Raw genomic sequence first — 57,671 nt, forward strand, 5'->3', positions numbered from 1 at the left:
AACCAGCTTGATCACGGCCAAGGAACTTGAAGCGCATATGCGAGAATCCGGCGCCGCTGAAATTGGCGGAGAAGCCCTCATAATCGCCCGGCTTGTTGATGACCGCGTGCAGCTTCGTCTCCATGCCCGGCATGGCGTAGATCTGGCCCGCGAGCGCCGGAACATAGAAGGAGTTCATGACCGAGGAAGCGGTGATCTTGAACCGGATCGGCACATCGATCGGCGCGGCCATCTCATTCAGGCTGGCGATGCCATAATCGGGATAGATGAACAGCCATTTCCAGTCGAGCGCCACCACTTCCACTGTCAGCGGCTTGACGTCGGCGGCGATGGGCCGGCCCGGCGCGATCTCGTCGAGCGGGCGGTACGGGTCGAGCTTGTGGGTGCTCATCCAGGTGATCGCGCCCAGCGCGATGATGATCGCGAGCGGCGCCGACCAGATGATTACCTCGAGCCGGGTCGAATGGCTCCACTCCGGCTCATAGGCCGCGTCGCGGTTGGACTGACGGTACTTCCAGGCGAAGAACAGCGTCAGGAAAATGACGGGCACGATTATGATCAGCATCAATGCCGTCGAGATCAGAATCAGGTCTGCCTGCTGCCGGGCGATGTCGCCGGAAGGAGACATGACGACCCAATTGCAGCCGGACAAAGCTGCAGGCAGGATCAGGAAGGCGGCCAATCGTCCAAGAGTTTTTGGATGCATGGGCATCTCGCATGCTTGAATTTTAGTTTGTGACTCGGCGTGCAGTAATGGCAACGCCACCCTCGCGGAATGAGGCGGTTGGCCGCACTGCAACAATTTACCGCACCGCAGCAAACACTCCGATCATCGGCATTACTGGCAAGTGTGGCGATTCGAAGTTCACTTTCGAAAGTTCAGATCGAATTCCCGTGAACAGCGATTCACGGCATGCGATTCAAGAATTCTGTTTATTCTTGCCTGCAGATTTCAAACTTCCTCATTTTGCATCTCCATTCAATAGCTTCCCCAAGAAAATTAACGTAAATATCAGGTTAACACACTATAATGATGCGACCAGATACTATTCCGTCTTGCCCGCGGCTTTCGGGGAAAGATTCCTTGATCTGGATCAAAGTTTGTCCGACACTCGTTTTGAGGTGGAGACAAGGCAGGAGGAAATAGAATGAGCACGATTGCCAAACCCTGGTTCGAAGGCCCAACGTCCGCGAGCCTCGAAAGGGATGCCCGGCGTGTTAACAGCGGCAAGCCGGTTTCACCGGGAAGTATCGCCATCGGCGTGATAATTGCCCGCCTGTCCGAATTCTTCGACTTCTTCGTCTTCGGCCTTGGCTCGATTCTCGTCTTTCCGAAACTGATCTTCCCCTTTGCGCCCTCGCCGCTCGCGGCGCAGATGATGTCCTTCGCGCTCTTCTCGCTCGCCTTCCTGGCGCGACCCGTAGGCACTTTCGTGTTCACATGGATCGACCGGCATTACGGGCGCGGCACGAAGCTGACGATCGCGCTCTTTATCCTCGGCGGCTCGACTGCCTCCATTGCCTTCATGCCCGGCTATGAGACCATCGGCTATTGGGCCGTGGCGCTGCTGGCGCTGTTCCGGCTGGGCCAGGGTTTCGCGCTGGGCGGCGCGTGGGACGGGCTCGCCTCGCTGCTTAATATCAACGCGCCGAAGAACCAGCGCGGCTGGTATGCGATGATCCCGCAGATCGGCGCGCCCATCGGCTTCGCGCTGGCGAGCCTGCTCTTCTGGTATTTTTATTCCAATCTCTCGGAGCAGGATTTCCTCTCCTGGGGCTGGCGCTATCCTTTCTTCGTCGCCTTCGCCATAAATGTCGTCGCGCTCTTCGCCCGGCTGCGCATCGTCGCCAGCAAGGAGTTTGGGGTGGCGATGGAGGCCAAGGAGCTGGAAGCCCGCCCCATCTTCGAGATGCTGAGCAAGCATGCGGCCGATGTGGTGCTCGGCGCGTTCGTGCCGCTGGCGAGTTTTGCGATGTTCCATCTCGTCACGATCTTCCCCTTGAGCTGGGTGATGCTGCACGGCGGCCAGCCCATATCGAGGTTCCTCTGGGTGCAGGTGGCCGGTGCCATTGTCGGCATCGCCGGCATCGTGCTTTCCGGCCTCATCGCCGATCGCATCGGACGACGCAGCCAGCTGATGATCGGCGCCATCATCATCGGGATATTCTCGTTTTCCGCGCCCTTCCTTCTCGACGCCGGCAGCGCCGGTCAGGACGCCTTCATCCTCATCGGCTTCGGCATTCTCGGCCTTTCCTTCGGTCAGGCATCGGGCGCAGTCTCCTCGCGGTTCGGGCGCGTCTATCGCTATACGGGCGCCGCGCTTACCTCGGACCTCGCTTGGCTTTTGGGCGCGGGCTTCGCGCCGCTGGTGGCGCTCGGCCTCGCCAGCGGCTTCGGCATCATTTTCATCGGCGGCTATCTGATCTCAGGCGCGATCTGCACCCTGCTCGCCCTGAGCCTCAGCCGCATGCTCGACTACGGCACGGAGCCGGTGCGCCGCCAGCGGCGGTAACCGGCCTGCCTTTATAGGATGTGGCGCGCGCGTTCCCGCCGGATTGGCAATCGGCTTGACAATCACGCCGAAACGCACAAACTATCCTGCATGGTTAACACACGCGCCACATTCTTCCGGATGCACCCGATCGCGGAATCGTAGCCCCTGAGCTCGGCCATGCGCCCCGAGTTCGGGGGGCGTGACATCGCATTTCGCGCAAAGCCTCAATTCTTCGAGGCGTTGAACATTCCCATCATTCGACACGGCAAGGTTCGCGCTGGACGCGCAGCCATGCGTCATCCGGAGATTCAAGCCATGACCCAGCCCAAAAAGAGCGGACGCAAGCCCAGGATTATCGTCAGCGACGTCGACCACAAGCGCCTTACCATCCTCGCCGAAGATGCCTATGACCGCTTCCCCGAGGTCGCGGAGGAATTGCAGATGGAAATGGAACGAGCAAAGGTCGTCCCGGCTTCCGCTGTTCCTGCCGATGTGGTGCGGATGGGATCGACCGTCGAATTCCGCTCCGACAGCGCCCAGCAAAAGCGGGTGACGCTCGTTTTCCCCGGCGAGGCGGATATCGCGCAAAACCGTATTTCCATCCTGACGCCCATCGGCACCGCGCTGATCGGCCTTTCGGCTGGCCAATCGATCAGCTGGACGGCGCGTGGCGGCCGAAGATATGAGCTGACCGTCCTGCGTGTCGAGCAGCCCGACGCTGCCGAGAAAGAAGTGATGTAAACCGGCCAGCGGATATATCGATATCCGCTTAAGGCCGTTATTCTTACTCTATGAAAGTAATTCTATGTATTTTCTATATATTATGATTAAATATTTATAAATATTTTACTTTTGATTTGGATATTCATCGCAGTACATGAAATCAAGGTGGAAGAATATTCAGATGAAAAAACTTGCTTTTCCACTTCTTGCGGCCTCCGGCCTTCTGCTGTCTTTCGGGACGCGGAGCGATGCTGCGAGTTTCAGCTGCGGAAGCGCAAGTGCGCCCGACGCCCTCGCCATTTGCGCCGATGCCAGCCTCTCGCAGAAGGATCAGAAGCTCGACGACCTCTACAGGACCGTCGGCAGCCAGGTGGAAGGCAAGGCACGCGCGGAGTTGGCCGTCAGCCATTATGAATGGCTGCAGAAGCGGGCACAATGCAACAGTGACCCCAACTGCCTCGCGTCCGCTTATGACGAGCGCACCAAACAGCTTCAGACGCGCCTTGCCGCGGCCGGCGTCTCCAGCGAAATGACAGCCGCGACGAAGCCCGCTGTGTCGACGCTCGACACGTTCCGGCAGACCGCCCAATGCGGCAAGGACTGCAATCTTACAGGCGCGGATCTCCGTGGCATCGAGCCGGCCAAGACCGGCGATGACGGCAAGATGAACTGCACCGTCAATGGCGTGGCGAGCGGCGTCCTCGATGGCGCGCGGATCGACCATGCGAATTTCGTCAGCTGCAACACCAAATCCGAGTCAGCGCTCGACAGCATGAGCTGGGACGGGGCCAGCCTGAAAGACACGAATTTCACCGGCACCAATCTGGGCGGCAATTCCTTCAAGCGCGCGAACCTGACCGGGGCCAATCTGAGCGATGCAAATCTCTTCTGGGTGAACATGAGCGGCGCCGTCTTAAAGCGCGCCAATCTGACCGGCGCGCAAAGCACGCCCGATGCCATGAACGGCCTTTGCTCCAATTTCACCGGCACCGATTTTTCCGAAGCGAAGCTGAACAAGGCCAATCTGTGCGGCAGCTTCTACAACGCGAATTTTACCAAGGCGAACTTGCGAAACGCAAAGATCTACGGCCACGCTGAGGGCCTCTCCGACAAGGCCGCAGGGCAGAACGACGTCGGCCCTATTCCCTCCGATGCCGCCAAGGGAGCGTTCGGCGGCAAGATCGATCTGACCGGCGCAGATTTGCGCGGCGCGACATTGTTCACCGAAACCAAGCTGACGCGCCAAGGCTATCGCTTCGCCATCCTTTGCCGCACGAAAATGCCCGATGGCAAGATCTCAAACCGGGATTGCAAGAAATAGCGCGAAAGCGGTCCGCCGGGATTGTTCGTCCCGGCGGAAGCGGCTCGCACCGTTTTGCACGCAATGATTGCGGTCGGATAGATCAAGCCGCGGCAACCGCTCTGGCACGCCCAGTTTCCCTGAACACTTTCGCGCCGATGCTGCGTGCTTCATTCAGCCGGGGCGTCCAGTCGCCATTTTCAGGCGGCAGGAGCAGTTCCGATATGACCACCTGCGCGCCGCAATAATCGAAAATGCCCTGCTCGATCTGCGCCCTCATCGCGGCGAAATAGCCTCGGCGCGCATAGGTTCGCAGGTCCGCACCACCGATGGCGACGAGATGGACTTTCAGCCGCTGCAACTTCTTGACCACGCCCGTTTCGGGCGTGTCGTCATAGGCCCATCCGTTGGAGAACACGCGGTCGATCCAGCCTTTGAGCAGGCCGGGGAAAGACCACCAATAGACCGGATAGACAAGAACCAGGGCATCCGCCCGGTCCAAGCGCGCCTGCTCGGCGGCAACGTCGGATGGCGCCGGCGCCTGCCGCAGAAAGGCGGCGAAATCCTCCTGCGCGAACCGGGGATCGAACCCCTCCGCCGCCAGATCGGCCATCTCGGCGGTGTGCGAGCCCTCTGCGGTAATGCTGGCGGCGACCTCATTCGCGACCGCGTGCGTGAGGGAAGTTGTGTGAGGATGCGAGACGACGATAAGCGCATGCATGGCGCGTGCTCCTTTGCTGTTGCCGGATTGGCGTAATCGTTATATACTTTTAGTAAGTTACTTTTGGTATATAGAGATGTCAAGCAGCAAACAGGATGAAACGAGCCCCCGGCAGCGCCTCACCCGCGAGGAGCGCTATCGCCAATTGATTGCAGTTGCTTGGACCATCGTCGAGGAGGAAGGCACCGAGGCGCTGACGCTCGGCCGCCTCGCGGTGAAAGCGGGCGTGACGAAGCCTGTCGTCTACGATCATTTTCAGGACCGTAACGGCCTGCTGGCGGCGCTCTACCGCGAGTTCGACGCGCGGCAGAACGCGCTGATCGACGCGGCGATTGCCGGAAGCGCGGACACCCCCACGGTGCGGGCAAAAGTCATCGCCGATGCCTATGTGGACTGCGTGCTGGCGCAAGGGCGCGAGATACCTGATGTCATTGCCGCGCTGTCCGGCTCACCGGAGCTGGAGCGCGTCAAGCGCGAAGGTGAGAGCGCATTCCTCGCCAAATGCCGCAACGCCCTCGAGCCCGCCTCCCCTTACGGCCATGTCAGCCTCGCCGGCCTGCGGGCTATGCTTGGCGCGGCGGAAGCGCTGGCATCGGCTGCGGCGGCAAATGAAATGAGCGCCGAAGAGGCGAAACGGGAACTCCGCGACACGATTCTGGACATGCTGGCGCGGCAGAGCCGGGCTTAATTCGCCGCTTTCACCCCGGACGATGCGTGAGACAGCGGGAAACGCTGTCCCGCCAGCCCGCAATCGCGCCCTGCCGCTCTTCGTCTTGCATGGAGGGTTCAAAGCGGCGATCGCGCTGCCATCTTTCGGCAAAGCCTTTGCGGTCCGGCCATAGGCCTGCGCGGGAAGCGGCCAGCCAGGCGGCGCCAAGGACGGTTGTTTCCAGGAAAGTCGGGCGGTCGACCGGCGCGTTCAGAATGTCGGCGAGGCGCTGCATCGTCCAATCAGACGCGACCATGCCGCCATCGACGCGCAGCACGGTGCTGCCGTTTGCGCCCTTCCAGTCGCCGCGCATGGCTTCCAGAAGATCGAGCGTCTGAAACGCCACGCTTTCGAGCACCGCGCGGGCGAACTCGGCTTGGCCCGTCCGGCGGGTCAGGCCGAAAATGGCGCCGCGCGCCTCGGCATCCCAATGGGGCGCGCCGAGACCGGTAAAGGCGGGAACGAGATAGACGCGCTGGTTGGGGTCGGCCTTTTGCGCAAGTGCGCTCACTTCGGAGGCGGCGGAAATGAAGCCCAGCTCGTCGCGCAGCCATTGCACCGCAGCCCCGGCGATGAAAATCGAGCCTTCGAGGGCATAAGTCGTCACGCCGTCCAGGCGATAGGCAATGGTGATGATGAGCCGGTTGGAGGACGCGACGCGGTCCGTACCGGTGTTCAGAAGGGCGAAACAGCCGGTGCCGTAAGTGGATTTCATCATGCCCGGCTCGAAGCAGGCATTGCCGATGACAGCCGCCTGCTGGTCGCCCGCGACGCCAAGGATGGGGATCGGTACGCCGAACAAGGCGGGGTCAGTGACGCCGAAATCCGCCGCGCAGTCTTTCACTTCAGGCAGCATGGCGGCGGGAATCTTGAGGATATCAAGCAGTTCCGCATCCCACCGGTTCTCACCGATATTGTAGATCAATGTGCGGGAGGCATTCGTGGCGTCGGTTACATGCGCCTTGCCGCCGGTCAGCTTGTAGATCAGCCAGCTGTCGATGGTGCCAAAACAGACCTCGCCCTTTTCCGCGCGCTCGCGTAGGGAAGGCACATTGTCGAGCAGCCATGCCAGTTTCGTGCCGGAAAAATAGGGATCGAGAAGCAGGCCGGTCTTCTCCATGAAGACGGATTCGAGACCTTGGCGCTTCAATTCCTCGCAGAGCGGCGCCGTGCGGCGGTCCTGCCAGACGATGGCGCGGTGAAGCGGCTCTCCGCTGGCGCGGTCCCAGACGACGGTGGTCTCCCGCTGGTTCGTGATGCCGATCGCGGCGATATCGGCAGCTTCGACCCCGGCTTCGGCAAGCGCGGTGCGAATGGTCGAGCGGGCGCTTTCCCAAATCTCGTTCGCATCATGCTCGACCCATCCGGAAGCCGGAAAATGCTGGGTGAACTCCTGCTGCCCCTTCCCGGCAACATTCATATCGCCGTCGAACACCATCGACCGCGTGGACGTGGTGCCTTGATCGATCGCCAGGATATAACCGCTCATTCTCACTGCCCTTTACGGATAGCCGGGGCGGCCAGGCCGCCCCGGCATGGTAGACATTACTTCTGCCAGCTCTTGACCAGCTCGTCATAATTGACGGTGACCGGCTTTTCCTTTTCGTTCTCGATTTTCAGCTGCGGCGCAAGATTGCCCTTGGCGACCGCATCCTTGTTCCAATAGTCGAGATCGTGCTCCTCGGCGAGCTTCGGCCCGAAATCGCCTTGGACGCCGGCGCGCTCGAGGCGGGCGAGCACCTTTTCCTGCTCGGCGCAAAGCGAATCCATCGCCTCCTGCGCGGTCTTGGCGCCGGAGGCCGCATCGCCAATCGCCTGCCACCACAGCTGGGCGAGCTTCGGATAGTCAGGCACGTTCGTTCCGGTCGGCGACCATTGCACGCGAGCCGGGGAGCGGTAGAACTCGACCAGACCGCCGAGCTTCGGCGCGCGGTCGGTGAAGCTCTTGTGGTGGATGGAGGAGTCGCGGATGAGCGTCAGGCCGACATGGCTCTTCTTCACATCCACCGTCTTCGAGGTCACGAACTGCGCATAGAGCCAGGCAGCCTTGGCGCGGTCGTCAGGCGTGGATTTCAGAAGCGTCCACGCGCCCACATCCTGATAGCCGAGCTTCATGCCGTCCTTCCAGTAGACGCCATGCGGCGAAGGCGCGACGCGCCATTTCGGCGTGCCGTCTTCGTTCACGACAGGCAGGCCGGGCTTGGCCATGTCGGCGGTGAAGGCGGTGTACCAGAAGATCTGCTGGGCGATATTGCCCTGCGAGGGAACAGGGCCGGATTCGGAGAAGGTCATGCCCTGCGCTTCCGCCGGGGCGTAGGCCTTGATCCAGTCGAGATATTTCTGGATGGCGTAGACCGCCGCCGGTCCGTTGGTATCGCCGCCTCGCGCCACGCATGAGCCGACCGGGCGCGACTGGTCGTCGACCTTGATCCCCCATTCATCGACCGGGCGGCCGTTAGGCAGGCCCTTGTCGCCGTTGCCGGCCATGGAGAGCCAGGCATCGGTGAAGCGCCAGCCGAGCGACGGGTCCTTCTTGCCATAATCCATATGGCCGAACACCTTCTTGCCGTCGATCTCGCGGCCGGTGAAGAATTCGGCGATGTCCTCATAGGCCGACCAGTTGACCGGCACGCCGAGATCATAGCCATATTTGGCCTTGAAATCGGCCTTGTTCTTCTCGTCGTTGAACCAGTCATAGCGGAACCAGTAGAGGTTCGCGAATTGCTGGTCCGGGAGCTGGTAGACCTTACCATCAGGCGCGGTGGTGAATTTGATACCGATGAAATCATCCAAGTCCAGCATCGGATTGGTGACGTCCTTGCCTTCATTGGCCATGAAGTCGGTCAGATTACGCACCTGCTGGTAGCGCCAGTGGGTGCCGATCAGGTCGGAATCGTTGACCCAGCCGTCATAGAGGTTCTGGCCGGTCTGCATCTGGGTCTGGATTTTTTCGACCACATCCCCTTCCTGGATCAGATCGTGTGTCACCTTGATGCCGGTGATGGCGGAGAAGGCGGGAGCCAGCACCTTCGATTCATAGTCATGTGTGGTGAGGGATTCGGAAACCACCTTGATTTCCATCCCCTGGAACGGTTTCGCCGCATCGACGAACCATTGCATTTCCTTTTCCTGGTCGGCGCGGGGCAAGGACGAGAGATCACCGATCTCCTTGTCCAGAAACTGCTTCGCCTCCTCCATTCCGGCCAAGGCCGAGCCGGTCATTGCCAGCATGATCAATGCTGTCGTCGTCATAAGATGCCGTCGCATGGTTTTCCTCCCCAAGCTTGCGATTGCATTGACTTTCAAAATTCTGGGCGCGGTCCCCCGGCCCATTTCCTCTTCGGGGCGGAAAGCGCCGCCCCGAAATTCACACGAAGCGGAACACGCCGATGGCGTAGATCACGCAGAGGACAAGCGCCCACCACAGGTTCGGGCCGACCAGCCCGAGCCATGCAAGATTGATGAAGGCGCTGCCGAGCAGCGAGATGAACAGCCTATCGCCGCGCGTCGTCTCGAAACGTAAGATGCCGTTGCGCGGGGTCCCGCCGGGCGAGACATATTCCCACACGCACATGCCGATGAGCATGAGCGCGATGGCCTCGAAGAAGGCCACGGTCGCCCAAGTCCACGCCATCCATGAAAAATCGGGCAGATGTACCATGCTCATACTCTCCCCAGCGCGAAGCCCTTGGCGATGTAATTGCGGACGAACCAGATCACCAGCGCGCCCGGTATCAGCGTCAGCACGCCCGCGGCAGCAAGCAGGCCCCAATCCATGCCGGCGGCGGAGACCGTGCGCGTCATGGTGGCGGCGATGGGCTTTGCGTCTGTTGTCGTCAGCGTCCGCGCTATCAGCAGTTCCACCCATGAGAACATGAAGCAGAAGAAGGCGGCGACACCAATGCCGGAGGCGATGAGCGGCATGAATATCTTGACGAAGAATTTCGGAAATGAATAGCCGTCGATATAGGCGGTCTCGTCGATTTCCTTCGGCACGCCCGACATGAAACCTTCCAATATCCACACCGCCAGCGGCACGTTGAACAGGCAATGCGCCAGCGCGACGGCGATATGGGTGTCGATCAGGCCGAAGGCCGAGTAGAGCTGGAAGAACGGCAGGGCAAAAACGGCAGGCGGCGCCATGCGGTTGGTGAGCAGCCAGAAGAACAGATGCTTGTCGCCCAGGAACCGGTAGCGCGAAAAGGCATAGGCGGCGGGCAGCGCCACGGCCACCGAGATCACCATGTTGAGAACAACATAGATGATGGAGTTGATATAGCCCGAATACCAGGACGAATCCGTGAAGATAGCGTGGTAATTCCGCAAGGTAGGCTCATGCGGATAGAGCGTCATCGAACTAACGATTTCTTGGTTCGTCTTGAAGCTCATATTGATGAGCCAGTAGATCGGGATGAGCAGCAGCACGATATACACCGCCGGCACCAGCCAGCCGAACCGCCCCGTACGCTGGCTCTTCACCCGCTGACGGGCCGTTTCCCCCGACATGGCTGTTTCATTGACGATGGCGCTCATGTCACGCCTCCTGATCGTGGCTGGTCATGACGGTATAGAACACCCATGAGAGCAGCAGGATGATAAGGAAATAGATCAGCGACATCGCCGCAGCGGGGCCGAGATCGAATTGCCCGAGCGCCATCTTCACGAGATCGATCGACAGGAAGGTGGTCGAGTTGCCCGGCCCGCCCCCCGTGACCACGAAAGGCTCGGTATAGATCATGAAACTGTCCATGAAGCGCAGGAGTACGGCGATCAGCAGCACCCGCTTCATCTTCGGCAGCTGAATGTAGCGGAAGACGGATAGCCGCGATGCGCCGTCGATGCGGGCGGCTTGGTAATAGGCATCAGGAATCGAGACGAGGCTGGCATAGCAGAGCAGCACCACGAGGCTCGTCCAATGCCAGACGTCCATGAGGATGATGGTCACCCACGCATCGAAGGGATCGTTGACATAATTATAGTCGAGGCCGAGCCGGTTGGCGTAATAGCCGAGAAGGCCGATGTCGCTGCGCCCGAAAACCTGCCAGATGGTGCCCACTACATTCCACGGGATGAGCAGCGGCAGCGCCATGGCGACGAGGCAGACCGGCACCCAGAAACCCTTCTTCGGCATATTGAGCGCGATGAAGATACCGAGCGGCACCTCAATGGCGAGAATGATGAAGGAGAAGACGAGATTGCGTCCGAGCGCGTCCCAGAAGCGGGACGAATGGAGGATCTGCTCGAACCAGTCGGTCCCCGCCCAGAAGAACTGGTTGTTCCCGAACGTATCCTGAACCGAATAGTTGACCACGGTCATCAGCGGGATGACGGCGGAAAAAGCCACCAGCAACAGCACCGGCAGCACCATGAACCACGCTTTGTTGTTCCAGCTCTTTTCCATGGCCTATCCCTCCATCCCCACGCGCCAGGAATCGGCGAAAATGCCGATGGCCTTGGGGTCGAACAGCACCCGCGGCTCGGCGGGGATCTCCCCATCCTCTTCCACGACCACGGCAAGCTTCTGCCCCTCGAAACCGGCCCGCACGATGCGGTAGCGCCCGATATCCTCGACCTTCTCAATGCGCACAGGTAGCCCCTCGCGTCCCAGCCTGACGAATTCCGGCCGGATGCCGAGCTCGATCCGCTTAGCACTGCCGATGCGCGGCGCGCCCGGCAGCAGGATGGATTGGCTGCCGACCTGCGCAGTAGCACCCTCGATCCGCGCGGGCATCAGGTTCATGCCGGGCGAGCCGATGAAATAGCCGACAAACGTGTGGCTCGGCCGCTCGAACAGCTCCACCGGCGTGCCGATCTGCACGATCTCGCCATCATGCATCACCACCACCTTGTCGGCGAAGGTAAGCGCCTCGGTCTGGTCATGGGTGACATAAACCATGGTGAAGCCCGACTGGCGATGGAGGCGCTTCAATTGCGAACGCAGCACCCATTTCATATGCGGGTCGATCACCGTCAGCGGCTCGTCGAAGAGGATCGCGTTGACATTGGCGCGCACCAGCCCGCGGCCGAGCGAAATCTTCTGCTTTTGATCGGCTGTCAATCCCCGCGCCCGCCGCCCGGCGATGGCCGACAGGTCCGTCATGCGCAGGATTTCATTGACGCGCTGTTCCACTTCCGGCTCCGGCATGCGGCGGTTGCGCAAGGGGAAGGCGAGATTGTCGAACACCGTCATCGTGTCGTAGACGACGGGGAACTGAAACACCTGCGCGATATTGCGCTCCTCGGTCGAAAGCGCGGTCACGTCGCGCCCGTCGAAGAGAATGCGCCCCTCGGTCGGCTGCAGCAGGCCGGAAATGATGTTGAGCAAGGTGGTCTTGCCGCAGCCGGACGGGCCGAGCAGCGCATAGGCGCTGCCATCCTCCCATTCATGGTCGACCAGCTTCAGCGCATAGTCGCCCCTGGCCCTGGCGTCAGCGCTATAGGCGTGACGGATATGATCCAGCGTGATGCGCGCCATCCCCTCTCCTCCTCCTATGCCTGTCCACCGGCGGCACGGCCGGTTTCATCGAACGCCATTAGATGCCGCGTATCGAGATAGATTTCGATTTCCCGGTCCGGCTCGATGTCCCGCACGCCATGCGTCAGCATCACCCAGCGCTCGCCCTCGTAATCGAGATGGATGAAGCTCTCCGACCCCGCGATTTCCGAAATGAGCGTGCGCGCCCTCAGCGGGACGGCCGCATGGTCCGTCGCCTCGAGCCGCAGATGGTGGGGCTGGAACGCGATGGTGAGCGGCCCGTCGCTGATGTCAGCCAGTTGCTCCGGCACGGCGATAACGGCGCGGTCGGCACGCAGTAAGGACTTGCCCGCCTTCACCATGCGCGCCGTGTTGAGCGGCGGATCGGCAAAGGTGCGGGCCGTAATGAGATCGCGCGGGCGGCGGTAGACATCGATGGTCGGGCCATATTGCGTCACGCGCCCTTCGCAGAGGGTCGCGGTGTTGCCGCCCAGAAGCAGCGCTTCCGAAGGCTCAGTCGTGGCATAGACGAAGATCGCTCCGGATTCGGCGAAGATGCGCGGCAGTTCCTCGCGCAATTCCTCGCGTAGCTTGTAATCGAGATTGGCGAGCGGCTCGTCGAGCAGCACCAGATCGGCCCGCTTGAGGATGGCGCGGGCGATGGCGGTGCGCTGCTGCTGTCCGCCGGAGAGTTCCTGCGGCGTGCGGGTGAGATAAGGCGTGAGCTTCAGAAGATCGGCGGCTTTGCGGACCTCGCGGTCGATCTCGTCCGAAGGCCTGCCCGCGACGCGCATGGGCGAGGCGATATTCTCATAAACGGTTAGTGAGGGGTAATTGATGAATTGCTGGTACACCATCGCGACATTGCGCTTCTGCACGGGCGTGGCCGTTACATCGCGCCCATCGAAGAGGACCGTGCCCTCGCTCGGCCGGTCCAGCCCCGCCATCAGCCGCATGAGCGACGTTTTGCCCGACAGCGTCGGCCCGAGCAGGATGTTGAGGCTGCCGCGCGGCAGGACCAGATCGGTGGGACGAATGTGATAAGCACCCCCCACCTTTTTGGCGATGTTTCGCAATTCAAGCATGTGTCCCGAGGCCTCCTCCCAACCGTCGGAATAATTCGGTTACAGCGTTATGAGCTGCCCTCTTCCAGATATGTCTGCAGCGCCTCGGCCTCTCCGCCTGTCAGAAACAGTCCCTGCTTGGTCCGCCGCCAGAGAATATCCTCCGCGGTCCGCGCCCATTCCTGGTCGAGAAGCCAGCCCACCTCTGCTTCGTAGAGCGTACCGCCGAAATGGCGGCCCAATCCAGCCGGATCTTTCGCATCTCCCAAGACATGAAAGGCCAGCGTGCCGTAGCAATGCGTGAGCCGCACCGCATGGCCGCGCGCGAGAAACGGATAGGCGGCGATCAGTTTATCCACCTGGCGGTCGAACTCGGTGACGCCGAAATCCCCGCCCGGCAGATGTGAGGCCGCCGTCCACGGCGCGCCCTTCGCGCCGATGGCCTCAGCCACCTTCTCCAGCGCATGTTCGGCAAGGCGGCGATAGGTGGTAAGCTTGCCGCCGAATACATTCAGGAGCGGAGGCTGTTCTTCGAGCTTCAGGATATAGTCGCGCGTGGCTTCCTGCGCTTTCGACGCGCCGTCGTCATAGAGCGGGCGAACGCCGGAATAGGACCAGACGATGTCCTCAGACGTCACCGGCTCGATGAAATATTCGCTCGCAGCACTGCAGAGATAGGCGATTTCTTCCGGGGTGATCTTCGCCTTGGCCGGATCGCCGAGATAATCGCGGTCTGTCGTGCCGATCAGCGTGAAATCAGTCTCGTAGGGGATGGCGAAGATAATCCGCCCGTCCGGGTTCTGGAAGAAATAAGCCCTGGGATCGCTGAACTTCTTGCGAACGATGATATGGCTGCCCTGCACCAGCCGGACATTGTGAACATTGTTCCGCCCCAGCGCACTGGAAAGCACGGTGTCGACCCATGGCCCGGCGGCGTTGACGAGCATGCGCGCGCTGTGAACAACGACGGCGCCCGTCGTCGCATCGCGTGTTTCGATATGCCAGAGCCCACCCTCCGCCCGCGCGGCGACGACTTGCGTGCGCGGCATGATCAGCGCGCCACGATCCGCCGCATCGCGGGCGTTGAGCACCACGAGGCGGGCGTCGTCGACCCAGCCATCGGAATATTCGAACGCTTTGGAAAAAAGCGGCTTCAGCGGCTTCCCGGCCGGGTCGTGCCGCAGATCGACCGTCGAAGTCGCCGGAAGCAGCTTTCGCCCGCCGAGATGGTCATAAAGAAAAAGCCCAAGCCGGATCAGCCAGGCGGGGCGCACGCCGTCATGCTGGAACGGCAGAACAAAACGCAAAGGCCAGATGATGTGCGGCGCCATCGCCCACAGCACCTCGCGCTCCATCAGCGCCTCGCGCACCAGCCGGAACTCGTAATGCTCGAGATAGCGCAGGCCGCCATGGATAAGCTTGGTAGCCGCCGAGGATGTGCCGGAGCCGAGATCGCTCATCTCCGCCAGCGCGACGGAATAGCCCCGCCCCGCCGCGTCGCGCGCGATGCCGCAGCCATTGATGCCGCCGCCGATCACAAAGAGGTCGTGAACGCCCTCGCTCGACATATTCCCCTCGTCCCGCAACCGTCCCGGGTCGCGCAATTCGAAACTGAATTCATATCAGACGAAAATAAAAGGAATGTCAAACGAAGATATTTGCGACAATCATGAAATTCAGATGTTGGGCACGGTTTCCACAAGGCGCACGTCATTGGCCTCGCATATGGTGCGGATATGCTGGGACGGACAGATGTCGGTGATGAAGGTGTTGATCTGCGATAGATGTCCGATGCGGACCGGCGCGGTTCGCTTGAACTTGCCGGAGTCGGAAACCAGAATGACATGCCGCGCATTGGCGATGATCGCCTGCGCCACCTTGACCTCGCGATAGTCGAAATCGAGCAGCGCGCCGTCTTCATCGATGGCGGAAACGCCGATGACGGCGAAATCCACCTTGAACTGGCGAATGAAATCCACGGCCGCCTCACCGACGATACCGCCATCGCTGTGGCGCACAACGCCGCCGGCGATTACAACCTCTATGGCAGAAAACAGGCGCAGCCTGTTGGCAACATTGATATTATTGGTGATGACCATCAGATCGCGATGTCCGGTCAAGGCCTCGCCAACGGCCTCGGTCGTGGTGCCGATATTGATGAAAAGCGAAGACCCGTTCGGAATGAGATTCGCCGCCTTCCGGCCGATCTCCTGCTTCTCCTGCGCGGCAATCGCCCGGCGCTGCTCATACTCGACATTCTCATTGCCACGCGGAAACAGCGCCCCGCCATGAATGCGCGTCAGGACCCGCAGCTCGCATAGATCATTGATATCCTTGCGGATCGTCTGCGGCGTCACCGCGAATTTGGCGGCAAGCTCCTCTACCAGAACCCGGCCTTCCGCCTTGGCGAGCGCGACGATGTCTGTCTGACGTGATGAGAGATGCATGGCCCCTTCCGCATTTTCATTTGACGCTCATTTTACGGGGAAACGAAAGGCAGGCAAGTGCATGTCTTGCGGAAGGGACGCGGGAACTGCCGCATATGCTTGTCAGAAGAATCCATGCCTCTATGGCGACGTTTCCACGACAATAAAGAATATATGGCCGTTCTATACGAGTCTAAAAATGTCCGCACCGAGTCAACAACACGGCGCTTTTCAGGCAATCAGAACGCATAGGAATAGCTGACGCCCACCCCCGTCGCCCAATCGCCATCGGCGGTGGCGTTGAAGGTCGCGCCTTTCGTCTCGCTTTGCGAGCCGGAGGTGAGGTAGGAAACGGAAACGCCGAGGCCGAGCGTGCCGAATTCCCCCTTATATTCTCCGCCGAGCCCGACAGTCCAGGTGTCGGTGGTGATATCCGCCCCGCTTCCGACGCCCTGATCCCAGGTCAGGTTGACGGTGCCGGAGAGTTGCTTGGTGAACTCATGGCCGACGCCGAGCTGGATCGTATAGCCGTCCTTGTAATTGAAGATCTTGATATTCTCGATGAGGCCCTCCACGTCATAGCGGAAGTGCGGCAGGACGCTCCAGTCCGTCCATGTAACGGAGCCATAGACCAGCCAGCCGGGCGCAATGCCGCTCTGGGCGGAGAGCTTGACCGATTGCGGCAGGATGCCGCCGCCGACCGAGGGGAACTGGCCGATTATGCCATATCCGCCTGCGAGTTCCGACGCGGTGAAGATGCCTTCCGCGTCATGCTTGACCTGCGAGCGGTACAGCACCTGAAAGCGCATCGCATATTCGGGAATGTCGTAGGCCGCGCCGAGGCGATAGCCGAACCCGCCGTCATCCTCCAGATGAATGGAGCCGAACCAGGTGTCTTCATCATATTCAAAGGTCTCGTAGAACACCCCGCCGATGAGATGCAGACCGCCGCGCCCGGCATCGAAGCGCACGGCGCAGGTGGCGCCATATTCGTCGGTGGAGAAGCTCAGCTTGGTCGTCGGGTTGATGAGCGGCAGCCCCTGTCCCATGGCTGTTTCGGCCTCCGCGTTCTGCGCCCCTTCGCCATAGGTCGCATCGGTGCCGAAAGGCTGCGTATAGGTGAGCGCGCAGGTAACCGGCGACGCGCCAAGCTTCGCCTTGAGCGCGACGCTCGGCACCCAGAAGGAATCCGAATAGGCACCGTCTGAGGCATCGCGGCCATTGAGGGTGGCATAGGTGCGGCGCGGCGCGACATAGATCGCGCTGGAGCGGAAACCGTAATTGCCTTCCATGAAGAGAATGTCCGTATCGGCCTCGCCCCGGCTGAACCCGCCTGCGGAAGCGGCATCAATGCCAAGCGCCAACGCGCCAGCCAGCATCGCAAGCGCGAACGGCGCTTTGCCTCGAATCTTCGTGGTCATTTTGTCCCCTTTATATGCGGTTCCGCTCTTGCGGATGTTCCGCCGGCGGTCCCTTGAAAGACTCCTCAATCTCTCGAAGGAGACGATATGTGGGAGCGCAATTCCGGCAAGGGAAAATGGGGACACATTGGTGTCATATGCGGCCACTTCTTACCCTCCCCCTTGCGGGGAGGGTCGGCGCGGAGCGCCGGGGTGGGGGTGGTGACGTTTGCGCGTTTGTTGGAGACGATGACGCAAACGTCACCACCCCCATCCGCCCGCTAACGCGGGCACCTTCCCCGCAAGGGGGAAGGAAAGAACTGCTCACCCCCGCATCATGAACCGCGCCAGCATTTTCGCGATGCGGCCATAAGGTGGCATGGCGAGGCGGGCGGGGTTAAAAAGCCGGACCTTTGCAATGCCGCGTGCGTGAGAAAAACGCTTGAAGCCTTCATGCCCGTGATAGGCGCCCATGCCGCTCAGACCAACACCGCCGAAGGGCAGATCGTTCTGCGCGATGTGGAGCAATGTTCCGTTTACGGTGACATTGCCTGATATCGTGTTGTGGAGGGTCATCTCCTCCGTGCCCTTGTCGCAGGTGAAGAGATAAAGCGCCAGCGGGCGGGGCCGCGCGCGCACGAATTTGAGCGCGGCGTCGAATTCATCATAGGGAATGAGCGGGAGCACCGGCCCGAAGATTTCCTCCTGCATCAAGAGGCAATCGGCGGGCGGATTGAGGACGACAGTCGGCAGTATATGGAAACCCTTGGGGGGCAATGCGATATCGGCGGCGAGAACCTTGACACCGCGCGCGCGGCACTCCTTGATGCCATTGAGGAGCCGGCCATGCGCACGCTCGCCGACGAGGCTGGAATAGTCTTTCCGCCCGCCCTTCAGCGGATAGAAGGCTTCGGCCTGGGCGATGAAGGCTTGGGCGAAGGCGTCGAGCCTGCTTCTTTCCACCAGCACATAATCGGGCGCGATGCAGGTCTGTCCGGCATTCATCAGCTTGCCGAAGGCGATATCCCGCGCGGCCTCCGCCACCGCATAGTCCGGCGCGATGATGGCAGGCGATTTGCCGCCGAGCTCCAGCGTCAGCGGCGTCAGGTTCGGCGCAGCTGCCTCCATCACCTTGCGCGCGACCGCCGTCGAGCCTGTGAAGACGAGATGGTCGAAAGGCAGGGCCGCGAAGGCTTGCGCCACCTCCACCCCGCCCTCCGTCACCGCCACCTCGTCGGGCTGGAAATACCGCCCGACAAGGCCAGCGAGCAGGGCGGATGTTTCCGGCGTCAGTTCGGACGGCTTGATCATCGCCCGGTTGCCTGCCGCAAGCACATCGATGAGCGGCCCCAGCGCCAGCAAAAGCGGATAATTCCACGGCACCATGATGCCGATGACGCCGAGCGGCTGATATTGCACCCGGTTCGAAAACGTCAGAAATTCGAGCGACCGGCCCCGGCGCTCAGGCTTCATCCATTTGCGCAAATGGGCCCGCGCATGCCGGAGCGCGCCCATCAGCGGCGCGATTTCCAGCTGGATCGTCTCGTGATGCGACCGGTGGCCGAAATCCCGCGACACCGCCTCGCACAGCGCCGCCTGGTTCTCCCTAAGCAATCTGCCGATGCGGTCGAGCCGGTCGCGCCGCGCCGCGAAGGACGGATAGACATCGGCCTCGAAAGCGTCGCGCTGGCGCTGCAGTAGGGTGGCCAAATTTGTGCCGGGCAAAGGGGTCACTCCGCTGTTCTGGCCACCTCTACCATCCCAAGGCTGCGATGCAGATGACCGAAAATCATCATGCCGCAGATTGCCGCAATGCCAAGCGGTAACAGGCACACCCAGGCAAAAATACCGCCGCCTTCCGCCGCGAAGACCGGCCCGGCAATGGCCGTTCCGACCGTCGCGCCGATAATGGCGATAACCAGCGTACGCGACATCAGCGATCCGTCCGGGTCGTTTTCCGTGAGGACGCCGGTGACGAAGGGCGTCACGACATAAAAGCCGATATTGACGAACACCTGCGAGACGACGAAGACGAGCGGCGTCATCCGGTTGAACAGGAACCAGATCGACAGCGCCATGATGAGGAAGCCCGCGAGCACGGCGGGCAGCCTTTTTGCCTTATCGCGCGTCAAGGAAGGCACCGCCGCGCCAACAAACCCTGCTAGCGAGGAGACGGCAAGATAGAAGCCGACCTCGCCATTCGTGAGCCCGACCCGTTCGCCGACATAGCCGCACACCGCCCATTGCGCCGCCTGCACCGCATAGACGAGGAAGACGACCATCATCGCCAGCAGCATCCGGCCGCCGTCGAGCCGCGCATGGGGGCTGGCTGTCACGAGCAGGGGCGTTTGTCTCTTGATAAAGAAGAGAAGCGGGGCCATCAGGACGGCAAAGGCGGCGATCATCAGGAAGACCGGCGCGCTCGCCTCGCGTTGCGGCATCAGCGACACGACGAACAGGAGCACGCCCATAGTCGTCCCGCCGATGAGGCAGAGCGCGCCCCATAGCCGCTCGGCATTGGCGCGTGAGGCAAGACTCATCGAGACGAGGCTGAACAGCGCGCCTTCGCCAAGGCCGGTGACGAAGCGGGCAGCCGACAGCGCGGCGGGTGCTTGCAGAAGGAAACTGACCGCCTCCCCAGCCGCTACCGCGGCAAGACCGCCCAATGCCACCCGTCTCCAGGACTTGAGCGCGAGCTTGGGCAGGAACAGCCCGTAAAGCGCGATGCCGGCCAGTTCCGCGCTGGCAACGAGCGTTGCGAGGCCTTCATCATAGCCGCCGAGCTTGCTCACCGACAGCACGACGACGGGCATGACCATCGTGCCGTTGAGCGCGACCGCATAAGCGGCGCTCAAGCCGAGTATCCATAAAAACATCGCCGTTCCCCGAATTTTTTAATCGCCAAGATTAGGGCGTTTAACTTTTTGATGGAAATGGTCGCATATTCTTCCTCGTTGCGGCAGTACGGCCCTTGAGGCATGGATTCCTGTGACAAGCACAGGAATGACGGCTGCTTTGTTGTCGCGGCCATTCTTCAACCTCTCCGCTTGGCAAGAACGGTCCTTAATAGCGCAGAAAATCTCCGCCCGTCATTCCTGTGCTTGTCACAGGAATCCATTCCTCTTCCGCTCCGCTGCAGCAACGGTGCCAAATGGTATCCAAGTGATCCATCAAACATAAACCACTCTAGAAGGACGGTTCTTCTGGGCCAAGAGCAATTGGCGGCCTCTATCGTGTCAAATCCGGCCAATCCATTCATACAATGCGGCGCCTGTATTTGACGGTTGCCAGAGGCGAGGCTTTGTATTTTCATGGCAGAAAACAAGCGGCTGCCTCACTTCGGGCCGCGGGACGAAAGGGAACGTCGTCCGAGGGGAGGAACATGAAAACCGTCGATGCGCGTTACGTCACCGCCAATATTCCGGCATTCCTGATCCGTAGCGTCGTCGCGACGCTTGGAGACATGGGGCTCGATGCCTCACGGCTCACCGCCGGGCTTGGGATATCAGCCGAGGATTTGGCCGACCCGGCCTGCCGCGTGTCATTCCGGCAGGGGCGCGAGGCCATTCTCCGCGCCATGAAAATGGCCAAGGGAAAGGCGCTGGGGCTTGAAACCGGCATGCGCGAGAAGATCACATCCGTCGGCCTCGTCGGCTATGCCATGCTGACGGCGGCGACAGTCGGCGATGCGGTGAAGCTCGGCCTCGATCTGCAAAAAGATACCGGCAGCATGCTTGAATTCGACACGCGGGTGGAGGTGGAAGGCATTGCCGTCACCGCCGCCAGCCGGTTTCACGATCCTGACATCCATGTGTTTCTGGTGGAGGAAGCCTTCGCCAGCTTCATGGGCATCGCCACCGGCCTTGTCGGCGAAGAATTCAGGCCGCTGCGGGTCGATCTCGCCTATCCCGCGCCCGCTCATGCGGAAGCCTACAATCAGGTCTTCAACTGCCCGGTGCGGTTCGGCCAGCTGGAAAACGCCTTCGTCTTCAGCCCCGCCTGGTATAGCCGTCCGCTTGTCACGGCCGATCCTTTCACCCACCGCCAGCTTCTGGAGTTCTTGGCCTATAACCGGGCGCGCAGCCGCGAGGCCGCCGAAATCATCGCCTCGGTGGAACGGGTGCTGCGGCAGAAGCTCGACAGCCGCAACCATATTTCCAAGGTCGCCCGCGCGCTCGGCATGAGCGAGCGGACCCTGCGCCGAAGGCTGTCTGAGAGCGGCGTCTCGTTCCAGTCGATCCTCGACGGGGTGCGGAAGAACCGCGCGCTCGAACTCCTCGCCAATCAGCACATGCCCGTGGAGCAGATCGCCTTCGCCGTCGGGTTTTCCGATCCGCATAATTTCCGCCGCGCATTCCGGCGCTGGACGGGGGCGACGCCGGGGGCGCTGCGGGCCGATCTATCTTGACCGGATAAGACCCCTAATAGGACGGCTCGGCGCTCCTTGAAGCTCCGGGCTTCCATTATCGTCGGCATGATAGAAAGCGACGGAGACCGTTCTAGAGCGGTTATTGGATGGTATCAGGAGTCACCCCCCTCTGCCCTGCCGGGCATCTCCCCCTCAAGGGGGGAGATTACGCCCTCACTAATGTTCGGCACCAATCACGGACGTCACAGAGCGGGGGAAGCGCGTCGTGTCAGCCAATCTCCCCCCTTGAGGGGGAGATGCCCGGCAGGGCAGAGGGGGGTGTGGTCGCGCCGGCGTTTCCACCTAGCCTGTCATGACCAACGCCAGCCCACATATCCTCGCGATCGATCTGGGCACCAGCGGGTGCAAGGTCGGGCTGGTTTCAATGACCGGCGAGGTGGTGGCGTGGGCGTTCAGGCCGGTTCCGCTGCTGGTGGTGGATACGATCGGGGCCGAGCAGGACCCGGCGCAATGGTGGGATGCGTTCATTGAGGCTGCGGGAGAGGCGCTGAACCGGAACGCTGTTCCGCGCGAGAACATCGTCGCCGTCTGCTCCTCGACGCAAGGCGAAGGCACCGTTGCCGTGGACCGGGACGGCAAGGCGCTGATGAATGCCGTCACCTGGCTCGACATGCGCGGCGCGCAATATCTAAAGAAGCAGATGCGCGGGGCTCTCAAACTGGCTGGCTATGACCCCGTCCGACTGCAGAAATGGCTGCGGCTGTGCGGCGGCGCGCCGGCCCTGTCCGGGAAAGACCCCGCCGCGCATATGCTTCTCATTCGCGATGCCTTCCCGGATATCTACGAAAAGACCCATAAGTTTCTCAACGTTCTCGATTATCTCAACCTGCGGCTGACCGGACGCTTCTGCGCCACGCAGGATTCGATCCTCACCTCCTGGGTGACAGACAATCGCGATGTGAACAATATCCGCTATGATGACGGCCTCATCCGCCAAAGCGGCATAGACAGGGCCAAGTTTCCGGAACTGGTGCGCTCGACGGATGTGATCGGAACGCTGCTGCCCGCCGTCGCCGGGCGCCTGGGCCTTTCGCCGGACACGCCCGTCATCGCCGGGGCCATCGACAATTCCGCCGCCGCCATCGGCGCCGGGACGCTCGCCGATTACGACGCACATCTCTATATGGGCTCGTCCTCCTGGATCGCCGCGCATGTGCCGTTCAAGAAGACCAATGTCTTCAACCAGATTACATCCGTTCCCTGCCCTGTGCCGTCCAAATATCTGATGATGGCGATGCAATCGAGCGGGGCGAGCAACATCGCCTTCCTGAAGGACCGCATCGTTTTCCACGATGATGGCCTCATCGATTCCGAGCCGGCGCCCGACACCTACAGGATCCTCGACGAGATCGCGGCGCGCACCTCCGCTGGCGCGGATGGCATGATGTATCTGCCGTGGCTCTTCGGCGAGCGCTGCCCTGTAGACGACCCGACGCTGCGGGCGGGCCTCGTCAATATGAGCATCGAGCATAATCGCGAAACGGTGGTGCGGGCGGTGTTCGAAGGCGTCGCGCTCAACACGCGCTGGATGATGAAGCCGGTGACGAAATTTCTTGGCCGCAAGCCTGATGAGATTACCATGATCGGCGGCGGGGCAATGTCGAATGCCTGGTGCCAGATCTTCGCCGATGTGCTCGGCGTCCGCATCCGCCAGCCGCGCGAGCCGATGAGGGCGAATGCCCGCGGCGCGGCCTTTATCGGCGCGGCGGGGCTGGGATTGATCCGGCTGGAGGATGCGGGGCATTTCGTCACCATCGACCGGATTTACGAGCCGAACGCCGCCACGCGGGCGCTGTATGACGAGCGCTTCGGCATTTTCACGGAGTTTCACCGGCGTCTCGCGCCGCTTTACAAGCGTCTCAACGGCGCGAAGGGGGCCGCCCATGGCTAGCTTCATGCGTGAGAGGCAGGAGATTGTCGATACCTGCCGCGCCCTCTCGGACGAAGGCTACCTCGCGGGAACGGGCGGCAATATCGGCCTGCGCCTCGATGACCGCCTGATGGCGGTGACGCCATCAGCCACGGATTACGCCACCATGCGGGCCGAGGATGTGGTGCTCCTCGATATCGAAACGCTTGCGGTGGTGGAGAATGAAAAGGTGCCAACCATCGAAAAGGGGCTGCACGCACGGATGCTGGCGGCCTATCCCACCCGCCGCGCCAGCATTCATACGCACCAGCCGATTGCGAGCGCCGTCGCGCTGCTGCATGAGGCGCTGCGTTGGCCGGCGGGCAGCGGTCTTGCGATGCTGGGGTCCCACATCGCCATCATCCCCTACCGCCCCTCCGGCACGGGCATGCTGGTCAAGGCACTCGCCAAAGCGCTCAAGCCGGACATTTACGCCTATCTGCTCGCCAGCCACGGCGTGATCTGCGCCGGGGCCGATCTAAAGGCCGCCACAGACATGATCCGCAAGATCGAAGCCGCCGCCGCGATTTATCTGCGCGAGCGTATCCGGAAAAACCTCAATCTCGACCCCCAGCTCCAGGCGTTCATTCTCGACACGCTTGATAAAGCTGACCTGAAGGGAGCATGACATGAACATGGCACCGCGCGCACTCGAACCTGCCTATGCCATCAGCCAATGGCCGGACAACAAGGACGTGATGGACCGGCTGAACGCGCTGCTGAAACAGCCCCTGCGCGGCATCTCCAAGGCGAACATGCCTGGAGTGCTCGATTATTTCGAGCGCAAATGCCCGACCTCCAAGGCGTGGGCGGCGCGGGCGGCGGAGGTGATCCCCGGCGGCGTGCAGCACAATCTCGCCTTCAACTACCCCTTCCCGATTGCCGCCGCCAAGGTGGACGGTCCCTATATGTGGGACGTGGACGGCAACCGCTATACCGATTTCCTGCAGGCGGGCGGCCCGACGCTTCTGGGCTCCAACTATCTGCCCGTGCGCCAGAAAGTACATGAAATCATCGATGAATGCGGCGCGGTCACCGGGCTTACCCACGAATATGAGCTGAAGCTCGCTGAAATCATCCGCCAGTACATGCCCGGTATCGAGATGTTCCGGATGCTGGGCTCCGGCACCGAGGCCTGCATGGGCGCGATCCGACTTGCCCGCGCCTATACGGGCAAGAAATGGGTGATCAAGATCGGCGGCGATTATCATGGCTGGAGCGATCAGATGGTCTATGGCATGCGCGTGCCGGGCACCGGGCGGCGCGAAGCGACCGGCATTCCGAAGGGTGTCACTGCTCACACGCAGGAGGTCTTCCCCAACGAACTCGGCGCGCTGCGGCGGAAACTGATGCTGAACCGCATCCGCGGAGGGACTGCCGCCGTCATCGTTGAGCCGCTCGGCCCCGAAAGCGGCACGCGGCCCGCCACGCCCGATTATAATCGCGAAGTCCGCAAGCTCTGCGACGAGTTCGGCGCGCTCTTGATCTTCGACGAGGTGGTCACCGGCTTCCGCGTCGGGCTTGGCGGCGCGCAGGGCTATTTCAACGTCAACCCCGATATCACCGTCTTCGGCAAATGCCTGACCGGTGGCTATCTGATGGCGGGCGGCATTGGCGGGCGCAAGGACATCATGATGACGCTGGTCGGCGGCATCGGCACCACCAAAAAGCGCGCCTTTGTCGGCGGCACGCTCTCGGCCAACCCGCTCTCCTGTGTCGCCGGTTACCACGCCATCGAAGAAATGGCGCGGACCAATGCGCCTGTTATCGCCGGGCGGGCGGGCGACCGGCTCGCCAAGGGTTTGAAGGAAATCCTCGACCGGCTTGGCCTGCCCTATGTGGTCTATAATATGGGCTCCATCGTCCATCTGCAGACCTCTGCGGTGCTCCTGATGAGCATGCGCAACCCGCTGAAGCTGATGCGCGAGGCGAACAGCCGCAAGCATCTGATGGAGGAAATGGGCGCGGCCTATATGGCGCATGGCATCCTGACGCTGGCGGGCAGCCGCATCTATACCAGCATGGCCGATACCGATGAGGTGATCGATGACGCGCTCGACCGCTTCGAATCCGTCTTCCGCCTGGTATGACCGGATGATCGTCAACAACGCGCCCATCGAAAAGAGCCTCGGACAGGCAGCCGCACGGCTTCTGCGCAAGGGGCTGCTGGCGCCCGGCGATACGCTGTCCGAGCGTATCCCGGAGCAGGATTGCTTCGTCATGGTCCGGATCGCCGCCCTCCCCGCCTCGCAGACTTTCGAATGGACACCGCTTTCCACTCCGCCCCGGAATTTGCATCACCGCATCTATCTCGCCCGCCCTGATATCGGCGCCATCGCCGCCGGCGAAATCCCCTGGACCTCCAGGCTCGCCCGCCTCGGCCTCACCATACCCAGTGTTTTCGACGAGCAGGTCCGGCATCTGGGCAAGGAGGTGCGGTATATAAAGACCCTCTCGAGCGACAAATCCTTCGCCGCCCTGTCGAATGGGGCGAATGCCTATTGCTTCGACGATCTCGCGCTCTGCCTTGGCATGAATCTCGAACGCCTTCTCCTCAATATCGAAATCCTCGAGAAATGCGCCCAAAGCTTCATCCTCGCCCGGAGCACCAGCGGTAAGATCAGGCGCATTCCTTGGCTCGTTCGCTTCATCGCCAATGGCCGCTTGAAGAAGGACCGCAAGGACGCCGCCGCACGGCATCTGCGCGGCGAGCGGGCGGTTCTGAAGTCCGGCTATTGACTGCGTCGAGGTGTTTTCTCAGCGGACAACAACAGACGCCCCGGTTCCGACACGCTCATATAAATCGATGATGTCCTCATTGAACATGCGGACGCAGCCGGAGGAGGCTTTGGTGCCGATAGTCCAGGGCTCCGATGTACCGTGAATGCGGTAGAGCGTGTCCTTTCCATCCTGGTATAAATAAAGGGCGCGCGCGCCGAGCGGATTGTGCGGCCCGGGCTCGACGCGGCGCGGCAGGCCTGGGGTCTGTGCGTGCATGTCGTCGGTCGGGTGCCATGCCGGCCATTTGGCCTTGCGCCCGATGACTGCCCTGCCGCTCCAGGCATGTCCGCTGTCGCCGACCGCTACGCCATAGCGCCGGGCGGTTCCATCATCCTCAACGAGATAGAGATAATTATTCCTGGTATCGATCACGACCGTCCCGGCGGGTTCGCCTGTTGTGTTGGCGACGGTCGCCGGGCGGAAGCGCGGGTCGAACTTGTTGCGGTTGACGACCCGCACCGGAAAAGGCTCTCCCGCATAGGCGTTCGGCTGCGCGCCGCCCTGATTTTCCTGCGGGGCGCTCACGCAACCGGCCAGTAGCGCGGCGAGCATGATGACGGGGAGATTTTTCATGGCTTTCTCCGGAAAAAGCAGAAAGCCGCCCTGCCGTGAGGCAGGACGACTTCCATCAGGCCGAGGTCAGGGCCGGATTACCATTTGATCCTGAGGCCGATATTGCCCGAGTAGGAATGGCTGTCGCCGAAATTCTCCAGCGACGTCGAATAGCGGGCTTCACCATAAAGGCTGGTGTTTTCCGTCAGGCTGATGCTGGTGCCGAGGCCCACTTCACCCCACAGACGGTCGCTGCGCTGGCCGATCGTGTCGCCGGCAACCTTGACCTTGCCGCCATCGAGGAACTCGTAGTGCAGGTTGACGATGCCGTAGGTCTGGATGCGGCGAAGCGCATTGTCGGCCCCCGTCCAGTTATAGAGGTTCTCGATCCGCACGCCGATCCGTCCGCGCAGGCTCTCGCCCTCGCCTCCGGTCACGTCCACGCCCGCAGGGTTCTGCGGATCCGGATTGGCGAAATTGAAGCCGTCGAACTTGGCGCGGGTGTAGACGAGCTGCGCCTGCGGAACGATGTTCCAGCCATTGCCCATCTCGATGCGCTTGCCGACTTCACCGCTGAACGAATAGCTGTAGCCGTCATTGCCTTCGGCGAGCGGCGAGAAGCCCGTGGCGGTGAGATCGCTGCGGTACCACATATATTGGGCAACGCCGTCGAAATAGAGCCCGTTGTCGCCGAGCCAGGTCAGGTTTCCGCCGATGCCGTAGCCTTCGGTGTCGATCTGGCCGTAGCGGGCGACGGAGGGCTTCGCCGGCAGAGGCGAGACATCGATATCCACCTTCTGCTTGCCATAGGTGCCGAAGATGCCGCCGACCCAGACGCCACGCTCGTTTTCCGAGATGACGCCCTCGACACCGGCCTGTGCAAACCACAGGTCGCGATCATAGTCCGAGCCGATTGCGGCGCCCAGCTTGTCCCGCTGACCGACGACACGGCCCCAGACGCCGCCGCCATAGAGAACGCTCTGGCCGGTGCTGTCGGCATAGACGCCGTTCTGCTCAGGGGTCAGCTCGCATTTGAAGTTCTTGGAGACATCCTTGCACCAAACGGTTTCGGCAGGCTTTAGATCGTTCTTCCAGATGCGCCCGCCGGTGCGCTGCTGCAGCGTGCCGATGGTATCGGCGCCGAAGCGGGCCAGCGTATCGCCATAGACGCCCACGGTCTGCGCGCCAGTGGAACGTGCCGAACGCAGATACCAGTCTCCATCCGAGGGATTGCTGATGCCGCCCTGGAAGAGATTATACTCATAGGCACCGGCATACATGGTCGGCGCGGTGAAGACGGCATTGGAGGCGCTGTCGTCATCCACACGGACGACCTGGATGCCGTCACCCTTGGTCTGCGCGCCGCGGCTCTGCGGATCGCGCAAGATGTTGAGCGCGGTCTCACCTTCCGTTCCGCCCGTCACGATGAGCTTGTCGGTCGGCGAATTGTCCGCGCCGAGATAGGTGTTGAGCACAATGCTGCTGCCCGCGACGCCGCGATAATCGCCATTCACGGTGACGGTATCGGCGAGCGAATAGCTGCCATTGGTCAGATCGACCGTACCGGCGTTGAGGAAGGAGCTGCCCGCAGTCCCGAGCGTGGCGCGCACATTGTTGCCGGCGAAGAGCGTGCTCGTCCCGTCAAGAACCAGCCGGTTGCCATAGATGAGATTGTCGGTCAGGGTGAATTTCGTGCCGCTGACGAGGTTGATGTTCTCCCAGTCGCTGCCGAGATTGACGCCCTTCACGCGCTTGCCGAACGCGTCATCCGCGTCAAGCGTGCCGCCGAAATAATTGACATCGGCGAGCGTCAGCGTGTCGCCCGAACCCGCGCCGCCATCGAGATGATAGACGGTGGAGAGATCGCGCCCGACAATGGTGAGCTTTTCATTGTCGCCCGCGCCCATTTCGATGCTGCCGACGAGCCTGCCGCCGACCCATTCGATGGTGTCGGTGCCGTCGCCGCCGCGCACGATGCCGGTGGTCTGGCTTCCATCCATGAGGGCGATGGTGTCGTTGCCCGCGCCGCCCTGGATCGCCACCGCGTCATGCGCCTTGGCGGTGATGGTGCCTGCGCTGATGAAGGTCGTGCCGTTGGAAGGCGAGAGATCGACGACAGCCGCGTCGCTTGCCGAGACGAATGTGCCGGTGTGGAGGACGCCCTTTCCGGCATCCTTCACGACAAGCGCGGAGCCGCCGGAAGCGCCGACCGTGACCTTGCCATCGGTGAAGGCCGCATCGGCCTTGCCGATCACGATGCCCGTGCCACCGCTGCCCGCCTTGGTGTTGACGCTGATATCGCCGCCGACCGAGGTAACGCCGGCATTGGCGATATTGACCGCCGTGTTACCCGTGCCCTGATCGTCAAGAACGCTATCCACGACAGCAGTGCCGGTCGTGTTGACATGGACGCCGGTGGCGTTGGCGCTCGTGTCCTTCAGCGCGATTTTATAATCCTTGCCGATTACAAGCGGATTGCTGGTTGCCGACCCGTCCGCCTTCTCGAAACGGAACCCTGTTCCGCCATCGCCATGGACATTGACCGTCGCGGAGGAGTTGGACGTGAAGCTGGTGCCGGTGCGAATGCCGGAGCCATTGTTGTAGACGTCGATGACGGTGCCTTGCAGTTCGACATTGCCGGTTTCGGCCTCGTTTTCGATGCCGTTGCCCGAGCCCGTCACCTTGACGTTGACATCGCCAAGGCGAAGCCCCGCCGCATCCTTGCCGATTAGAACGCCATGCGCGCTGCCGCCAACGGTCAGCGTGCCGGAGAAATCCTTGCCGTCGAGCGCCGCGCCGTCGCGGATATGAACACCCGCCGTGCCATCCTTGACGGTGATGTCGGCCTCGTTGGAGATGCGGGCCATGGATTCCTCGCCTGTCGTGTTCTGCACCAGAATGCCGGTGCCCTTGTCCACCGTGATCGTGCCGCTCTCAGCATTGTTGAAGACGCCATTGTCTTCGAGGCGAACGCCGGTGCCCTCCCCGATGGTCACCTTGGAGGTGTTGTTCACCGTGGCGCGGTCATGGACGACGATGCCTTCGCCCTTGCCGATTTTGATGTCACCCTTGTTCTCGACCTTGCCGCCGCCATTGGCGACGATGGCCTGGCCGTTGTCAACGCTGATATTGCCGGTATTCTCGGCGGTGCCGCCATTTTCGGCCTTGATCCCGATGGCATTATCGCCGGTCAGGGTGATGTTGGCGGTGTTGTCGAGATGGCCGCCATTGCGGGTGATGAAGCCGGTGACGCCGTTCTTGTCGGAGGTGATTTCCGCGTCATTGTCGAGCTTGCTGGCGCCCTGGCCGGTATATTTGCCCGCCAGATCATATTTCCCGCCATCGACGATCCCGGCAATGCTGTTGTCGGCATCGAGATTGATCTTCGTGTCCTTGGCGACATCGGCCTGGGCGCCGCCTTCGACCTTCACCGCGACCGCGCCTTTGCCTGTCAGATTATAGGTGCCGCTGCCGGTCTCGGCCTTCGCGCCATTGCCGGTCACATGCAGGATGGTCGAGTTTTCCCCTGACGCGGTCAGCGTCTTGCCATCGCCGCCGCCGACGCCGGCGAAATCCGCGCCGTCCTCGATACGGAACAGGGTGGAATTGTCAGTGCTGACGTCGAGATTGCTGTCGATGCCCGCAATCGCCGAATCCTTGCCGTGAATGAAGTAGCCGATCTGGTCGGAGCCTTCCTTGAAGTTCACGGAAGCGTTCTCGCCGAGCGTGATCTTGCCGCCCGCGCGCGCATGGACGCCGATGCCGCCCTGGCCGTCAAGATTGACCGTGCCGTCGATATCGGACGTCGCCTTGCCGCCCTGGATCCAGACGCCATAATTGCGCGTGTCGGTGTCCTTGTTGAACCCGCCGGAGACGTTGATCGTCGCATCCTTGGAGATATCGACATGGGTTGCGACCTTGTCGCCCAGCACATAGACGCCGCGCGCATTGACGCCGTTCAAGTCGATCTCGCCATTATGCTCGATCCGGCCTTGCACGTTTTCGGCGATAATGCCGAAATTGGCGTTGGGCGTGCCGGCGCGGTTGCCGTCAATGGTGATCTTGCCATTGTTGACCACATCGACCGTGCCCGGCTTCGTGGTGTCGCTCGATCCGGCATAAATCGCAGCGGCGCGGCCGGTCTTTGCGCCGATGGTGATTTCGGTGCCCTTTTCATTCGTCACCTTGCCGCCATCGACGGCGCGGATGCCGGTGAGGAAGGCGGAGTTGCTGTCCACATCCTCCTGCGCCTCACCCTTCTGCGACTGCGCCGTCTTGCCGATATTGATCTTGCCGCTGTTGGTGAATTCCGCGCCGTCCTGCAGATAGACGCCATCGACCATGCGGACATTCTCGGGCGAATTCACGCCGACATTGATGACGCCCTTGTCGGTGTTGGTGCCCTTGGCATTGTCGGTGAGGATGATGCCGGCATTGCGGACATTCTCGCCCTCATTGCGGCCTTCCGGGCTCGACGCGGGGCGCGGCGAACCGCCGACATTGACGATGCCGTCATTGACGACAGTCGCGTTGTCCTGAAGCACAACGCCATTGGAGACATGCTCGCCGACGTCAGGCTTGCCGTCCTTGCCCGGCACGAAATTCGAAATGACGCCCTTCTCGCCATTGTGCACCGCAGCATCGTCCTCACCGCGGATCGCGTGTTCGCTGTAGCGGCTGGCGAGGGTGCCGTTGTTCTCAAGCTTGGCCTTGTCCTGCAGATAGGCGATCGAATGGTTGCTGCCGCCGGTGACGTCCTCAATCGTGCGCCCCTCCGAAACGGTCACCGTCGATCCATCGGTCGCGTGGATGAGACTCCGCTCGCCCAGCGCCTGGTCCTGCACGTATTTGGGGTGGTCGGCGGGCGTGTATTCCACGGTCACCGTCGTCCTGGTGTAAGCGCCCTCGAGCGCCGCGCGATATTTGCTTTCGATTTCCGCGGCGGTGCTGCCGGCGATCTTGCCCTGCTGGATCTGGCCGATCAGGTAGTTGTTGTAATTGCGGAAGGTGTCGATGTCCGTCACTTCGCCCGCCGGGATCGTTTCGACCTTGCCTTCTGCGTTGATCCAGGTCGCGCCTTCCGGAATGACCGCGCCCTTGTCGAAATTGACGCCGGTGACATCCGCCTTGCGGTTAGCATTGCCCGGAGCCTCATAGTCGGAGGAGCCGAGGTCAAAGCGCGTGTTGGTATCGTAGGAAAGCGAGGAATTATCGCCCTCAACCTTGTAGGCGCTGGAGATCTTGCCGTCCTGACCAGCCTTGACAGGCATGTTCAGCGTGTTCTCGGGCGCGGTCGTTGCTCCGTTCGGATTGCCGACGGCCACCGAAAGGCTGGAGCCGTTCGAAACCGTCGCCAGGCGCGGATCGATATAGGCCTCCTGATCGGCGTCTTTATCCCAGATCTGATAGCCGTCCTCGTTCGGGATGACGTCGAGCTTGCCGGTATCAAAGACGTTGACCGTGACGTTTTCGTGGGTCACGGGGTCGAAATAGGAAACGGTCTTGTTGCGCGCGCCGGTTGCGAGCTGTCCGGCGGGAATGGGGCCGGTCGTGCTGACCAAGCGGCCATCGGCAGCGATCTCGTTGATGGTCTTGTAGGACCAGTTCTCGCGCCCGCCCTTCACGCTCTCATAGCTGCCGCCAAGCGTATTGCCGGTGCCGTTATCGAATACCTGCTGGCCGGCTTTGTTGTCGTTCTGCCCGGGGATTTTGACCGTCTTCGGGTCGTAATTGCCGTCCGCATAGTGGCCCGGCGCGTATTCGCCGAGCGTCTTGTCATCGGCCAGAGCCGGCCCGGCTGCGAGGCACATGACCGCAACTCCAGCCATCAGCGCCGAGATATTCTTCTTATGAGAAACGAGACCGTACGTGTTCAATTCTCTATCCTTTGCAGACATACAGGGCCGTTCGCGCACGTCGAAGACGTCACGCGTTCGAGGACAAGCAAAAATGGATGGGGAAGAGGGTTGTCCCGTATCGTATACTTCTCAAACGTCTTTTTAGACGCGAGACGATACCAAACCGCACGCGTAGATGACTTGTTCAGCCACTACGACAACATGGCATTCACCATGAAGGCCCCCATTACAAGGCATGACTCGCCTACCAACGCCGGGTACGTAGTGTCAACCCGCACTGATTGTATAAGAGGGACATAATATTTGAGCCGCAGGCACTGGGCCCCATCGGGGAAAAAGGTGGAGAACAAGAATTTCGCGGCTATATTGGCCGCCGCCTGTTGAGCGCTAATAAAATTCCTTACCCATCGGTAAATAGAGTGTTGTTGAACAATCGACGTGTCGTATTTGTGTAAAATAAATGTCAAATTCAACTTATCGGGGCATGTTGCGATGCAGCAACAGGGGCGAACGGATACCCTATAATGTGCGAGGAAACCGGCGCTTTCCGCATGGGAAGGGACCGCGGGCCGTCGGGGCGCGCGAAGCGGACAATTACACGGCAAAACTTACCTACCCCGCGAAATCCGTCTATGCGCCAACGGGAGTTAATGCGACAATCCGCCACATGAATTAGCTGCGGAATTTGTTGCCGCGACGAAAACCACGAAAAAGCCAAACATCCCGTTTCCGGGATGATTCGCCCGTGTCGCCGTCTAAAACACAATTTGCACTATGCAATCGCCGCCCGCTTCGCCACGAATGCGTCCATCGCGGCAAAGGACAAGGCCGAGACCGGCAGCGCCGTGCCGCCGTCGAGCGCGAGGTCGGCAAGAATTTCGCCGACGACGCTCGTAAACTTGAAGCCGTGGCCCGAACAGGGCGATGCGACGACGATACGGGGATCGCCCGGCAGGAGATCGATCAGGAAATCCTCGCTTGGCAGCATCGTATAGCGGCAGGTGACCGCGTTGACGCGCAGGCCAGCCGCGGCGGGCAGGCGTTTGCCGATAAAGCCGTCGAGAAGAGCGGTATCCCTTTGATTGACGGGCGGGTTCGGCTCATTCGGATTGATTGGTTCAAGGAAATGCGCGTGACGCCCGACCTTGACGCCATCGGCGCCGATAGCGGGGAAGCCGAAATAGGAGCCGCCCTCCCCCTCGTCGCGCAAAAAGCAGGGCATGCGCTCGGGCCGGGTCACGAAGCCGTCGCGCGGCTGATACCAGGCGACCACTTGCCGGATCGGCTGAGCATGTTTCGCCAGAGCTGGCACCAGCTCGGATATCCACGCGCCGGTCGAGACGATGATCTTCTTCGCCCGGTAGCGCGCATTGGCGGAAACCACGGTGACGCCGGTATCGTCGGGCTCGATTGCGGTGATTTTCTCGCCAAAATGGAGCACCGCACCGTCTTGCGCCGCCAGTTTCAGATAACCGGCAATGGCCGCTTCCGGGCGTAAGTAACCGCCACGCGGATCGAAAATGGCGATTTCATCGGGATCGAGCTGGAAGGCAGGAAAGCGTATCGCCATTTCCGCGGGGTCCAGCACCTCATGCGCCAGACCATGCAGATGACAGGAAGCGCGCGTGCCCGCGACGATCTTGCTATCCGGCTTGCCGATCTGGAGCACACCGGTTTCAGTCAGGATATCGGCTCGAAGCCGCCCTTCCAGCGCCCGCCAGTTGCGATAGGCGCGCTTCAGCAGCGGTACATAGGAAGGGTCCTCGAAATAGCCGAGGCGGATGAGGCGGCTGTCGCCGTGCGAGGAGCTCAAGGCATGGGCGGGATGAAAGGCCTCGATGCCGATGGCCCTGACCCCGCGCGCCGAAAGATAGGAAAGCGCCGCGCTTCCCATGGCGCCAAGACCGATAACCGCAACGTCGTATTGAGTGGTCATGATGGTCCTTTCAACCAAAGGCGGGCGGCGCAGTATCGCGGATCAGGCGCCGCAGCGACTCTATATCGCCATGGAGCGGCCGGTCGTCGGCGTAATGGGAAACATGGTTTCGCACAAGCCTGTGGATCGCCTCGGTGCCGGGTGCGCGAGCCGCCGTCCCCGCGAGGAAATCATGGGCTTGCGCCGCCGCCATCAGCTCGATTGCGACAATATATTCGGCATTGTCGAGGACCGAGAGCAGCTTGTTCGCCGCCGCCGTCGGGTGCGCGAGGAAATCCTCCTGCAGACCGGAGGTCAGGCCGCCATCGGTCGAGGCGGGCGCGGCGAGCCGCCGGTTCTCGTTGGCGAGCGCGGCGGCGGTGTATTGCGCGATCATGAAGCCCGAATGACTGCCCGCATCGCTGGCGAGAAAGGGCGGCAGACCGCTGACAAGCGGATTGACGAGCCGGTCCATGCGCCGCTCGCTCATGGCCGAAACCTGCGCAATGGCGATGGCGAGGCTGTCCGCCGCCTGCCCGAGCGCCGGGGCGACCGCATGGGCCTGCGACGATACGATGGGGTTGTCCGGTGTGCCGGAAACGGTGGGATTATCGGTGACGGAGGCAAGCTCCTGATCGACGATACGGGCGGAATTGTCGAAGACATCGCGCGCTGCCCCATGCGCGTGCGAGACAGAACGCAAGCTCAGCGCATCCTGCGTCCGCCTTCCCTCGGCTGCTGCGATGAGACCGCTTCCCGAGAGACGGGCACGGAGGGACGCGCCGACCTGTGCAATCCCCGCCGATGGCCGTAGCGCCAGCACGGCCTCGTCAAAGGCGGCGATCTGACAGCCCGCCGCTTCCAGCGTCAGCGCGGCAATCGCATCGAGCCAGTCGAGCAGATGCTCAACGCGGGCGAGCGCGACGGCGGAGAGACCGGTGGCGCAGGCCGTGCCGTTGACGAGGCTGAGACCCTCCTTGGCTCCGAGCACTAAGGGTTCAAGTCCTATGGCTGGCAGCGCATCCCCTCCGGCGAGACGCTTGCCCCGCACAACCGCGCTCCCCTCCCCGATCAACACTAGGGCGATATGCGCATTATGAGTGAGATATCCCGCCGAGCCTTTCGAGGGCACGTCGGGAATGCAGTCACTCTCGATAAGGGCCAGCAGATGGCGGACGATTTCCGGTCGCACACCGGAATGACCATGTGCGAAATTATTGACTTGCGCGGCGATGATGGCGCGAACCTCGCGGGGCGCCAGCAATTCGCCCACGCCACAAGCGTGGCTGAGCACGATATTGCGCGACAGCCGGGCCTGTGCGGTTCGGTCAACCACGGTGTCCGAGAGCGCGCCGACGCCAGTGTTGACGCCGTAAGCGCGAACCCCTGTCTCGACAATCCGCGCGACGATGCGGCTCGCATACGACACCCGTTCCCAGGCGGCGTCGGACAAGGCCAGCGTCTCGCCTTCGCCGACGCGGGCCACATCGCGCCAGGTCAGTGCGCTTTCGATGGAGACGGTCATTGCGGATTTCCGAAATGGCCAATGAACTGCCGGAAAGCCGGGGAAGCGCCTCCCCCGAACATTTCATCCGGTGCGCCGCTGCTTTCGATCAGGCCCTCTTTCATGAAGACCACGCGGTTCGAGACGTTACGGGCAAAGCTCATCTCATGCGTCACGACCAGCATTGTCATGCCCTCCTCCGCCAGCGCCCGCATGACGCGCAGCACTTCGCCGACGAGTTCCGGGTCGAGGGCCGAGGTCGGCTCGTCGAACAGCATCACCTTCGGCTTCATGGCGAGCGCCCGGGCGATGGCGGCGCGCTGCTGCTGGCCGCCCGAGAGATGGGCCGGATAGGCGTGGCGCTTGTCGGCAATGCCCACCTTTTCAAGCAGCGCCTCGGCTTCCGCTACGCATTCGGCGCGCGGGCGCTTCAGCACATGGACCGGGCCTTCGATAATATTCTGCAGGATGGTCATATGGGACCAGAGGTTGAAGGTCTGGAACACCATGCCGAGCTCGGCGCGGATATGGTCCACCTGCTTCTGGCTCGCCGGATAGCGCTTGCCGCCCTTCTCGATCATGCGGATTTCCTCGCCATCGACGAAAACTTGGCCCTGACTGGCGGTTTCCAGAAGGTTGATGCAGCGCAGGAAGGTGGATTTGCCGGAGCCCGAAGCGCCGAGCAGCGAGATCACGTCGCCATCTTGCGCCTCGAGCGAAATGCCCTTCAGCACCTCATGCGCGCCGAAGCTCTTGCGGATATTGCGAACGACAAGTCGGGTAGCGCCTGACATCGATGTTATCCTTGGGCCTTGAGCGCCGGGGCGGCGCGGCGATGACGGGAAAGCCGGTATTCGAGAAGGCTCATCGCCTGCAGAATGATGAAATTGAGGACGAGATAGATGATCGCCGCGCACAGAAATACTTCCATCGTGCGATAGGTTTGCGAGATCAGCCGCTGCGCCACGCCGGTCACTTCCCAAACGGTGACGAGGCTGGCGAGCGCCGTCGATTTCATCATCAGCACGATCTCGGTGGAATAGGCCGGTAGCGCGTGGCGCAAGGCGATGGGCGCAATGATGCGCCGCACCAGCAGGAAGCCCGACATGCCGATGGAGCGCGCCGCCTCGATCTCTCGCGGCGAGACCGCGCGGATGCCGCCCCGGAAGATCTCCGCCGTATAGCCCGCCGTGCAGAGCGAAAGCGAAAGCACCGCGCAGACGACCGGCTCGCGCAAGGCGGGCCACAGGAATGAGTAGCGGATGAACCCGAACTGGCCGAGCCCGTAGAAGACGAGGAACATCTGGATCAGCAGCGGCGAGCCGCGAAAGACGAAAATGTAGCCCTTGGCGACACCCGACAGGATCGGATTGCCGGAAACGCGCATCCAGACGATGACAAGCGCCAGCAGGCCGCCGAAAAAGATCGACAGGAAGAACAGAAGCAGCGTCACCGGCACGGCCTTGATGAGCGTGACCATGGTTTGCGTGAGGAAGGCGATATCCATGGCCGGTCCTCACACCTTGCCCATGCCGGACGCCGGCATGCTGCGGTTTGCCCGCCGTTCCGCGCCGTTGAACACCCGGTCGGAAAGGCTGGTCAGAATGAGATAAAGGCAGCCGCCCGCGATGAAGAACAGGAAATATTGCCGCGTCGAGCCGGCGGCCACCTGGGACGTACGCATCAGTTCGGCAAGGCCGGTCACGGAGATCAGCGCCGAATCCTTAAGGCTCAGCTGCCAGACATTGCCGAGGCCGGGAATGGCGTAGCGTAGCACCTGAGGAATGATGATGCGGCGAAAGCGCAAGCCGCGATGCATCCCGATTGCGAGCGCCGCCTCGATTTCGCCTTTGGCGATGGCGAGATAGGCGCCACGGTAGACCTCCGCCTGATAGGCGCCGGAGATAATCCCGACCGCGAGCGCCCCGGCGGCGAAGGATGGCAGGCCGAGAAAGCCTTCATAACCCATGGATTGGCCGATGGCCGTCACCGCCGATGAGCCGCCGAAATAGATGAGATAGATGATCAGAAGTTCCGGCACGCCGCGGAAGACGGTGGTGTAGATGTTTCCGAGCACCGCGAGGAGCATATTGCCGGAAAGCTTCGCCCAAGCGACCATCGCGCCCAGCACCGCGCCGATGGCAAGCGCGGTTGCGGTGACGGCAAGCGTCATCAGCGTGCCTGCCAGAAGCATCGCGCCCCATCCGGTCGGGCCGAAACCGAGAAGTTGCAAGGTTGCCATCGTGTTGGTTCCTTATCGCAGCACCCCTCCTTCCCCCTTGCGGGGAAGGTGCCCGCGTTAGCGGGCGGATGGGGGTGGTGACGTTGCGCCACGGTCTTCAGCGGAGGTGCAAGCGTCACCACCCCCACCCGACCCTTCGGGCCACCCTCCCCGCAAGGGGGAGGGAGGGCGCTAACCTCATTTCTTCGGCGAAATATCCATCTTGAACCACTTCTCCGACAGCTTCTTCACCGTGCCGTCATCCAGTGCCGACTGGATCGCAACGTTGAATTTGTCGCGCAGATCCGTATCGGCCTTGCGGATGCCGAGGCCTTCGCCGGGGCCCCAGATCGGACCGGCAATCTTTGGGCCGGTAAAGGCAAGCGTATCGGGCGCCTTCTCAAAGGCATGTTCCAGAACGGTGGCGTCGTCGAAGGCGAGATCGATGCGGCCGGTTTGCAGGTCGAGGTCGCGGTCGCCAGCGGTCTTGTATTCGCGGATCGTGGCGATATCGCCGAAATTGTCATAGATGAACTTGGCATAGACGGTGGATGCCTGGATGCCGATGGTCTTGCCCTTGAAGGCCTCCTTCAGCGCCTCGACATCCTTCACGCCGGTCTCGCCGGGCTTCATGACGATCTCGGTTCCCGTTCCGGCGGCATTGGCGAGCGGGCTATCCTTGGCGGTGGCGAAGGCGGCGGGCGTCGCGGCATAGGGAATGGTGAAGTCGATGACCTTCTTGCGCTCCTCGGTGATGGAAAGCGCATCCATGATCACATCGAACTTGCCGGCATTGAGCGCCGGGATCATGCCGTCCCAGTCGGAGGCCACGAGCTTGCAGTCCAGCTTGGCGCGTTCGCACAGCACCTTGGCCAGTTCCGGCTCGAAGCCGCCGAGCGTACCGTCGGCATTGGTCAGGTTCCACGGCGCATAAGCGCCTTCGAGGGTGATGGTGACGGTCTTCCACTCCTTCGCCATGGCCGGGCCGGCGAAAGCGGTGAGTGCAAGCGCACCGGAAAGAAGAATTGACGCAAGTTTCATAAGCGATGGCTCCTCTGGAGTCGGTCTGGCCTGTGGCCGTTTTGTTTGCCGGTCTTCGCCGGTTTGCCCGTGTCCGGGGTAGCATAGGGCAGATTGCGCGTTCCGCAAGGCTGCTGCCCAATTCTTTTGCATAAGGCAAATTTGCCTTAAATCTGACCTTTCCGCCTTTGGCTCATTGCGATGCGGGCGTAAAACGCGCCACCAGCGCGTGCCGGTCGCCGGGATAGGTGAAGCGCACATGCGTCACCGGCCCCGCGCCGCTCCAGGTGCGGCGCTCGACGACAAGGCAGGCCGTATGCTTTGGTATATCCAGTATCGCGGCGACGCGGTGGCTGGCGGAAACCGCGTGAATTTTGTGTTCCGCGGTGCTCCACGGCACCCGGTCCACCAGCCACGGGCCGGGCGCTATCCGGTTGAACTCCTCGCTCGCCGCCTCCGGCACGGTGCCGAGATTGATCAGCCGTTCCTCCAGGCAGAAGCGCCGGTTGCCGCCATAGTGCGCGCAGACCACTTCGAGAACCTGCGCGCCGGCGGGCAAATCCAGGAGCGCCCTGTCCTCCGCATTGGCTTTGCGGGGCGTCCTTTTCAATCGCGAAAAGGAATAGTCGAGCTTCAGTGACTGCACCTCGACCTTGATGTCGTGGATTTCGAGGATCGCCGATTGCGCCTGCGGCTGTTTGACGAAGCTGCCGGATTTCCTGCGGCGCTCGATCAGTCCGGCTTTTGCCAGTTGGGTCAGCACCTTGTTGACGGTCATGCGTGAGCAGCCATATTGCTCCGCCAGATCCACCTCGAACGGGATGCGGTAACCCGGCTGCCATTCGCCCGAGACGATGCGGCCCTCGATCTCGGCGAGGATACGCTGATGCAAGGTCGTATCCCTGCTTTGGCTCATTGTCACGCTCCGGTTGGATATGCCGTTCCATGAAATGAGTTTCCCTTATCAGCCCGCGAGCAATTCGCCCATCGCCGCCAGAAAGCGCCTGTTGATAACCTCCCGCTTTTGATGGCGTCCGCCTTCTACCTGCTTGCGGCCCAGCGCCCAGACGCAGTCGACCTTGACCCCGCCGGCGAAGACCCAGTGGTCCAGGATCTGGTCGCGTGTGAGATAGGGAACCGCGCCCAAATCAAGGGAAACCATGTCGGCATAGTTGCCTTCCGCGAGCCCCCCCGATGCGGCGAGCGCCGCGCCGCCGCCCGCAAGCGCTTCATCGAAAAGCCTTCGCCCCGTCGAACCTCCCGATGCCGCCACCACATTGCGGGCGCGAAGCGCGAGACGCTGCGAATATTCGAGCTGGCGCAGTTCCTGCGGCACCGAGATCAGCACATTGGAATCCGAGCCGATGCCGAAACGCCCGCTTGTCTCAAGGAAGAGCGGCGCGTTAAACGTGCCGTCGCCGAGATTGGCCTCGGTGATCGGGCAGAGCCCCGCGACCGCGCCGCTTGCGGCCATCCGGCGCGTTTCGTCATCCGTCATATGCGTCGCATGGATGAGACACCAGCGTCCATCGACGGGAGCATTGTCCAGCAGCCATTCGACCGGCCGCGTGCCGGACCAGGCGATGCAGTCCTCCACTTCCTTCACCTGTTCGGCGATATGGATGTGAACCGGCCCCTCGCCAGCCATCGGCACAACTTGCGCCAGCTCATCCGGTGTGACCGCTCTCAGGCTGTGCGGAGCGACCCCAAGATTGGCTCCTTCGATGCGACCCGTGATCGCCCGGCACCCTTCCATCAGCTTTTCGAAACTGTCGAGTGAATTGATGAACCGCCGCTGGCCTTCAATGGGCGCGGCGCCGCCGAAACCGGAATGGGCATAGAACACCGGCAGCAGCGTCAGCCCGATCCCCGCCGTCTCGCTGGCCGCGCCGATCCGCCCGGCCATTTCCGCGATATCGGCATAAGGCCGCCCGTCCTTGTCATGATGCAGATAGTGAAACTCGCCTACGCGGGCAAAACCCGCCTCCAGCATTTCCATATAGAGCTGAGCGGCGACGGCTTCGACATGTTCCGGCGTCATCGACAGCGCGAATTTGTACATCACATTGCGCCAGCTCCAGAAGCTGTCATTGGCCGGGCCGCGCATCTCGGCAAGCCCCGCCATCGCCCGCTGGAAGGCATGGCTGTGAAGATTCGGCATAGCGGGAATGAGAATTTCGTGGCGCTCGTCATCGGGCTCCGGCGCGACGCCGGTCTCGATACGTGCGATGCGGCCTGCGTCAATCGTCAACCGCACATTCGTCTGCCAGCCCTCAGGCAGCAGCGCCTTACTTGCATGAATTGTGCTCATGCCATCCTTCCCATTTTCGCGAGGGGCCGAAATTTATCTTGTCACCCTCTACATTATGTATATACATTATCGCCAACAAAGAAAGGCGTAAAGCTGATGAGCGGGAACTTTTTTTCGGAAGCGGGATCGCCGGGTGAAAGCCGCCCCACCGTCTTTCGCAACACGCGGCTGGCGACATTGGCGGAAGGCAGCGAAGGCCTCGGCGTCGTCGAAAAAGGCGCATTGGTGGCCGAAAATGGCCGCATCACCTTTGCCGGAGCGGAAAGCGACCTGCCTCTCTCCGCCTTGGGGCGGTCGGAAATTGTCGATCTCGAAGGCCGCTGGGTCACCCCCGGCCTGATCGACTGTCACACCCATCTGGTTCATGCCGGAAACCGGGCGCATGAGTTCGAAATGCGGCTTGCCGGCGCGACTTATGAGGAAGTGGCGAAGGCAGGCGGCGGCATCGTCTCCTCGGTCAAGGCGCTCCGCGCCGCCAGCGAAGACGATTTGCTGCGCGAGACGCTGCCCCGCCTCGATGCGTTGATCGCCGAGGGCGTTACCACGATTGAAGTCAAATCCGGCTACGGGCTTGATTTGGAAAACGAGCGCAAATCGCTGAAAGTGGCGCAGCAACTGGGCCGCGAACGCCCTGTTTCTATATGCACGACCTTTCTCGGCGCGCATGCCCTGCCGCCGGAAGCGAGCGGCGACAAGCAGGCCTATATCGACCGTGTCGTGAACGAAATGCTCCCGGCAATCGCGGCGGAAGGGCTGGCCGATGCGGTGGATGGGTTCTGCGAGGGCATCGCCTTTTCGCCGGAGCAAATCACGCAGGTTTTCCGCGCTGCTGAAAAACATGGCCTTCCGGTCAAGCTCCACGCCGATCAGCTTTCCAACCTGCATGGGGCGAAGCTTGCCGCCGAGTTCGGCGCGCTCTCCGTCGATCATATGGAATATACTGACGAAGAAGGCATCGCCGCGATGGCGAAGGCCGGGACCGTCGCGGTGCTGCTGCCCGGCGCGTTTTACTTCATCCGCGAGAAGCAGTTGCCGCCCGTCGAGGCCTTGCGTCAGGCTGGCGTGAAGATCGCCATCGCCACCGATTGCAATCCCGGCACCTCGCCGCTGACCTCGCTGCTTCTCACCATGAATATGAGCGCGACATTGTTCCGCCTGACCGTCGATGAATGCATCGCCGGGGTGACGCGCGAAGCCGCCCGCGCCCTTGGCATTCTGCCTGAAACCGGAACGCTCGAAGCCGGCAAATGGGCCGATCTCGCCATCTGGGATATCGAGCGGCCCGCGGAACTCGTTTACCGCATGGGCTTCAATCCGCTGCACCGGCGCGTATGGAGAGGAAAATGATCACTCTTAAACCCGGCGCCGTACCGCTCAGCACGCTTGAGACCATTTACTGGACCGGCGCACCGGTCCGGATCGATCCCGCCTTCCATCCGGCAATCGAAAAGGCAGCGGCGCGTATCGCCGAAATCGCCGATGGAGACCGGCCGGTCTATGGCGTCAACACCGGCTTCGGCAAGCTGGCGAGCATCCGCATCGAGCCGCAGGATGTCGCGACGCTCCAGCGCAATTTGATCCTGTCGCATTGCTGCGGCGTCGGAGCACCCTTTTCGGAAGAAATCGTCCGACTGATCATGGCGCTGAAGCTGATATCGCTCGGGCGCGGCGCTTCCGGCGTAAGGCTGGAACTCATCCGGCTCATTGAAGATATGCTGGAGAATGGCGTCATTCCCGTCATACCGGAAAAAGGCTCTGTCGGCGCATCGGGCGACCTCGCCCCGCTCGCGCATCTGGCCGCCGTGATGATCGGCGAAGGCGAAGCCTTCTATCGAGGCGAACGGCTTCCCGCGAAAGAGGCCCTGTCGCGAGCCGGGCTGAAACCCGTCGTTCTCGCCGCCAAGGAAGGCCTCGCCCTCATCAACGGCACGCAGGTTTCCACCGCCTTGGCGCTTGCCGGCCTATTCCGGGCGCATCGCGCGGCACAAAGCGCTCTCATATCGGGCGCACTTTCCACTGATGCCGCAATGGGCTCCTCCGCACCGTTCCATCCAGAAATCCATACGCTACGCGGCCACAAGGGGCAGATGGACACCGCCTATGCGCTGCGCACTCTGCTCGAAGGCTCGGAAATCCGCCAGAGCCATCTCGAAGGCGATGAGCGTGTGCAGGACCCCTATTGCATCCGCTGCCAGCCGCAAGTGGACGGCGCCTGTCTCGATCTGTTGCGCATGGCCGCGCGCACGCTGGAGATCGAGGCCAACGCCGTAACCGACAATCCGCTCGTGGTCAGCGACGGCTCGGTCATCTCGGGCGGCAATTTCCACGCCGAGCCGGTGGCTTTCGCCGCCGACCAGATTGCCATCGCCATCTGCGAGATCGGCGCAATTTCCCAGCGCCGCATCGCCCTGCTGGTCGATCCGGCCTTGAGCTTCGGCCTCCCCGCCTTTCTCGCCAAGAAGCCGGGTCTCAATTCGGGGATGATGATTGCCGAAGTCACCTCCGCCGCCTTGATGAGCGAAAACAAGCAGATGTCGCACCCGGCTTCGGTCGATTCCACGCCGACCTCAGCCAATCAGGAAGACCATGTCTCCATGGCCTGCCACGGCGCGCGCCGCCTGTTGCAAATGACGGAGAACCTTTTCTCCATCATCGGCATCGAGGCGCTGACCGCGGCGCAGGGGCTCGATTTCCGCCGGCCGCTCAAGACCAGCCCGGAGCTTCTGAAAGCCTATGCCGTCATCCGCGCCGCCGTGCCGGAGCTCGAAATCGATCGCTACATGGCTGACGATCTGAAGGCCGCGGCCGGTCTCGTGGCCACCGGCGCGCTGAATAGCTCGGTTTCATCAGGTATTCTCCCCGCATTGGACAATTGATATGCCCGTATTCGAGGTCAAACAGGGCCAATCGCCCGTCATTCTCGGCTTTCCCCATACGGGAACCGAAGTGCCACGAGAGATATGGGAGAGGCTCAATGCCAATGGCCGTCTCCTCGCCGATACCGACTGGCACATTCACAAGCTCTATGAAGACCTGCTACCGGATGCGACCACGGTACGCGCCACCTTCCACCGTTATGTGATCGACGCCAACCGCGATCCCTCGGGCGTGAGCCTCTATCCCGGCCAGAACACCACCGGCCTCGTCCCCGAAACGGATTTCGACGGCGAGCCGATCTGGCTGGAGGGACAGGCTCCCGATGAGGCGGACATCAAGGCGCGGCTTGCCGCCTTCCATGCGCCCTACCATGCCGCTCTCGCCGCAGAGATCGAGCGGGTCAAGGCGATCCATGGCATCGCCATTCTCTATGACTGCCACTCGATCCGCTCGCATATCCCCTTCCTCTTCGAGGGCAAGCTGCCGGATTTCAACATCGGCACCGACAATGGCAAAACCTGCGCGCCCGAAATCGAGGCGGCTGTAAAGGACATCGCCGGAGCGGCGGGAGGCTATACCTCCATCCTCAACGGCCGTTTCAAGGGCGGCTGGACCACCCGCCATTACGGCAAGCCGGAAACAGGCGTCCACGCCATCCAGATGGAACTGGCTCAATCCACTCACCTCGCTTCCGAGACGCCGCCCTTCGCCTATGACGCGGCCAAGGCTGAAAAGCTGCGCGCCCATCTGAAAGCCATTCTCCAGCGCATCGAAGAGATCGCGCCGACATTGAACTCTTAAAGAGGGAACTCCATGACCAACCCACGCCACAACATCCGCGAAATCCGGGCGCCGCGCGGAACCGAGCTCAACGCCAAGAGCTGGCTGACCGAAGCGCCGCTGCGCATGCTGATGAACAATCTCGACCCCGACGTCGCGGAAAACCCCAATGAGCTGGTGGTCTATGGCGGCATCGGCCGCGCCGCCCGCACCTGGGACGATTTCGACCGCATCGTCGCGACGCTAAAGACGCTCGAAGAGGACGAGACGCTGCTGGTGCAATCCGGCAAGCCGGTCGGCGTGTTCAAGACTCACGCGAACGCCCCGCGCGTCCTCATCGCCAACTCCAATCTGGTGCCGCATTGGGCCACATGGGACCATTTCAACGAGCTCGATAAAAAAGGTCTCGCCATGTATGGCCAGATGACCGCCGGCTCGTGGATCTATATCGGTACGCAGGGCATCGTTCAGGGCACCTACGAGACTTTCGTCGAGGCCGGTCGCCAGCATTATGGCGGCGACCTCAAGGGGAAGTGGATCCTGACCGGCGGCCTCGGCGGCATGGGCGGCGCGCAGCCTCTCGCCGCCGTCATGGCGGGGGCGTGCTGCCTCGCGGTGGAATGCGACGAGACCCGCATCGATTTTCGCCTGCGCACCCGCTATCTCGACGCCAAGGCGACGACGCTCGACGAGGCGCTTGAAATGATCGACCGCTGGACCAAGGCGGGCGAAGCCAAGTCCGTCGGCCTTCTCGGCAATGCGGCGGAAGTGCTGCCGGAGCTGGCGCGCCGCGGCGTCCGTCCCGATATCGTCACCGACCAGACCTCGGCGCATGACCCCATCAACGGCTACCTGCCCAAGGGCTGGACGCTGGCCGAATGGCGCCAGAAGCGCGAAAGCGACCCGAAAGCCGTTGAGAAAGCTGCCCGCGCCTCCATGCGCGAGCATGTCGAGGCGATGCTGGCGTTCTGGGATCAGGGCATCCCGACGCTCGACTATGGCAACAATATCCGCCAGGTCGCCAAGGATGAGGGGCTGGAAAATGCCTTCGCCTTCCCCGGCTTCGTGCCGGCCTATATCCGTCCGCTCTTCTGCCGCGGCATCGGCCCGTTCCGCTGGGCCGCGCTTTCCGGCGACCCCGAGGATATCTACAAGACCGACGCCAAGGTGAAGGAGCTGCTGCCCGACAACAAGCACCTGCACAATTGGCTCGACATGGCGAAGGAGCGCATCGCCTTCCAGGGCCTGCCCGCCCGTATCTGCTGGGTCGGCCTTGGCGACCGTCACAAGCTCGGCCTCGCCTTCAACGAGATGGTGAAGAATGGCGAGCTCAAGGCCCCCATCGTTATCGGCCGCGACCATCTCGATTCCGGCTCCGTCGCCTCGCCCAACCGCGAAACGGAAGCGATGAAGGACGGCTCCGACGCCGTTTCCGACTGGCCTTTGCTCAACGCCCTTCTCAACACCGCTTCCGGCGCGACCTGGGTGTCGCTGCACCATGGCGGCGGTGTCGGCATGGGCTTCTCCCAGCATTCGGGCATGGTCATTTGCTGCGACGGCACGGATGACGCGGCGCAGCGCATCGAGCGGGTGCTGTGGAACGACCCCGCCACCGGCGTCATGCGCCACGCCGATGCGGGCTACGACATCGCCATCGAATGCGCCAAGGAAAAAGGCCTGCGTCTTCCCGGCATTCTGGGAAATTAAGCAATTCCACGAGGCGGCTCAAAAGGCCGCCTCGTCTGCATTTAAATCAAGAAACCAAGGGGAACCTGCAATGACAGACTCGGTGCTCACCCATAACGGCTCACGCGGCGCAGCCGCCGTGAAGCTGATCCTCTACAGCTTCATCGGCATTTTCTTCTTCTTCGTGCCCGTCACCATCGGCGGCAAATCGACCATCCTGCTCGACCATGCCGCAACTGCAATCGCCACCAATCTGCGGCCTCTGGCGCTGGTCTTCGTGACCGCGCTCATCGCCTATGGCGCGATTGCGCCCTTCATTCGCGGCACATGGAACAAGAACGTCACCGAAACGATCTTCTCGCTGCTGCGCGTCCTCGGCCTTGTCCTCACCGGCATGTATCTGGCGGGCGTCGGTCCGGCGGCTATTTTCACGCCCGACATGCTGCCCTTCCTGTTCGACAAACTGGTGCTTTCCGTCGGCCTCATCGTGCCCATCGGCGGGCTGGCGCTGGCCTTCCTCATCGGCTACGGCCTTTTGGAACTCACCGGCGTTATCGTCCAGCCTATCATGCGCCCGCTTTGGCGCACGCCCGGCTGGTCGGCCATCGACGCCGTCGCGTCCTTTGTCGGCAGCTATTCGCTGGCGCTTCTCATCACCGACCGGGTCTATAAGGAGGGCAAATATACCGCGCGCGAAGCGGCAATCGTCGCCACCGGCTTTTCCACCGTCTCCGCGACATTCATGATCATCGTCGCCAAGACGCTCGGCCTGATGGGCGCGTGGAACCTCTATTTCTGGACGACCTTCGTCGTCACCTTCATCGTCTCGGCCATCGTCGCGCGCCTCTGGCCGCTGAGCAAGATGGACCACCCCGCCGACCGTGACATGCCGCTGCCCGAGGGCAAGGGCCGCATCGCGACGGCAATCGATGCCGGTATCGAACAGGCCCAGAAAGCCCCCGGCCTTTTCTCCCTGCTCGGCGCGACCTTCCTCGACTCCTTACGCATGGCCTCGATGATCCTGCCCAGCATCATGGCAGTCGGTCTTCTGGGGCTCCTCGCCGCCAAATATACGCCCATCTTCGACATTCCCGGCTTCGCGCTCTATCCTTTCACCTGGATCGCACAGCTTGCCGAACCGATGCAGGCGGCAAGGGCGCTCGCCTCGGGCCTTGCCGAAATGTTCCTGCCGGCCATTCTGCTGAAAGACGCGGACCCGGTGCTGAAATTCGTCGCGGCGGTGGTTTCCGTCAGCCAGGTGCTGTTCCTTTCGGCTTCGATCCCCTGCATGCTGGCGACCTCGATCCCGCTGCGGTTCCGCGACCTGATCGTGATCTGGTATATCCGCACCGCGCTCAGCATCCTGCTGACGGCTCCGGTCGCTTTCTGGGCGGCCTCCAAAGGGTGGCTCGGCTGATGAGCGTCACGCTTCTGCGCGCAGCGGATTACCGCCGCATGCCCTGGAAGAATGGCGGGGGAGAGACGGTGGAGATCGCCGTCTTTCCGCCCGACGCGGGGTTATCGGACTTCGATTGGCGGATCAGCATGGCGAAGGTGGCCGGTGACGGCCCCTTTTCCATCTTCCCCGAAATCGACCGCACGCTGTGTGTCCTCGAAGGCAATGGCATCGCGCTTGCGTTGGACGGGCAAGCGCCGGTTCGGCTCGATATCGGGTCGGAACCGCTGCTCTTTCCAGCCGATGTCGCGGCAGAGGCCCGGCTGATAGACGGCCCGATTACCGATCTCAACGTCATGACAAGACGCGGCGGTCTTACACATGCGGTGCGGCGTGTGCATGTCGAGCATGGAACCACCATACGAGTGACAGGCACGCCGGCTCTGATTCTGTGCCATCGCGGAACCCTCCATGTGGAGGGTGGTGGAAAGACGCTACAGCTAGGCCCGCTTGATAGCCTTCTTATCGAAGACGCAAGGGACGAATCCTTGCAAATCTCCGGCACCGGCGTGGTTTTCGTTGTCAGTGTATTTAGTGTTTAGACGGGAGCGTTGGCGGCAGAGTACCCCCCTCTGCCCTGCCGGGCATCTCCCCCACAAGGGGGAAGACTAGCCTTCATCAGTGCTTGGCACCAATCGCAAACGTTGCAGAATAAGCTCGGAGCGTCGCGTCAGCCAATCTCCCCCTTGTGGGGGAGATGCCCGGCAGGGCAGAGGGGGGTTGCCTCGCGATTCCGTCAAAACACAATCTGCCCTAAGATCCACCACCAAACAGCATCTTCCGCTGCAATATGAGCGTCCCGGCCCGCGCTTGTATCACCCCGCCAGCCGCCCGCCCGTCATCGGCTCCGGTGCGCCTGTTGTGGTGGGGAAGCTGATCGGCAGGCCGCGCAGCACGCGCACGGCGAGGAAGGCGAAGCATTCGGCTTCCACTGCATCGCCGCGCCAGCCCAGCTCTTCGGCCGGGGAGACGTCCACCTTGGCCCGCTCGCGAAGCATCCGCATCAGCGTCGGGTTATGGCGTCCGCCGCCGCTGACGAACAGCCGTTGCGGGCGCTGCGGCAGGAGGTCGAGCGCTTTACCCACCGCCGAAGCGGTAAACGCCGTCAGCGTCGCCGCGCCGTCCTCAACGGTGAGACCCTCCGCCATACCAGCGCCGAAATCGAAGCGGTCGAGGGATTTGGGATAGGCGGCGGTGAGATAGGGATGTTGTAGCAGCCGGGCGAGCCGTTCCTCATCCACCTTGCCCGCCGCCGCCAGCCGGCCGTCGCGATCCATGTCGCCGAGACCGTGCGATTTCACCCAGTCATTGATCGGGGCATTGGCGGGGCCGGTGTCGAAGGCGACGAGCGTCTCCTTGCCATCGCTCCAGGTGATGTTCCCCACGCCGCCGAGATTGAGGACAGCTGCCGCTCCATCCTGCGAAACGCCTTTGAGCAGGGCCGAATGGTAGACAGCGACCAGAGGCGCGCCCTGCCCTCCCGCCCGTACATCGGCGCTGCGGAAATCATAGGCGACCTTGACGCCCAGCAGCCGCGCCATCAGCTCCCCGTCGCCCAATTGCCGGGTGGCGCCCAGCCGCCCCGGCTGCGGCGCGCGGTGCAGGACGGTCTGGCCATGGAAGCCGACAATGCCGATGTCCTCCATCCGAAGACCCGCATCCGCTGCCAATACCCGCACGGCTTGCGCCTGCGCGCGGGTCAGCGCCTCTTCCGCCTGCGCAAAGATTGCGGGTTCGGGGCCATCGAAATTCCATTTGCGGGCCTCAGCGAGCGTCTCCTCGAGCAGATCGCGGATATCTTGCGGATAAGGCGCGAGCGTATAGAGGCCGAAGGCCTCGACCGTCTCCCCGTCGGTCTTCAACAGGGCGACGTCGATATTGCCGTCAAGCACGGTTCCCGTCATCAAGCCCACGGCCCAGATCGGCTGCATGCCGCCCTCCTCGGTTCGAACTCACAGGGTCACCCATAGCGGCGCCCCTAATGCCGAATATCATATTTCCGGATTTATTCACGTGCTGCTTGAAGCGCCGTTCGCAGGAACCCGTCGCTTTTTGTCAGCGCCTTTTGCGCGTCTTCCATATCGAGACCGGTCAGCAGCATCAGGATCGCCAGTTTCACATTGTTGCCGGCCCTCGCCAGCCAGGCTTCCGCGAGATCAGGCGGGGAGCCGGTGGCTTCGACGATGATGCGGATGGCGCGGGCGTGGAGCTTTTCATTGCTGATCGACAGATCGACCATCAGATTCTCATAAACCTTGCCGAGGCGGATCATGCTGGCGGTCGAGAGCATGTTGAGCACGAGCTTCTGGGCCGTGCCGGATTTGAGCCTTGTGGAACCAGTCAGCACCTCCGGCCCCACGACAGGGCAAATGGCGGTATCGGCCATGGCCGCGAGAATGCAGGATGGGTTGCAGGTGAGCGCCACGGTGACGGCGCCGATGGATTTGGCATAGTCGAGCGCGCCGGCCGCATAGGGTGTGCGTCCGCTGGCGGCGATGCCCACCACCACATCCCTTGATGTCAGCGAAACGGCCTCCAGATCGCGCCGTCCCGCCTCGGCATCATCCTCCGCGCCCTCCACGGCCCGCATGACCGCCTTCGGCCCCCCGGCTATGATGCCGATCACCATATCCTCAGGAACGGAAAAGGTGGGCGGGCATTCCGATGCGTCCAGAATCCCAAGGCGCGCGCTCGTTCCGGCGCCGATATAGATCAGCCGCCCGCCCTGCCGGAACGCGCAAACGATTTCCTCCACAGCGCGGGCGATCTGCGGAATAACCTTTGCCACCGCAGCCGGGACGCGTTGATCCTCGGCATTCATCAACCGCAGAATATCCTCGGTGGGTAGAACATCGATCGCCATCGATTTCGGATTGCGCGCTTCCGAAACCAATTGATCCAGCTCTGCAATCAGGTGGCGCTGCGAAGACATGCGGGTCTCATTTTCCGTTAGGTCTGGCGACCATATATGGGCATTCGCCAAATCCGGCTCAATGAGGGGTGATATTGCTTCAAGTTTCCGCGTTGGTATCCAGTTTCGGCGTCATCGCCTCCAGCATGGGCAGCGAAGCGGCGCCGAGCGATGCCGTATACTGGCCGGTCTGCCCGCGGATCACCCGCGGCAGGGCGCGGGCGCGGCGCCCGGCAACCGAGATCGGCAGGCTGCCCATGCTGCGGATCAGATCGTCGATGATCGCATCGGGCAATATGCCGCCGAGAATGATGGTTTCGGGGTCGAGAATGTTTTCGATCATCGCAATCATCGGCGCCAGATGATCGGCGGCGTCCTGCAGCCACTCCATCAGGACGGGATTGCGCGCGGCATGGAGTTTTTCAAGCGTGGCGAAATCCGTATCCGCGACGCCCGACGCATGAAGCTTTTCGCGCAGGGCATGGACGGAGGCATAAGTCTCAAGACAGCCGTTCTGGCCGCAGGCACATCTGTTACCGTTCGGTGTGATGACGATATGGCCGATTTCGCCCGCATTACCGAAAGCCCCGCGATAGGGCGCGCCGTCCTGGATCATACCGAGGCCGATACCCGCGCCGAAATAGATCATGGCAAAATTCGATACCGCGTGGCCGGCCCCGAACAGACGCTCGCCCACCGCTGCTGCGTTCGCATCGTTCTCCACGAGGACCGGCTCGCCGCAGGCCTCGCTCAAGACCGCCGCCGCATCAAGGCCGGACCAGCCGGGCAAGGTGGTGGGGCCGACCGAACTCATGCCCTCAATGTCGAACGGACCGGGCATGACCACCCCGATGCCGAGCAGACGCGCTGGAAAGGCCGTCTTTGCCGCGTCGACTTCCGCGCGCAGTTGCGCCGAGAGCTTTTCCGGACTGACATCGTGGACAGGGCGTACGTGCTGCTTGCGCGGCGTGCCGGCAAGGTCGAGCACGGTGGTTACCATATGCGTCGATCCCATCTCCACGCCGATGGTGATCGCACCGTCCGGATTGACCGCGAACTGGATCGGCGGCTGCCCTCGCCCGGTTTTGAGCCGCCCCAGCTGCATCAGCATATTTTCCGCAACCAGCTCATCCACGATATTGGCGATGGCCTGTGCCGTGAGATGGGTCAGGCGGGCAATATGCATGCGGCCCAGCGGCCCGTGACGGCGCACGACATCCAGCACCACACGCCGGTTATGATCCCGGATTCGCTCAGGATTCTTGCCTAGCGTCACGGCTTGCGGCGTGCTTGCCGAGTGTTGATTCATGCGTCCTCCAAGTCTGCCGCGATCGATAGCGCCGGACAAATTTAACAGCAATATATTAATTCAACTAAATTATCTTATTGACAAAAGCCCCGCAAAATTGAACCGTATAGGTGGGCGGCAAAGCTGCCCTGGCTTCAAGGCGGGCAGAGAACCCCGCATGGGGCGAACTTCGGGCGCTGCGCAGGGGACGCGCGGCATATGGTGGAATTGGCGGGCGGCTTGGCGCCGCTGTGGGCCGGACCCAACAACCGCATTGCAAGCCGGTTGGGCGGGGCATCAAGGGAGGTTTTTATGCGTAAGCTGTTATTGGCAGGTCTGGTCGCCGGGTTGAGCGCGTTTGCGATCAATGCCGCCAAGGCCGTTGAAATCGAATATTGGCAATATGTCTTCGAATCGCGCGTCAAGGCGATGGACAAGCTCATCGCGAATTTCGAGAAGGACAATCCCGATATCAAGGTCAAGCAGGTCACCTTCCCCTATGACGACTATCAGACGCGCGTGATTGCCGCCAAGATGGCGGGCAAAAGCCCGGATGTGATGCAGCTTTTTTATGGCTGGCTCGACAAGTTTGTGACCGGCGGTATTCTGCAGCCGCTGCCGCAGGACGTTTTCCCGCACGACAAGATCGAGAGCGAGTTCTTCCCGATCGTTTCGGCGATGAAGCGCGGCGATGACTATTACGGCCTGCCGACCGCCGTCCGCTCGCTGGGCCTCTTCTATAACAAGAAGCTGTTCGCTGAAGCCGGGCTCGACCCCAACAATCCGCCGCACACGCTGGATGAAATGGTGAAAGCCGCCGAGAAGACGACGAAGCGCGATGCTTCCGGCAATCTTCTGGCTGAGGGCATCACGCTCGATATGCCCGGACAGGACCAGCATTGGTGGCGCGAGGTTCTGGTGCGCCAGTTCGGCGGCCAGCCTTATACCGACAATGACCGCAAGGTCGCCTATGACGACGCAGCCGGCGAAAAGGCGCTCGCCTTCTATACCGGCCTTCAGACCGAGCATAAGGTCGGAGAGGTCAAGTTCATGGATGAAGGCCAGGCGGCGTTCCGCGCCGGCAGGGCTGCCATGACGGTCGACGGCACCTTCCGCCTCGCCTCGTTCCGCACCATCAAGGATTTCGAGTGGGGCGTGACGGAGCTTCCGGCCAATGCCGAGGGCGTGCGTTCCAACTATGCGAGCTACTTCGCCAATGGCATCAGCGCCAAGACGAGCGGCGAGAAGCTGGAAGCGGCGAAAAAGTTCCTGAACTACATCACCTCGCCGGAAGCCATGGAAATCTGGCTGAAGGAAGCCGGTGAACTGCCCGCCCGCCGCTCCGCCGCGCTGACCAAAGAAAACCTTGCCGATCCCATTTTCGGCCCCTTCCTCAAGGGTCTCGAATATGCGCACACCACCCGCTTCGTCGATGAACTGAAGCAGCGCCAGATCGCGGTCGATATGGTCAACCGCGTCATTCTTGAGAAGCAGCCGGTTAAGGAATCCCTCGATCAGGCGGCCAAGGCCGAGCAGGAAGTGCTCGACGCGGCCAAGTAAGGCGATCACGCAAAAGCGAAGCGGCGGCGGCCGCTTCGCCTGTCCCTGCCTGCTACGGTACGGCATGTTCCGTCGCCGAAAGGTTTTGTAATATGACAATGACGGCTGAAACAGGCGGTGTGGCGAACGGACCTTCGGGCAATCGCCTCACGGGTCGCCTTTCTATGCGCACAAGACAGCTGATCTGGGTGTGGACCTTCCTCGCCCTGCCGATCCTGTTCTATTCGGTCATCCGCTTTTATCCGACGGTGGAAGCCTTCTGGCTTTCCTTTACCGATTGGGACCTGATGAACCCGCCGAAATTCATCGGCCTTGCCAATTACCAGAAACTTTTCGCCGATCCCGAATTCTGGAAGGTGTTCAAGAACACCTTCACCTATCTGCTGGTGGGCACGCCGATCAGCCTCGTCCTGGCATTTACGATCGCGTATTTTCTGGATCGCGTGCGGTTCATGCACGGCCTCATCCGCGCGCTCTATTTCCTGCCCTACCTCACCACGGCTGCGGCCATGGCATGGGTGTGGCGATGGTTCTATCAGCCCGCGCCCATCGGCGTCATCAACAATATCCTGAGCGCGCTCGGCCTGCCGCAACAGGGCTTTCTGCGCTCGGTGGATCAGGCGCTCTATTCGATCATGGCAACATCCATCTGGGCGGGCCTCGGCTTCCAGATCATCATCTTCATGGCGGGCCTGCGCGCCATTCCCAACACCTTCTACGAAGCCGCCCGCATCGATGGCCTCGGCGAATGGGCGATCCTGCGCAAGATCACCATTCCGCTCTTGAAGCCTACCACCGTCTTCCTCGTCGTCTTCTCCTCCATCGGCTTCCTGCGCATCTTCGACCAGGTCTACAACATGACGACCCTCGATCCGGGCGGCCCCCTCGGCTCGACTAAGCCGCTGGTGCTGATGATTTACCAGACGGCCTTCTCCTCCTACGCGATGGGCTATGCGGCTGCGCAAACCGTCGTTCTCTTCATCATCCTGCTTTGCGTTTCGCTGTTGCAGCTCTGGATCTTAAGGGAAAAGAAATGACAGCGCCCGCTCAAATGAAGCCCCTGCCGTTCCAGAACCTGCGGCCCGGCCGTATCGTGACATGGACGCTGCTCTTTATCGGCGGCCTCATCATGATCACGCCGCTGGCCTTCATGTTCTCGACTTCGCTGAAGACAGCGGGGCAGGTCTACGATCTGCGCCTGATCCCGGCCGAGCCGACGCTGCAGAACTATATCACCATCCTCGCCGATGGGCGTTTCGTGCGCTGGTTCCTGAATTCGATGATCGTCGCCGTGGTGGTCACGCTGTCCAACGTCTTCTTCGACAGCCTTGTCGGCTACACGCTGGCGAAATTCCACTTCCGCGGGCGCTATTTCATCTTTCTCGCCATCCTGTCCACGCTGATGATCCCCACCGAAATGCTCGTCATCCCCTGGTATCTGATGTCAAGCAAGCTCGGCTGGCTGGACAGCTATTGGGGCATCATGTTCCCCGGCATGATGACCGCCTTCGGCACGTTCCTGATGAAGCAGTTCTTCGAGGGCGTTCCGAACGACTTCCTGGAAGCGGCCCGCGTCGATGGCCTCAACGAGTTCCAGATCTGGTGGAAAGTGGCGATGCCGCTGGTGACGCCTGCACTCTCGGCGCTTGCGATCTTCACCTTCCTCGGCAACTGGACCGCCTTCTTCTGGCCGCTGATCGTCGCCACCAGCCCGGAGCTTTATACGCTGCCGGTCGGGCTTTCGAGTTTCGCCGTCGAGCAGTCCATCCAGTGGGAAATGATCATGACGGGCGCGGCCATCGCCACGCTGCCCACGCTCCTCGTCTTCATTCTTCTCCAGCGTTACATCGTGCGCGGTGTCATGCTCGCAGGCCTCAAGGGTTGAACCATGTCCCATCCCGATCCACGGCTCACTGACAAAAGCGTCTTCCCCGATCCGGTTTACAAGGAAACCGTGCTCCGCCCGCTTTTCGACGGCGCCAAGACCCACCATGTCGACGGCTTCCGCCGCATCGACCGCGCGCATCTCGTCATGCTGGCCGAAACCGGCATTCTCGACCTCGAGCAGGCATCCGCCATCGCAGGCGCGCTCGAAGCCATCGACCGGGAAATCGACCCGTCGAAACGCACCTATACCGGCGAGGTGGAGGACTTCTTCTTCCTCATCGAAAAGGAACTGAAGGCGCGTATCGGCGCCGATATTGCCGGTCGCCTGCATACGGCGCGCTCGCGCAACGATATCGACCACACGCTGTTCAAGCTTGGCTTGAAGGCCCGCATCGACACGCTGATGGCGCAGGCGCGCAATCTGCTGGATAACATGATTGCCGCCGCCGAACGGGAGAAGGAGACACTGATCGTCGCCTATACGCACGGCCAGCCGGCCCAGCCTTCGACCTTCGGCCATTATCTTTCGGCAGCCATCGAAGTTCTCATCCGCGACATGGAGAGGATGGAAGCCGCGCGCGCCATCGTCAATCTGTCGCCTATGGGGGCGGCGGCGATCACCACTTCCGGCTTCCCGATCAACCGCGCACGGGTCGCCGGTCTGCTGGGCTTCGCCGCCCCCCTACCCAATTCCTATAGCTGCATCGCGGCGGTGGATTACATCACCTCCACCTATTCGGCGCTGGAACTGATGTTCCTTCATCTCGGACGCCTCATCCAGGACTTCCAGTTCTGGACCAGCTTCGAGGTGGGCCAGATCTACGTGCCGCATGCCTTCGTGCAGATTTCTTCCATCATGCCCCAGAAGCGCAATCCGGTCCCGGTCGAGCATATGCGCCATCTGGCGAGCCAGACCATGGGCCGCGCCCGCACGGTGCTGGATGTGATGCACAACACGCCCTTCACCGATATGAACGACAGCGAGGGCGAAACGCAAGCGATGGGCTACGAGGCCTTCGCTTCCGCCGGGCGCGTTCTCGATCTTCTGGCTGCTTTCATCGGTGCGGTCCGCATCGATCCGGCGCGGGTGGCGGAAAATATCCGTCGCTCCTGCATCACCATCACGGAACTGGCGGACTCGCTGGTTCGCATCGAGGGCCTGTCTTTCCGTCAGGCGCATGAAATCGCTGCAAAGGTGGCGCGTGCCGTCGTCGCCATGGGCGGCGGGCTGGGAAAAGACGGGTTCGAGCCGTTTCTCGAAGCCTTCCGCGAATCCGCCGGGCGCGAACCGTCCTTCGGACGCGAAAAATTCGAGGAACTGGTCTCGCCGCAGCATTTCGTGGCGGTACGCGACCGTTTCGGCGGCCCTGCGCCTGCCGCGATGGAGGCAGCTCTTGCGCGGCACCGGGCGGA

At 61.8% G+C, this 57,671-nt stretch carries 47 protein-coding genes (2 of these 47 cut by a window edge); 20 read left to right on the forward strand and 27 right to left on the reverse strand.

Translation table 11 applies throughout. The features are described from left to right. Positions 1-712 carry the 5' portion of a ubiquinol oxidase subunit II gene (gene cyoA / locus ACOWVG_RS14500; RefSeq protein WP_420962954.1) on the reverse strand. It extends 440 nt beyond the left edge of the window, so the window shows 712 of its 1,152 coding nt (coding positions 1-712); its start codon is at positions 710-712; the stop codon falls past the left edge of the window. A gap of 41 nt (positions 713-753) precedes the next feature. Here cyoA and ACOWVG_RS14505 point away from each other — a divergent pair, with 41 nt between their 5' ends. The 4 genes from ACOWVG_RS14505 to ACOWVG_RS14520 all read left to right on the forward strand — a co-directional run bounded on the left by ACOWVG_RS14505 (position 754) and on the right by ACOWVG_RS14520 (position 4,539). Further along, complete coding sequence (locus tag ACOWVG_RS14505) at positions 754-1,152, forward strand: hypothetical protein (RefSeq protein ID WP_420962955.1); 399 nt, start codon at positions 754-756, stop codon at positions 1,150-1,152. Next, on the forward strand, positions 1,149-2,513 hold the full coding sequence (locus tag ACOWVG_RS14510; protein ID WP_420962956.1) for an MFS transporter: 1,365 nt from the start codon (positions 1,149-1,151) through the stop codon (positions 2,511-2,513). The genes ACOWVG_RS14505 and ACOWVG_RS14510 overlap by 4 nt, the downstream gene beginning before the upstream one ends. Positions 2,514-2,810: 297 nt before the next feature. Beyond that, on the forward strand, positions 2,811-3,236 hold the full coding sequence (gene rnk, locus ACOWVG_RS14515; protein WP_420962957.1) for a nucleoside diphosphate kinase regulator: 426 nt from the start codon (positions 2,811-2,813) through the stop codon (positions 3,234-3,236). A 163-nt stretch (positions 3,237-3,399) separates the two neighbouring features. After that, positions 3,400-4,539: a pentapeptide repeat-containing protein gene (locus ACOWVG_RS14520; protein WP_420962958.1), complete on the forward strand. Its 1,140-nt coding sequence runs from the start codon at positions 3,400-3,402 to the stop codon at positions 4,537-4,539. 82 nt (positions 4,540-4,621) lie between these two features. Here ACOWVG_RS14520 and ACOWVG_RS14525 read toward each other — a convergent pair whose 3' ends face one another. Then, a complete protein-coding gene (locus ACOWVG_RS14525; protein WP_420962959.1) occupies positions 4,622-5,239 on the reverse strand; it encodes an NAD(P)H-dependent oxidoreductase in 618 nt (205 codons plus the stop codon). A gap of 76 nt (positions 5,240-5,315) precedes the next feature. Here ACOWVG_RS14525 and ACOWVG_RS14530 point away from each other — a divergent pair, with 76 nt between their 5' ends. Next, positions 5,316-5,927, forward strand: coding sequence for a TetR/AcrR family transcriptional regulator (locus ACOWVG_RS14530; RefSeq protein ID WP_420962960.1), 612 nt, complete (start codon positions 5,316-5,318; stop codon positions 5,925-5,927). Positions 5,928-5,937: 10 nt separating this feature from the next. Here ACOWVG_RS14530 and glpK read toward each other — a convergent pair whose 3' ends face one another. From glpK to ACOWVG_RS14590, 12 genes are all read right to left on the reverse strand, one after another. Continuing rightward, positions 5,938-7,437 (reverse strand): glycerol kinase GlpK, encoded by a 1,500-nt coding sequence (glpK, locus tag ACOWVG_RS14535; RefSeq protein ID WP_420962961.1) that lies wholly within the window; start codon positions 7,435-7,437, stop codon positions 5,938-5,940. 56 nt (positions 7,438-7,493) lie between these two features. Next, complete coding sequence (locus ACOWVG_RS14540) at positions 7,494-9,215, reverse strand: ABC transporter substrate-binding protein (protein WP_420962962.1); 1,722 nt, start codon at positions 9,213-9,215, stop codon at positions 7,494-7,496. Positions 9,216-9,315: 100 nt separating this feature from the next. Then, the gene (locus ACOWVG_RS14545) at positions 9,316-9,609 is read right to left on the reverse strand and encodes a DUF2160 domain-containing protein (RefSeq protein WP_420962963.1); all 294 of its coding nucleotides are present in this window, start codon (positions 9,607-9,609) and stop codon (positions 9,316-9,318) included. 2 nt (positions 9,610-9,611) lie between these two features. Further along, the gene (locus ACOWVG_RS14550; RefSeq protein WP_420963105.1) at positions 9,612-10,454 is read right to left on the reverse strand and encodes a carbohydrate ABC transporter permease; all 843 of its coding nucleotides are present in this window, start codon (positions 10,452-10,454) and stop codon (positions 9,612-9,614) included. A 28-nt stretch (positions 10,455-10,482) separates the two neighbouring features. Continuing rightward, on the reverse strand, positions 10,483-11,349 hold the full coding sequence (locus ACOWVG_RS14555; RefSeq protein WP_420962964.1) for a carbohydrate ABC transporter permease: 867 nt from the start codon (positions 11,347-11,349) through the stop codon (positions 10,483-10,485). A gap of 3 nt (positions 11,350-11,352) precedes the next feature. Further along, the gene (locus ACOWVG_RS14560) at positions 11,353-12,423 is read right to left on the reverse strand and encodes an ABC transporter ATP-binding protein (RefSeq protein WP_420962965.1); all 1,071 of its coding nucleotides are present in this window, start codon (positions 12,421-12,423) and stop codon (positions 11,353-11,355) included. Between the two features lie 14 nt (positions 12,424-12,437). Continuing rightward, entirely contained in the window at positions 12,438-13,508 is a 1,071-nt protein-coding gene (locus tag ACOWVG_RS14565) for an ABC transporter ATP-binding protein (RefSeq protein WP_420962966.1), read from the reverse strand. Positions 13,509-13,555: 47 nt separating this feature from the next. Next, entirely contained in the window at positions 13,556-15,055 is a 1,500-nt protein-coding gene (glpD, locus tag ACOWVG_RS14570) for a glycerol-3-phosphate dehydrogenase (RefSeq protein WP_420962967.1), read from the reverse strand. Positions 15,056-15,163: 108 nt separating this feature from the next. Then, entirely contained in the window at positions 15,164-15,934 is a 771-nt protein-coding gene (locus ACOWVG_RS14575; protein WP_420962968.1) for a DeoR/GlpR family DNA-binding transcription regulator, read from the reverse strand. A 218-nt stretch (positions 15,935-16,152) separates the two neighbouring features. Continuing rightward, the gene (locus ACOWVG_RS14580; RefSeq protein WP_420962969.1) at positions 16,153-17,334 is read right to left on the reverse strand and encodes an OmpP1/FadL family transporter; all 1,182 of its coding nucleotides are present in this window, start codon (positions 17,332-17,334) and stop codon (positions 16,153-16,155) included. Positions 17,335-17,637: 303 nt separating this feature from the next. Further along, the gene (locus tag ACOWVG_RS14585; protein WP_420962970.1) at positions 17,638-19,023 is read right to left on the reverse strand and encodes a coniferyl aldehyde dehydrogenase; all 1,386 of its coding nucleotides are present in this window, start codon (positions 19,021-19,023) and stop codon (positions 17,638-17,640) included. Positions 19,024-19,043: 20 nt separating this feature from the next. Next, entirely contained in the window at positions 19,044-20,189 is a 1,146-nt protein-coding gene (locus ACOWVG_RS14590) for an MFS transporter (RefSeq protein WP_420962971.1), read from the reverse strand. A gap of 506 nt (positions 20,190-20,695) precedes the next feature. On the opposite strand from ACOWVG_RS14590, the gene ACOWVG_RS14595 reads away from it, so the two are divergent. The 5 genes from ACOWVG_RS14595 to ACOWVG_RS14615 all read left to right on the forward strand — a co-directional run bounded on the left by ACOWVG_RS14595 (position 20,696) and on the right by ACOWVG_RS14615 (position 26,390). Then, positions 20,696-21,721: an AraC family transcriptional regulator ligand-binding domain-containing protein gene (locus ACOWVG_RS14595; protein ID WP_420962972.1), complete on the forward strand. Its 1,026-nt coding sequence runs from the start codon at positions 20,696-20,698 to the stop codon at positions 21,719-21,721. Positions 21,722-22,034: 313 nt separating this feature from the next. Continuing rightward, positions 22,035-23,633, forward strand: coding sequence for a xylulokinase (locus tag ACOWVG_RS14600; RefSeq protein ID WP_420962973.1), 1,599 nt, complete (start codon positions 22,035-22,037; stop codon positions 23,631-23,633). Beyond that, positions 23,626-24,279, forward strand: coding sequence for a class II aldolase/adducin family protein (locus ACOWVG_RS14605; protein ID WP_420962974.1), 654 nt, complete (start codon positions 23,626-23,628; stop codon positions 24,277-24,279). The genes ACOWVG_RS14600 and ACOWVG_RS14605 overlap by 8 nt, the downstream gene beginning before the upstream one ends. A 1-nt stretch (position 24,280) precedes the next feature. Further along, on the forward strand, positions 24,281-25,741 hold the full coding sequence (locus ACOWVG_RS14610; protein WP_420962975.1) for an aspartate aminotransferase family protein: 1,461 nt from the start codon (positions 24,281-24,283) through the stop codon (positions 25,739-25,741). After that, positions 25,698-26,390, forward strand: coding sequence for a hypothetical protein (locus tag ACOWVG_RS14615; RefSeq protein WP_420962976.1), 693 nt, complete (start codon positions 25,698-25,700; stop codon positions 26,388-26,390). Before ACOWVG_RS14610 ends, ACOWVG_RS14615 begins: the two co-directional genes overlap by 44 nt. Before the next feature lie 18 nt (positions 26,391-26,408). Here ACOWVG_RS14615 and ACOWVG_RS14620 read toward each other — a convergent pair whose 3' ends face one another. From ACOWVG_RS14620 to ACOWVG_RS14665, 10 genes are all read right to left on the reverse strand, one after another. Next, positions 26,409-27,005, reverse strand: a complete 597-nt coding sequence (locus ACOWVG_RS14620) for a L,D-transpeptidase (protein WP_420962977.1) — start codon at positions 27,003-27,005, stop codon at positions 26,409-26,411. Positions 27,006-27,082: 77 nt separating this feature from the next. Beyond that, the gene (locus ACOWVG_RS14625) at positions 27,083-32,860 is read right to left on the reverse strand and encodes an autotransporter outer membrane beta-barrel domain-containing protein (protein ID WP_420962978.1); all 5,778 of its coding nucleotides are present in this window, start codon (positions 32,858-32,860) and stop codon (positions 27,083-27,085) included. A gap of 754 nt (positions 32,861-33,614) precedes the next feature. After that, the gene (solA, locus tag ACOWVG_RS14630) at positions 33,615-34,778 is read right to left on the reverse strand and encodes an N-methyl-L-tryptophan oxidase (protein WP_420962979.1); all 1,164 of its coding nucleotides are present in this window, start codon (positions 34,776-34,778) and stop codon (positions 33,615-33,617) included. Positions 34,779-34,788: 10 nt separating this feature from the next. After that, positions 34,789-36,282 carry an HAL/PAL/TAL family ammonia-lyase gene (locus tag ACOWVG_RS14635; RefSeq protein ID WP_420962981.1) on the reverse strand — a complete coding sequence of 498 codons (1,494 nt, stop codon included), beginning with the start codon at positions 36,280-36,282 and terminating at the stop codon, positions 34,789-34,791. After that, on the reverse strand, positions 36,279-37,055 hold the full coding sequence (locus tag ACOWVG_RS14640; RefSeq protein ID WP_420962983.1) for an ABC transporter ATP-binding protein: 777 nt from the start codon (positions 37,053-37,055) through the stop codon (positions 36,279-36,281). The genes ACOWVG_RS14635 and ACOWVG_RS14640 overlap by 4 nt, the downstream gene beginning before the upstream one ends. A gap of 5 nt (positions 37,056-37,060) precedes the next feature. Then, complete coding sequence (locus ACOWVG_RS14645; RefSeq protein ID WP_420962985.1) at positions 37,061-37,768, reverse strand: ABC transporter permease; 708 nt, start codon at positions 37,766-37,768, stop codon at positions 37,061-37,063. Positions 37,769-37,777: 9 nt separating this feature from the next. Further along, positions 37,778-38,503 (reverse strand): ABC transporter permease, encoded by a 726-nt coding sequence (locus ACOWVG_RS14650; RefSeq protein ID WP_420962986.1) that lies wholly within the window; start codon positions 38,501-38,503, stop codon positions 37,778-37,780. Between the two features lie 177 nt (positions 38,504-38,680). Then, positions 38,681-39,523, reverse strand: a complete 843-nt coding sequence (locus ACOWVG_RS14655; RefSeq protein ID WP_420962987.1) for a transporter substrate-binding domain-containing protein — start codon at positions 39,521-39,523, stop codon at positions 38,681-38,683. 172 nt (positions 39,524-39,695) lie between these two features. After that, the gene (gene hutC / locus ACOWVG_RS14660; protein ID WP_420962988.1) at positions 39,696-40,418 is read right to left on the reverse strand and encodes a histidine utilization repressor; all 723 of its coding nucleotides are present in this window, start codon (positions 40,416-40,418) and stop codon (positions 39,696-39,698) included. A 48-nt stretch (positions 40,419-40,466) separates the two neighbouring features. Continuing rightward, complete coding sequence (locus ACOWVG_RS14665; protein WP_420962989.1) at positions 40,467-41,813, reverse strand: formimidoylglutamate deiminase; 1,347 nt, start codon at positions 41,811-41,813, stop codon at positions 40,467-40,469. Between the two features lie 96 nt (positions 41,814-41,909). Here ACOWVG_RS14665 and hutI point away from each other — a divergent pair, with 96 nt between their 5' ends. The 6 genes from hutI to ACOWVG_RS14695 all read left to right on the forward strand — a co-directional run bounded on the left by hutI (position 41,910) and on the right by ACOWVG_RS14695 (position 49,154). Beyond that, the gene (gene hutI, locus ACOWVG_RS14670; RefSeq protein WP_420962990.1) at positions 41,910-43,160 is read left to right on the forward strand and encodes an imidazolonepropionase; all 1,251 of its coding nucleotides are present in this window, start codon (positions 41,910-41,912) and stop codon (positions 43,158-43,160) included. Then, a complete protein-coding gene (gene hutH / locus ACOWVG_RS14675) occupies positions 43,157-44,689 on the forward strand; it encodes a histidine ammonia-lyase (RefSeq protein ID WP_420962991.1) in 1,533 nt (510 codons plus the stop codon). Before hutI ends, hutH begins: the two co-directional genes overlap by 4 nt. A gap of 1 nt (position 44,690) precedes the next feature. Beyond that, positions 44,691-45,491, forward strand: coding sequence for an N-formylglutamate deformylase (hutG, locus tag ACOWVG_RS14680; RefSeq protein WP_420962992.1), 801 nt, complete (start codon positions 44,691-44,693; stop codon positions 45,489-45,491). Between the two features lie 12 nt (positions 45,492-45,503). Beyond that, the gene (gene hutU / locus ACOWVG_RS14685; protein ID WP_420962993.1) at positions 45,504-47,177 is read left to right on the forward strand and encodes a urocanate hydratase; all 1,674 of its coding nucleotides are present in this window, start codon (positions 45,504-45,506) and stop codon (positions 47,175-47,177) included. 70 nt (positions 47,178-47,247) lie between these two features. Beyond that, positions 47,248-48,573 carry a YjiH family protein gene (locus ACOWVG_RS14690; protein ID WP_420962994.1) on the forward strand — a complete coding sequence of 442 codons (1,326 nt, stop codon included), beginning with the start codon at positions 47,248-47,250 and terminating at the stop codon, positions 48,571-48,573. Then, a complete protein-coding gene (locus ACOWVG_RS14695) occupies positions 48,573-49,154 on the forward strand; it encodes a HutD family protein (RefSeq protein ID WP_420962995.1) in 582 nt (193 codons plus the stop codon). Before ACOWVG_RS14690 ends, ACOWVG_RS14695 begins: the two co-directional genes overlap by 1 nt. Positions 49,155-49,427: 273 nt before the next feature. Here ACOWVG_RS14695 and ACOWVG_RS14700 read toward each other — a convergent pair whose 3' ends face one another. The 3 genes from ACOWVG_RS14700 to ACOWVG_RS14710 all read right to left on the reverse strand — a co-directional run bounded on the left by ACOWVG_RS14700 (position 49,428) and on the right by ACOWVG_RS14710 (position 52,832). After that, the gene (locus tag ACOWVG_RS14700; protein WP_420962996.1) at positions 49,428-50,543 is read right to left on the reverse strand and encodes an anhydro-N-acetylmuramic acid kinase; all 1,116 of its coding nucleotides are present in this window, start codon (positions 50,541-50,543) and stop codon (positions 49,428-49,430) included. 74 nt (positions 50,544-50,617) lie between these two features. Beyond that, positions 50,618-51,544 carry an N-acetylmuramic acid 6-phosphate etherase gene (murQ, locus tag ACOWVG_RS14705; RefSeq protein ID WP_420962997.1) on the reverse strand — a complete coding sequence of 309 codons (927 nt, stop codon included), beginning with the start codon at positions 51,542-51,544 and terminating at the stop codon, positions 50,618-50,620. Positions 51,545-51,623: 79 nt separating this feature from the next. Continuing rightward, positions 51,624-52,832 carry an ROK family protein gene (locus ACOWVG_RS14710; protein ID WP_420962998.1) on the reverse strand — a complete coding sequence of 403 codons (1,209 nt, stop codon included), beginning with the start codon at positions 52,830-52,832 and terminating at the stop codon, positions 51,624-51,626. 291 nt (positions 52,833-53,123) lie between these two features. On the opposite strand from ACOWVG_RS14710, the gene ACOWVG_RS14715 reads away from it, so the two are divergent. The 4 genes from ACOWVG_RS14715 to argH form a co-directional block, all read left to right on the forward strand. Then, positions 53,124-54,371, forward strand: coding sequence for an extracellular solute-binding protein (locus ACOWVG_RS14715; RefSeq protein WP_420962999.1), 1,248 nt, complete (start codon positions 53,124-53,126; stop codon positions 54,369-54,371). Positions 54,372-54,463: 92 nt separating this feature from the next. Continuing rightward, a complete protein-coding gene (locus ACOWVG_RS14720; protein ID WP_420963000.1) occupies positions 54,464-55,408 on the forward strand; it encodes a carbohydrate ABC transporter permease in 945 nt (314 codons plus the stop codon). Continuing rightward, positions 55,405-56,256, forward strand: a complete 852-nt coding sequence (locus tag ACOWVG_RS14725) for a carbohydrate ABC transporter permease (protein WP_420963001.1) — start codon at positions 55,405-55,407, stop codon at positions 56,254-56,256. Before ACOWVG_RS14720 ends, ACOWVG_RS14725 begins: the two co-directional genes overlap by 4 nt. A 3-nt stretch (positions 56,257-56,259) precedes the next feature. Continuing rightward, positions 56,260-57,671 carry the 5' portion of an argininosuccinate lyase gene (argH, locus tag ACOWVG_RS14730; RefSeq protein WP_420963002.1) on the forward strand. Its footprint extends 103 nt past the window's final position, so the window shows 1,412 of its 1,515 coding nt (coding positions 1-1,412); the start codon lies at positions 56,260-56,262; the stop codon falls past the right edge of the window.

Origin of the sequence: Brucella sp. IR073, assembly GCF_049065735.1 — a bacterium.
Lineage (GTDB): Bacteria > Pseudomonadota > Alphaproteobacteria > Rhizobiales > Rhizobiaceae > Paramesorhizobium.

What these genes read in the sequence shown, in the direction of transcription:
- ACOWVG_RS14715 (WP_420962999.1), top strand. Translation starts at nt 53,124, where the DNA reads ATGCGTAAGCTGTTATTGGCAGGTCTGGTCGCCGGGTTGAGCGCGTTT.
- ACOWVG_RS14635 (WP_420962981.1), bottom strand. Translation starts at nt 36,282, where the DNA reads ATGACCGTCTCCATCGAAAGCGCACTGACCTGGCGCGATGTGGCCCGC.
- ACOWVG_RS14645 (WP_420962985.1), bottom strand. Translation starts at nt 37,768, where the DNA reads ATGGATATCGCCTTCCTCACGCAAACCATGGTCACGCTCATCAAGGCC.
- ACOWVG_RS14615 (WP_420962976.1), top strand. Translation starts at nt 25,698, where the DNA reads ATGACGCGCTCGACCGCTTCGAATCCGTCTTCCGCCTGGTATGACCGG.
- ACOWVG_RS14510 (WP_420962956.1), top strand. Translation starts at nt 1,149, where the DNA reads ATGAGCACGATTGCCAAACCCTGGTTCGAAGGCCCAACGTCCGCGAGC.
- rnk (WP_420962957.1), top strand. Translation starts at nt 2,811, where the DNA reads ATGACCCAGCCCAAAAAGAGCGGACGCAAGCCCAGGATTATCGTCAGC.
- ACOWVG_RS14560 (WP_420962965.1), bottom strand. Translation starts at nt 12,423, where the DNA reads ATGGCGCGCATCACGCTGGATCATATCCGTCACGCCTATAGCGCTGAC.
- ACOWVG_RS14555 (WP_420962964.1), bottom strand. Translation starts at nt 11,349, where the DNA reads ATGGAAAAGAGCTGGAACAACAAAGCGTGGTTCATGGTGCTGCCGGTG.
- ACOWVG_RS14525 (WP_420962959.1), bottom strand. Translation starts at nt 5,239, where the DNA reads ATGCATGCGCTTATCGTCGTCTCGCATCCTCACACAACTTCCCTCACG.
- ACOWVG_RS14595 (WP_420962972.1), top strand. Translation starts at nt 20,696, where the DNA reads ATGAAAACCGTCGATGCGCGTTACGTCACCGCCAATATTCCGGCATTC.
- hutG (WP_420962992.1), top strand. Translation starts at nt 44,691, where the DNA reads ATGCCCGTATTCGAGGTCAAACAGGGCCAATCGCCCGTCATTCTCGGC.
- ACOWVG_RS14640 (WP_420962983.1), bottom strand. Translation starts at nt 37,055, where the DNA reads ATGTCAGGCGCTACCCGACTTGTCGTTCGCAATATCCGCAAGAGCTTC.
- glpK (WP_420962961.1), bottom strand. Translation starts at nt 7,437, where the DNA reads ATGAGCGGTTATATCCTGGCGATCGATCAAGGCACCACGTCCACGCGG.
- ACOWVG_RS14530 (WP_420962960.1), top strand. Translation starts at nt 5,316, where the DNA reads ATGTCAAGCAGCAAACAGGATGAAACGAGCCCCCGGCAGCGCCTCACC.
- ACOWVG_RS14580 (WP_420962969.1), bottom strand. Translation starts at nt 17,334, where the DNA reads ATGACCACGAAGATTCGAGGCAAAGCGCCGTTCGCGCTTGCGATGCTG.
- ACOWVG_RS14655 (WP_420962987.1), bottom strand. Translation starts at nt 39,523, where the DNA reads ATGAAACTTGCGTCAATTCTTCTTTCCGGTGCGCTTGCACTCACCGCT.
- murQ (WP_420962997.1), bottom strand. Translation starts at nt 51,544, where the DNA reads ATGTCTTCGCAGCGCCACCTGATTGCAGAGCTGGATCAATTGGTTTCG.
- ACOWVG_RS14605 (WP_420962974.1), top strand. Translation starts at nt 23,626, where the DNA reads ATGGCTAGCTTCATGCGTGAGAGGCAGGAGATTGTCGATACCTGCCGC.
- ACOWVG_RS14520 (WP_420962958.1), top strand. Translation starts at nt 3,400, where the DNA reads ATGAAAAAACTTGCTTTTCCACTTCTTGCGGCCTCCGGCCTTCTGCTG.
- ACOWVG_RS14590 (WP_420962971.1), bottom strand. Translation starts at nt 20,189, where the DNA reads ATGTTTTTATGGATACTCGGCTTGAGCGCCGCTTATGCGGTCGCGCTC.
- ACOWVG_RS14610 (WP_420962975.1), top strand. Translation starts at nt 24,281, where the DNA reads ATGAACATGGCACCGCGCGCACTCGAACCTGCCTATGCCATCAGCCAA.
- glpD (WP_420962967.1), bottom strand. Translation starts at nt 15,055, where the DNA reads ATGTCGAGCGAGGGCGTTCACGACCTCTTTGTGATCGGCGGCGGCATC.
- ACOWVG_RS14545 (WP_420962963.1), bottom strand. Translation starts at nt 9,609, where the DNA reads ATGGTACATCTGCCCGATTTTTCATGGATGGCGTGGACTTGGGCGACC.
- ACOWVG_RS14575 (WP_420962968.1), bottom strand. Translation starts at nt 15,934, where the DNA reads ATGCATCTCTCATCACGTCAGACAGACATCGTCGCGCTCGCCAAGGCG.
- ACOWVG_RS14550 (WP_420963105.1), bottom strand. Translation starts at nt 10,454, where the DNA reads ATGTCGGGGGAAACGGCCCGTCAGCGGGTGAAGAGCCAGCGTACGGGG.
- hutU (WP_420962993.1), top strand. Translation starts at nt 45,504, where the DNA reads ATGACCAACCCACGCCACAACATCCGCGAAATCCGGGCGCCGCGCGGA.
- ACOWVG_RS14665 (WP_420962989.1), bottom strand. Translation starts at nt 41,813, where the DNA reads ATGAGCACAATTCATGCAAGTAAGGCGCTGCTGCCTGAGGGCTGGCAG.
- ACOWVG_RS14650 (WP_420962986.1), bottom strand. Translation starts at nt 38,503, where the DNA reads ATGGCAACCTTGCAACTTCTCGGTTTCGGCCCGACCGGATGGGGCGCG.
- ACOWVG_RS14565 (WP_420962966.1), bottom strand. Translation starts at nt 13,508, where the DNA reads ATGCTTGAATTGCGAAACATCGCCAAAAAGGTGGGGGGTGCTTATCAC.
- solA (WP_420962979.1), bottom strand. Translation starts at nt 34,778, where the DNA reads ATGACCACTCAATACGACGTTGCGGTTATCGGTCTTGGCGCCATGGGA.
- ACOWVG_RS14725 (WP_420963001.1), top strand. Translation starts at nt 55,405, where the DNA reads ATGACAGCGCCCGCTCAAATGAAGCCCCTGCCGTTCCAGAACCTGCGG.
- ACOWVG_RS14720 (WP_420963000.1), top strand. Translation starts at nt 54,464, where the DNA reads ATGACAATGACGGCTGAAACAGGCGGTGTGGCGAACGGACCTTCGGGC.
- ACOWVG_RS14620 (WP_420962977.1), bottom strand. Translation starts at nt 27,005, where the DNA reads ATGAAAAATCTCCCCGTCATCATGCTCGCCGCGCTACTGGCCGGTTGC.
- ACOWVG_RS14710 (WP_420962998.1), bottom strand. Translation starts at nt 52,832, where the DNA reads ATGAATCAACACTCGGCAAGCACGCCGCAAGCCGTGACGCTAGGCAAG.
- hutC (WP_420962988.1), bottom strand. Translation starts at nt 40,418, where the DNA reads ATGAGCCAAAGCAGGGATACGACCTTGCATCAGCGTATCCTCGCCGAG.
- hutH (WP_420962991.1), top strand. Translation starts at nt 43,157, where the DNA reads ATGATCACTCTTAAACCCGGCGCCGTACCGCTCAGCACGCTTGAGACC.
- ACOWVG_RS14600 (WP_420962973.1), top strand. Translation starts at nt 22,035, where the DNA reads ATGACCAACGCCAGCCCACATATCCTCGCGATCGATCTGGGCACCAGC.
- ACOWVG_RS14690 (WP_420962994.1), top strand. Translation starts at nt 47,248, where the DNA reads ATGACAGACTCGGTGCTCACCCATAACGGCTCACGCGGCGCAGCCGCC.
- ACOWVG_RS14700 (WP_420962996.1), bottom strand. Translation starts at nt 50,543, where the DNA reads ATGCAGCCGATCTGGGCCGTGGGCTTGATGACGGGAACCGTGCTTGAC.
- ACOWVG_RS14540 (WP_420962962.1), bottom strand. Translation starts at nt 9,215, where the DNA reads ATGCGACGGCATCTTATGACGACGACAGCATTGATCATGCTGGCAATG.
- ACOWVG_RS14695 (WP_420962995.1), top strand. Translation starts at nt 48,573, where the DNA reads ATGAGCGTCACGCTTCTGCGCGCAGCGGATTACCGCCGCATGCCCTGG.
- hutI (WP_420962990.1), top strand. Translation starts at nt 41,910, where the DNA reads ATGAGCGGGAACTTTTTTTCGGAAGCGGGATCGCCGGGTGAAAGCCGC.
- ACOWVG_RS14505 (WP_420962955.1), top strand. Translation starts at nt 754, where the DNA reads ATGGCAACGCCACCCTCGCGGAATGAGGCGGTTGGCCGCACTGCAACA.